The organism is Exiguobacterium sp. TDN 0502, from assembly GCF_050846835.1.
Lineage (GTDB): Bacteria > Bacillota > Bacilli > Exiguobacteriales > Exiguobacteriaceae > Exiguobacterium_A.
Genome location: NZ_JBOZGJ010000009.1, coordinates 57672 through 114001 on the forward strand (window position 1 = coordinate 57672; position 56330 = coordinate 114001).

Genomic DNA, 56330 nt, shown 5'->3' on the forward strand with positions numbered 1-56330 from the left:
GACATCTTTTTGTTGATACAGCGACGCGATTTTCTTTAGTTCTTTTTTGTTCTTGTCTTCCGTCCGTGTCGCGATGATGTTGATGTATGGTTTTGCGGTCTCGTTCTCATGAACGATCGAGTCCTTGATCGGGTTGAAGCCGGCGTCAACGGCGATGCCATTATTGATGATCGATGCCGCGACGTCCGGTAAGACACGTGGTGTTTGTCCGGCGACGATTGGGACGATTTTCAGCTTCTTCGGATTCTCGACGATCTTATCGACCGAACCGTTGCCGTCGAAGTCGTCCGGTAACTTGATCAGACCTGCTTCTTGCAGTAACAAGAGGGCGCGTCCCATGTTCGTCGCTTCGTTCGGAACGGCGATTTTCCCACCAGTCGGAATGTCTTTGACGTCCTTGTATTTATCTGAGTAAATTCCCATCGGTGCGATGACGGTCGTCGCAATCGGTGACAGTTTCAACTTATGTTCCTTTTTGAAGGCGTTGAAGTAGGAAATCGTCTGGAAGGCATTGGCGTCGATCTCGCCCTCAGCCAGTGCCATGTTCGGCTGGACATAATCGGAGAACTTGACGAGTTCGATTTTGATGCCCTCCTTCTTTGCTTTTTTTGCGACGTAATCCCAGACTTGTGTATCCGAACCGCTGACGCCGAGCTTGATCGTCTTTTCGTCTTCTCCTGATGCTGAGCACCCGGCAAATAAAATCGTCGTCAGTGTTGCTCCAATGGCTATTGCTTTTTTCATGGCTGAATCGCTCCCTTGATTAATGTCTTCTGATTTTTCGTGCGACGATGTTGCCTGTCGTCTGTAAGCCTTGAACTAAAATAACGAGAATCCCGACCGTGATGATCATGACTTTCGTATCGAACCGTTGATAGCCGTAAGTGATCGCTAAATCACCGAGACCACCGCCACCGATCGCCCCTGCCATCGCCGACGCACCGATCAAGCCGATCGTCGCAATCGTCAGATTAAGGATCAGTGAACCGAGTGCTTCCGGTAAGAGGAAGCGGAAAATCGTTTGAAACGGTGTCGCTCCCATCGCTTCTGCTGCTTCAAGAACACCCTTGTCGACTTCAAGCAATGAACTCTCAATCAAACGCGCCATGTACGGTGCGGCGTAAAAGACGAGCGGGACGATGGCGGCTTCAGTCCCAATCGACGTCTGAACGATCAAGCGCGTCAACGGGATGATCGCGACGAGTAGGATGATGAACGGAATCGAGCGAAAAATGTTGACGATACTGTTGAAGAACGTGAACAACGGGACGTTTTCAAGCAATGCTCCTTTTCGCGTTACGACAAGCAGGATACCGAGTGGTAAGCCGATCAACGTCGAGAATAAAAGTGAGACGGATACCATCGTCATCGTCTGCAAGAATGCTGTCCAAATATCACTGTAGTTAACTAGCATGGGCAAGCACCTCCTCGACCGTCACCTGCGCCTGATCGATGTACTGTAACGCTCGTTTCACTTCAGCCGGCTCACCGATCAACTCGACGAGCAAGGTGCCAAACGGTGTCTCCTGCAACTCCGTGATGCTACCGTGTAGGATGTTGACATCAACGTCGAAGCGTTTCGCGACTTGCGATAAGAGTGGCTGCCCGGTGTGATGTCCGAGAAAATGAATCTTATAGATCGGATGTGTATTCCGCGACTCGATCAACTGACGAATCGATGCCGGAATCTCATCATGCATGACGGAGCGGACGAAGTTCCGCGCTGTCTCGGTCTTCGGATTCGAGAAGACATCAAAGACCGTTCCCGACTCGATCAGCTTCCCGGCTTCGATCACGGCGACCCGGTCGCAAATCTCTCGGATGACGCCCATTTCATGGGTGATCAAGAGAATCGTGATCCCGTACTCGGCATTGATCCGTTTTAGCAACTGGAGAATATGGTGTGTCGTCTGGGGATCAAGTGCTGACGTCGCTTCGTCACATAAGAGGACGGAAGGTTGCGTCGCTAGTGCCCGGGCGATGCCGACACGCTGTTTCTGTCCACCCGACAATTGATCCGGATAATGGTCCGCCTTGTCCGCTAGATCGACGAATTCGAGTAACTCCGTCACCCTGCGGCGAATCTCGTCTTTCTTGACGCCTGCGAGAACAAGAGGTTTTGCGACATTCGTAAAGACCGTGTTTGCATTCAGTAGATTGAAGTGTTGAAAGATCATCCCGATCCGCTGTTTCGCTTGGCGTAACTTTTTCGGTGATAGCTGTGTCAAATCTTCTCCGTCAACCGTCACCGTTCCTGATGTTGGTCGTTCTAATAGATTGACGCAACGGAGCAGTGAACTTTTTCCGGCACCGCTAAAGCCGATGACACCAAAGATTTCGCCTTTTTCGATCGTCAGGTCGACACCGTCGAGCGCTGCAATCGTCTGATCCTTCGTGACGTATGTTTTCTTGACTTGATGAAATGCAATCATTCCGTTTTCCCCCTTCATTCAACAAAAAAAGGTCTCTTCTTGAGAAACAAGAAGAGACCTGGATCCGCACAGTGGCAGAATCCACTCCACTCATCTCTCAGACAGCTGTCTGATGGAATTGGCACAGTGCTCATAAGTGAGTCTGTTGCCGAGGTTTCGTAGGGCCAGTCCCTCCACCTCTCTGGATAAGTATTGCGGTATGAAATTCGTTATGTGTGTTGTTGCAGTGTTGCTTATGTCGTAAAACTAATTTTTACATTACGGGTCGAACCTTTGAAAGTCAACCAATTTTACAAAAATAATCCATTTGGCGCATATCGATGAATTGACAAGTTATGGATTCACTCAATGAACGGATTCGTCATTCGTCAAGAACGATTTGATAAGTCATTTTCGGTCGTGCTACCATCGTCTCAATGATTAATCCGACAATTCCAATCTGATATTTATCAAGAGTGAACGAGAGACCTGGCTCTAGGACTTCACGGCAACCTGCAATCTGTAAGGTGCTCCGACCAGCAAAGCGCGGCTTTGGATGATACGGTGAAAAACTCGTGGACGTCCAAGCAGTGACGTCGACGAGTTTTTTTCATGAATGGAGGAAAAATAGTAATGATGAACTATCCTGTATTAACTGGTGCTGAAGCGTTTTATTTTCAAGGTGGTCCGATCGGCATTCTAATCTGTCATGGGTTTAATGCGACACCGCAAAGTGTCCGCGACGTCGGTGAGGCATTTGCTGCTGAAGGATTCACTGTTTACGCGCCACGTTTGCGCGGACACGGAACGAACGTCCGCGAGTTCGAACAATCGACCGCCCGATGTTGGAAAGAAAGCCTGCAAGACGGCTATGAACGTTTACAAGAAACGTGCGATCACGTCTTCGTCGTCGGTCAATCGATGGGCGCGACGCTCGCACTATCGCTCGCTGCTGACGGGATTCCGTTCGCAGGGATCATTACGATCAATGCCGCCCTCTCCGTTCCATCCTATGAAGCACTCTCGTTTGATGAAGGTCCGCAGTACTTACCGGAAGGGGCACCAGACATCAAGCGATCTGCCTTCGAAATCATCTATGATCTCGTTCCGAGCCGGTGTGCGTTCGAACTCGTCCGTCTAATGGACGAAACAAAAAAACGCCTAGGATTGATTCTTCTGCCGACATTGATTCTCTACTCAGCGACCGATCACGTCGTTCCGCCGTCAAGCTCGGATTACCTGCATCGGCATATCGGAACGAACGATAAACGCAGCTATTGTCTTCTCAACTCGTACCACGTCGCAACCCTCGATCATGACCGGGATTTAATCGTTCGTGAGACGGTCCGCTTCATCGAACGATCAAACCGTTTCTCGCAGGAAATAGGGTAATAAAAAAACAGCCACTCGTTTCCGTGAAGAAGTGAATGGCTGCTAGATCAAAGGACGAGACGACCGCAAGCGGTTCGTCTTTTTTTCATCCTTGTTGCTGCTGTATCGATTGTAACGGCTTCGGCTTTCCTGGCACCTCATGGCAATGCCGGCACCGTGGCTCATACGACTCCGACGCTCCGACTAGGATAATCGGGTCATCATAGTTTGCCGGTTTTCCGTCAATTAACCGTTGCGTTCTTGAAGCGGGATCGCCACATGACAGACAGATCGCCTGTAGTTTCGTCACGAACTCTGCGCGTGCCAGTAATTCCGGCATCTTTCCAAACGGCTCTGCCCGGAAGTCTTGATCGAGTCCTGCACAAATGACACGTTTTCCGTCTTGTGCGAGCGCTTCGATGACTTGTACGATTTCATCATCAAAGAATTGAACTTCATCGATCCCGACGATTTGTGTCTCTTGTGCAACTGCTGCGTACAGATCACGGCTCGTCGCCATCGGAATCGCCACGACAGAGTTGCCGATGTGAGAGACGACATGCTCTTCGTGGTATCGGTCGTCGATTGCCGGCTTGAACACTTGAACGGGCAGTTTGCCGTACTGCGCCCGTCTGACACGACGAATCAACTCTTCCGATTTCCCGGAAAACATACTGCCACAAATTACTTCGATCCAGCCGTACTGATTTATTACATGCATCATCGTCCGACACCGTCCTCTAAAAATAGTCACTTTAACGAGTATAGCTCGAAACGGTATTGAGAAAAAGGGTTGACTTCCGGAAATCAAATATCGATTATTCATTCCCTAGAATTTTTGTCCTTTCATTCCAACCGTCCCCTATTTCCTGTACACTGAAGAAGAAGATTCTCACGAAAGAAGGTGTCCCCGATTCATCATCTCTTACATGACATTCTGCACCAATATGGTGCCCTTGGTCTCTCTGTTCTTCTCGCAGGTGGTATCGTGGGATTACCGGTTCCCGACGAGACCTTGCTGATTTTGTCCGGTTTTTGGATGCATCAAGGTAACTTACCCCTTTTCAGTACGATTCTTGCTGCGTACGCCGGAAGCTGCATCGGAATGACGATCAGTTACCTGCTCGGATTAAAGCTTGGTATGCCGTTGCTCCACCGGGTCGGACCGAAGATGCGTATCTCGGAAAAACATATTTTCTCTGCTGAAGCCGGATTTCGTCGTTACGGGAAATCGGTCTTGATCATCGGTTATTACATACCCGGCCTTCGTCAACTTTCTGCTTTTTTTGCAGGTGTCTCGAAAATGCCATTTCGCGTTTTTGCGAGTTATGCCTATACGGGAGCACTTATTTGGATCAGCGTCTTTTTAGGTGCCGGTTATTTCGTCGGTCGTCACATCTCGTTTCATAAGATCGTCGATTATATTTTGGCGCATCCGGATGCTATCCCGTACTTGATCGGAATTGTCAGCGGCATCGCATTTTCCTTCGTCCTGAAGACATATCTTGCATATCGTTCACAATTCAGCCTATACAAAAACAGCCTGCTTCCGTGACGGAGGCAGGCTGTTTTTTAAGAACCGACAAGTTATTACTTGCGGCCGTATTTTTTGTTGAAGCGATCGACACGACCATCTGCCGCGTTGAACTTTTGACGACCTGTGTAGAATGGGTGCGAGTCAGAAGACACATCCACACGGATGAGTGGGTACTCGTTGCCATCTTCCCAAGTGATCGTTTCGTTCGAAGAACGAGTAGAACCGCTCAAGAATTTGTACTCAGTCGTTGAATCCATAAATACTACTTTATTGTAGTTAGGGTGAATTCCTTGTTTCATGGTTGATTTCTCTCCTTCCGCCCTGGTTCATTTGCTGAGCCAGAGTAAGTTACCTTCCTATACTAAACGATTTTTTTACGCGTCGCAATAGTTATTTTTCAGTTGATGTCTCCGTCTTGACGGTGCGTGGTTTCGCCGGTGTGCGGCGGACCTGTTTCTTCTTTTCTTTCTCGAGCTCAACGAAAAATTCCTCATTGTTTTTCGTATCGCGAATCTTACGCAGGAACGTATCGACGAACTCGTTCGACTCGTTCATCGTCCGTCGAATCGTCCAGAGCGCATCGAGTTGCTCTTTCGGCAGTAACAATTCTTCCTTCCGTGTACCCGATTTGCGGATATCGATCGCCGGGAAAATCCGACGCTCCGACAATTTCCGATCGAGATGTAATTCCATGTTGCCCGTTCCTTTGAATTCTTCATAGATGACGTCATCCATTCGTGATCCTGTCTCAACGAGCGCCGTAGCTAGAATCGTCAAGCTACCGCCATGCTCGATATTTCGTGCTGCCCCAAAGAAGCGTTTCGGCTTATGGAAAGCCGCCGGATCGATCCCACCCGAGAGTGTGCGTCCGCTTTGCGGCACTGTTAAGTTATAAGCTCGTGTCAGACGTGTGATCGAATCCATCAGGATGACGACGTCTTTTTTATGTTCGACGAGTCGCATTGCCCGCTCGAGGACAAGCTCCGAAATTCGGACATGGTTGTCCGGTGTTTCGTCAAACGTTGAACTGACGACGTCTGCTCCCGGAACCGATCGCTCGATGTCCGTCACTTCCTCTGGTCGCTCATCAATCAATAGAATGATCAGCTCGACATCCGGATGATTCTCCTGAATCGAGTTCGCGATTTCTTTAAGCAACGATGTTTTTCCGGCTTTTGGCGGCGCGACGATCAGACCACGTTGACCGAAACCGACCGGTGCAATCATGTCCATGACACGAACCGATAGATGGCGCGGTTCTGTCTCAAGTCGCATCAGACGATCCGGGTAGATCGGTGTGAGTGCCGGGAAGAACAAACGGTTTCGTGCCGTATCCGGCGCTTCCCCGTTGACGGCTTCCACACTTAGTAACCCTTGGAAACGTTCATTTTCTTTTGGTGGACGGACTTTACCTGTGACGACATCACCATTACGTAGATTAAAGCGTCGAATTTGAGATGCTGCGATGTAAATGTCTTCAGAGGACTGGGAGTAATTGATAGGACGAAGGAAGCCGAAGCCGCCGTCGTTTTGCATTTGTGGATTACCGGGGATGACTTCGAGCACCCCTTCGAGGAAATAAAGACCTGTTGATTCCGCTTGAGCCTTTAAAATCTTGAACATCAACTCACGCTTGCGTGCTTCGCGATATTGCGGGACATTTTTTGATTTTGCGATTTCGTAGAGATCTTTTAACGTCAATTGACTCAACTGGGCCAATGTATAGGAACGTTCCGGTTTATCTTTTTTATCTGTCGTTGGCATATTTCTCACCTATTCTTTATAAATTCAGCTACATTTAGCATTCTTCTACATATACTTCTAGAGGTATCTTCATTCTTTCGTGAACTAAAGGTATCACATTTCCCCCTCATTCGTCGTCAACAATCCTTTGCGTTTTATACTTTGTAATATTCGAGGATATTATTTCAGTTATGTTACAAAAACTTCTGTTTTGTCTTTGAACTGAAAAAACGTTTTCATGTACCTACGTGCTAAGATATTCCTGCAGACAAAATTCTTACATAGTTGTAAGATCCACTGCTTAACCAAACACTTAATGATTTCATCATATAACTTACGGGCGCAATACACTACATTAAACGGAGGAATTCTTAACATGAAACGTTTTCTAGCATCGATCGCGACGGCAGCCTTAGTGGTTTCAGGTTTTACATCAATGGGTACAGGTAAAGTTGAAGCAGCGACAGTCACGAAAGTCAAGATCACGGACAACGGTCTTCGTGTTCGGACAGCTCCTTCTACGAAAGCAAGCATCGTCGGGAAAGTCAACGCTGGTCAAGTCTTTACATACAAAGGCAAATCAGGCAGCTGGACTAAAATCTCATACGGCGGTAAAACACGCTATGTCTACTCACAGTACACGAAGACATACAAATCATCTTCAAGCGCTAAAAAATCAACAAGTTCTTCTTCAAAACGGACGAAAATCCTGAACGAAGCAGCAAAACATAAAGGTACACCTTATGTATGGGGCGGAACGACGACTCGTGGTTTCGACTGCTCTGGTTTCACAAGCTACGTGTACAAGAAAGCAGCAGGCAAAACATTACCACGTACGTCTTCTTCACAATATTCTTCTTCTAAGAAAGTCAGTGTTTCAAAAGTACAACCAGGAGATCTTGTCTTCTTCTCACACGGTAGCGGCATTCAGCACGTCGGGATCGCAACAAGCAAGTCAAGCATGGTCAACTCAGAAACAGGTGGCGTTAAATACTCAAGCTTCAAATCAGGATACTGGGGTTCACGCCTTGTCGGCGCAGGATCTTACCTTTAATTCATCATCTCAAAGCGGTTGAGCATTGGCTCGATCGCTTTTTTTCATCTCATTCATAAGGAGGAAATAGGATGCATGTCTTAATTACAGGTGCTTCAAGAGGTCTCGGTCGTGAATTCGCTTATCTCCATGCACGACAAGGGGATCACGTCCTGCTCGTCGGACGTGATGCAACGGCACTCTTTGAAACGAAATTCCATGTCGAGCGACTCGGTGGAACAGCAACCGTCTTCCCTTACGATTTAACGCAGTATACGCATCGATTGGCACTGTTTCGGGCAACGGAACAGATTTCGGTCGATTGCGTCATCAATAACGCTGGAATTGGTGTCTTCGGCTCTTTCCTTGAGACCTCGTTTAAAGATGAGTCCAATATGATTGCCTTGAACGTCGAGGCATTGACACATGTGACGAAGGTCTATGCCTCACGCATGAAGGCACACGGAATCAAAGGACGCATCGTCCATCTCGCATCAACGGCTGCATTCGAAGGCGGTCCATGGCTCAGTGTCTACTATGCGACGAAAGCCTATGTCCTTCATTTCTCGGAAGGCTTGACGGAAGAGCTCGCACCAGCCGGGATCCAAGTCAGCGTCGTCTGTCCGGGTGCGACACATACCGGATTTGAATCGGCAGCTAAGCTTGAACAGTCACGACTGTTCCTGCGTCCGGGTGTCATGGATGCCCCGACGGTCGCACGGATCGCCTACCGCGGCTATATGAAGGGAAAAACGTTCATCGTACCTGGCTTCGGAAATGCCTGGTACATCTTTTCGACGCGTTTTCTACCGCGTCGGTATGTCACCCGACAAGCGGGAGAAGTTCAGCGTCCGCGATAATCGTCAAATAACGATTCATTTATCACTCAACGTTCATATCCTCACTTTCCTCAGGCGGGAGGTAAGCCGCGACATCTCGCAGCTCATGCGAAATGCCGGGTCTTCCCTTACCCTGACGGAAACGTTAGCACGTTTCCTTTTCCTGTAGGAGTTGAGGATGAACATCTTGCTTCCTCGAAACATATCAAAAAGAGTTGGCATTCCGGAGATCATCCGCAACGCCAACTCTTTTGTGTGAATTCAGACACCCTTTTGAGGAATCGTCCTGTTTTACTTAATGACAAGCTTCGGTTTCTTCTTGAACGAGTGAATGCCTTCAACGAAACGGACCGTTCCAGACTTCGCGCGCATGACGACAGAGTGTGTCTGACCGCCTTGTGCCGTGAACTGGACACCTTTCATCAACTCACTATCCGTGACACCTGTCGCAGCGAAGATACAGTCGTCTCCTGCGACGAGATCGTCCATCATGAGAATCTTCGACGGATCCTCGATGCCCATCTTCTTGCAGCGTGCGACTTCCGCCTCATCTGCTGGTAGCAAGCGTCCTTGAAGCTCACCACCGAGACATTTTAAGGCAACGGCAGCAAGAACGCCTTCCGGTGCACCACCTGAACCGAGCAGGATATCGATCCCTGTATGCGGGAATGCTGTATTGATCGCACCGGCAACGTCCCCGTCACCAATCAAGCGAATCCGTGCCCCTGTTGCCCGAATCCGTTGAATCACCTCTTCGTGACGTTCACGATCAAGGATTGAGACGACGACGTCTTCGATTTCCTTGTTCTTCGCCTTCGCGACGGCTGCGATGTTCTCTTCAATCGTCGCATCCAGACTGATGTGTCCTGCTGCTTCCGGACCAACTGCAATCTTATCCATGTACATGTCCGGTGCATGGAGTAGATCGCCCGCATCCGCGACCGCGAGGACAGCGAGTGCGCCCCATGTTCCTTTTGCGACGATGTTCGTTCCTTCAAGCGGATCGACAGCGACGTCGAGTCGTGGTCCATACCCATTTCCTAGCTTTTCTCCAATGTAAAGCATCGGTGCTTCATCCATCTCGCCTTCCCCGATGACGACGGTTCCTTTCATCGGAATCGTATCAAAGACGTCACGCATTGCGCTTGTTGCCGCATCATCCGCTTCGTTCTTCAATCCTTTTCCCATCCAACGCGCAGAGGCAAGCGCTGCTGCCTCCGTGACGCGTACAAGTTCCATTGATAGACTTCTCTCCATGTGTATGTCCCCTCTCCCTTGTTACAAATCGGTCAAATCGTTTCACGCCATACGAGGGCGCCTAGTTCCTTCAACTTCTGATCAAATCGTTCGTAACTCTGGTCAAGCACTTCTGCGTGGTGCAGCGTCGTCTCCCCTGAAGCGAGAAGTCCCGCCAAGACAAGTGCTGCGCCACCGCGTGGGTCTGGTGCCTCGATTTCCGTACCGAGTAAGCTTTCACCGCCACGGATGATGATTGAGGCGTCTTCATGCGTGATTCGAGCATTCAAGCGTCGTAACTCCTGCACATGCCGGAAACGTTGCGGATACAACTTATCGACGACGATACTCGCTCCCTTCGCTTGCAACAACGCTGCCGAGATGACAGGTTGTAAGTCGCTTGGGAACCCACCATAGTGGAAGACACGAATATCGACCGGCTTGGCATCCTGAAACGTCGCCGTGACGGAATCATCCGTTGCTTCGATCAACGCACCGTACCGCTCGAGTTTTTGAATGACGCTCTCGAGATGAAGCGGAATGACGTTATCGACAGTGACGCGTCCAAGTGCCGCCCCCATCGTCAAGAATGTCCCTGCTTCCATTCGGTCCGGAATCAAGGTATGCCGACAACCACTTAGTTGCGATACGCCTTTGATTCGAATCTCGTCCGTCCCTGCCCCTTTGACGCTTGCCCCCATGTTCGTCAGCATCGTACTGACGTCGATGACTTCCGGGTCATAGGCAGCGTTTTCGATGACAGTCGTTCCCTCAGCGAAGACAGCGACGAGTAACGCACTGACCGTCGCTCCAAAAGACGGCAGATCGAGATAGATCCGGTTTCCGACGAGACGATCGACGCGCATGTAATGGACGCCCTGTTCGTTACGTACGGAAACACCGAGACGCTCGAGTGCTTTGATGTGTAAATCGATCGGTCGTGGTCCGATGGCATAACCTCCAGGCAGACCGACGACTCCTTGTTTGAATCTGGCTGCCAGAACGCTCATAAGGTAGATCGATCCGCGTAACTTGCGCGTCTCCGCACCAGTCAACGGCATCGATTCGACCCGACTTGGATCAATCGTCACCATATCGCCTTGACGTGTCACGACCGCGCCGAGCGTCTCCAAAATCTCGATCATCGTCGCGACGTCGCCAATCTCCGGCACGCCTTCTAGAACGACCGTCTGATCCGTCAGGAGGGCTGCAGCAAGACACGGGATGGCGCTTTGCTTCGAACCACTGATTGATACGGTTCCTTCTAGGCGTTGTTGCCCTACGATATGCAAAATGTCCACGTTCCATCAACCTTTCTCTTCGCTACGATTATTGCTGCGTTTTTTCCCAGTCTGCGAGGAATTTTTCGATTCCTTGCGTCGTGAGTGGGTGGTGTGTGAGTGATTCGATGACCGAGAATGGAATCGTCGCGATGTCTGCGCCTGCAAGAGCTGCGTTCGTCACGTGAACCGGGTTCCGGACCGATGCCGCAATGATTTGTGTCGGAATATCATGTACGACGAAAATTTGAGCAATCGTCTCGACGAGTCCCATTCCATCTTGTCCGATGTCGTCTAGACGGCCGAGGAATGGTGATACGTATGTCGCACCAGCTCGTGCTGCAAGTAATGCTTGGTTCGGGTTGAAGATCAATGTGACATTCGTCGTGATCTTCTCTTTTGAAAGTGCTGCGACGGCTTCGAGTCCGGCCGGAGTCATTGGAACCTTAACCGTAATGTTCGGCGCGATCTGGGCAAGTTCCTTCCCTTCACGGATCATTCCTTCTGCATCAAGCGCGATGACTTCGGCACTGACAGAGACGTCCCCGACGATTTCACAAATTTCGCGAAGTCGTGTATGGAAATCGACGCCTTCCTTAGCGACGAGTGACGGATTCGTCGTGACACCGTCTAAAATCCCCATTTTATGTGCTTTCTTGATGTCCTCTACGTTTGCTGTGTCAATGAAAAATCTCATCTTTCTCGTTCCCCTTTCATCCCTTGAAATCGCTTACGACTCTATTATAGGTTTTTTTCACGAGAAGTCCTACTCTTTTCCATTGAATATACGTTCATATGATATGAAAAAAGCACGGTAGACCGAAGTCCACCGCACTTTAAAGAGGAGTCGATTAAGCTTTGTTGCTTGAACCGAACTCACGCATCTTACCGATGACAGTTTGTTTGATTGCTTCACGACCTGGTGCGATGAATACGCGTGGGTCATATGCTTCTGGTTTCTCAGCCAACACTTCACGAACGACTTTCGCGAATGAGATTTGGTTCTCTGTGTTAACGTTGATTTTTGAAGTTCCGAGTGAGATCGCTTTTTCGATATCGTGTGTCGGAATTCCAGTTCCACCGTGAAGAACGAGTGGGAGGTTTGTAGCGTCACGGATTTCTTCCATCTCTTTGAATCCGAGGTTTGGTTCACCTTTGTATGGTCCGTGAACAGAACCGAGTGCAGGAGCAAGCGTGTCGATTCCAGTTTCTTTGACGATGCGTACACACTCATCAAGTTTCGCGTACATGACATCACCGATGACGTCGTCTTCTTGTCCGCCAACTGTACCAACTTCCGCTTCGACTGAAACGCCTTTCGCGTGAGCGTATTCAACGACTGCTTTAGTTGTTTCGATGTTTGTGTCGATCGGGCTGTGCGAATCATCGATCATGACAGATGTAAATCCAGCGTCGATCGCTTCTTTACATTTTTCAACGCTCGAACCGTGGTCGAGGTGGATTGCAACTGGAACTGTGATTTTCATGTCGTGTACGAGACCTTCAACCATTTTCACGACAGTGTAGAATCCGCCCATGTGGCGTGCTGCACCTTCAGATACTCCAAGGATGACTGGTGACTGCTCTTCTTGAGCCGCACCGAGAATCGCTTGTGTCCACTCGAGGTTGTTGATGTTGAATTGACCTACTGCATACTTACCTTCGAGAGCTTTGTTTAACATGTCTGTCATAGATACTAATGGCATAATGACATCCTCCTCTGTTTTGATCGCTGCTTACACGAACTCGTGCAATTTCAGACTGATTATAACATACTGATTCATCGGAACGTACAGCATTTCGCTCGGTTTTTTGGTTTGTGACGGCGACGTGAAGGATTAACCGCTTACATCGTGAGAAATTTGCACAGTCACTTCTTTTTTTAGTTCGAAGATGTCAAATGGCTTCCCGAAGAAGGCGACGACCCCTAATCGTTTCGCTTCTTCCATCGCTTCTTTTTCACCGAGTGCCGTCATTAAAATCGTCCGGACACGTCGTCCGATCCGGTCCTGATGACGTAAGACCTCGATTCCGGTCCGCCCCGGCATGTTGACATCCATCAACAACAAATCATATACCGCTTCCTGTAAGTAGACGATCGCTTCCTCTCCATCGACGGCGACGTCCGTTTCGTACCCTTCTGCCCGGAACAATTGTGCAAGTAAGTTCCGGATTCCCGGCTCATCCTCGACGATCAACAATCTTCCTTTCATCTCTGCCACTCCCCCTCTAGTTATTTCCATTCTACACTAAAGCAAAACTTGCTTTATACTGTCCTTGAGAGAAACATAGAAAGGATGAAGAAAAATGATGAAAATCTTAGCTACGCAATTCAATGGAAAACTGCAAACGCTCGCAAAACAGGAAGAAGAACTGTTCGATGTCGTCCGCTTGCTCGCACAGGCACTCGTCGGAGAAGGAACGGTCTACGTCGACGCCTACGGTGAGTGCGAAGGACTTTACCCGATGCTCTCAGAAGGTCCGGATCAGATGAAGCGTGTCTCGAAAATTAAAGACCGTAAGACATTGCATGCTGTCGACCGTATCTTAATCTTCACACCGGATACGGAACGGTCGGACCTGCTCGCGTCCCTCGCCAGATATGATGCGTGGCATACGCCATACGCGATCATCACGCTTGGTGACATGACGGAGACGCTCGATCGTTCAATTGCACCGCTTGCGCTGAAGTTCAATAAAGGACTGCTTCCGGCCGAGGACGGTTCACGCCACGGACTGCCGAGTCTTGCCCTTTGTGCGTTCCTCTTGACGCATATCTTGACGCAACTACAAGAGATGACGGAAGAGTGGGATTGACGTTTTTCTTCTATAATAAACAGTTCATCTTATGATCAACCAAAAAAGACGCGGTGACCTTCATGATGCTAAAGGTCACCGCGTCTTTGATTATCTTTCTCTTCATTCACCAAGTGATGCTTGGATGAAGTCATGGAAGAGTGCTTGTGGACGTTCTGGACGCGAGATCAATTCTGGGTGGAACTGACACGCGACGAACCATTTGTGTTCTGGAATCTCAATGATCTCAACGAGACGACCGTCTGGGCTCGTACCTGAGAAGACCATGCCATTTGCTTCGAACTGCTCACGGAATTCGTTCCCGAACTCATAACGGTGACGGTGACGTTCGTAGACGAGCTCGCTTGAATACGCGGCACGTGCTTTCGTACCATCTTCGAGTTTACATGGGTAAAGTCCGAGACGGAGCGTACCACCAAGATCCTCGATGTCTTTTTGTTCCGGCAACAAGTCGATGATCGGATATGGTGTCGCTGGATCGATTTCCGCTGAGTGTGCGCCTTCGAGGTTGAGGACGTTACGGGCGAATTCGACTGTCGCGAGCTGCATACCGAGACAGATGCCGAAGAACGGTACGTTGTTTTCACGGGCGAAACGTGTCGCTTCGATTTTCCCTTCGATGCCGCGTTCTCCGAATCCACCAGGAACGAGAATCCCGTCTGCTGAACCAAGCAATTCGTTGACGTTTTCGCGTGTCACGTCTTCTGCGTTGATCCAGTCGATTTCGATGTCACTGTTGAAAGCGAATCCAGCGTGCTTCAATGCTTCTGCGACCGAGATATACGCATCACGCAATTCAACGTATTTCCCGACGAGTGCGATCTTCGTCGTCTTCTCGAGGTGCGTCACTGTGTGGACGAGTTGTTTCCAGGCTGTCATATCAGCAACCGGTGTATCAAACTTGAAGTAGTCACAGACGAGCTGGTCCATACCTTGACGTTGCAAGTTGAGCGGTACTTCGTAGAGTGTCGATGCATCTTGTGCTTCGATGACTGCTTCCGGACGTGTATCACAGAAGAGTGCGATTTTGTCTTTCATCTCTTGTGGGACCGGGTGCTCCGCACGTAAGACGATGATGTCTGGTTGAATTCCGTAGCTACGGAGTTCTTTGACACTGTGTTGCGTCGGTTTCGTCTTGAGTTCACCTGCTGCTGCAAGATACGGAACGAGCGTACAGTGGACATACATGACATTTTCTTTTCCGATATCGTTTTTCACCTGACGAATGGCTTCGATGAACGGAAGCGATTCGATATCCCCTACTGTTCCACCAATCTCCGTGATGACGACGTCTGCACCTGTCTCTTTTCCGGCACGGAAGACGCGGTCTTTGATTTCGTTCGTGATGTGCGGAATGACTTGGACCGTTCCACCGTTGTAGTCTCCACGACGTTCCTTCTTGAGGATCGTCGAGTAGATGCGCCCAGACGTGACGTTCGCGTTCTGGCTCAAATTGATGTCGATGAAACGCTCATAGTGACCAAGGTCAAGGTCCGTCTCCGCGCCATCATCCGTGACGAATACTTCCCCGTGTTGGTACGGGCTCATCGTACCCGGGTCGATGTTGATGTACGGGTCGAATTTTTGGATCGTGACGTTGAGGCCACGGTTTTTCAAGAGACGAGCGAGCGATGCAGCGGTGATCCCTTTACCGAGTGACGATACGACGCCACCTGTTACGAAAATATACTTTGTCATGTTAAATCTTGCTCCCTTCCCTAATTCACATCTCAAAAACAGAGGTGGTAAAAACAAAAAAGCAAAAGTGCCCCCATTGCAATAGGAGACACTTTTGCTGAAATAAGCACGTTGCTTAAAGAAGCCCATGACTAACTTACGTCATTCCGAAAACTTCGTCAAGACTATTTTTTCAAAGAAAAATTTTCGTGCTCGTTCGTCAGCCGTCAACGAAAAAACTGCCATTTCTATAGGGAAATAGCAGCTGTTCGGTTGTGGTGGATCGTGCTTAGACTTCCTCTTCTTCTTCTTCGAAGTCTTCTAAATCTTCTTCGTCGAGATCGTCATCAAGATCATCGATCGCTGCGACTTTCTTGAATGTATCATCGTCTTCGCTGTCGTCAGCTGAATCATAATCCGCTGTCTTCGCGAACGTATCGAGATCATCTTCAATCGTTTCGAACTCATCTTCTTCTGCATCATAGTTGAACTCTTCCTCGAACTCATCGAGTTCTCCACGTTGACGCGCTTCGATGACGAGATCCTCATCGGACTTATCGAACGGATACCAAGCGCGGAGTGACCAACGGTTTGCTCCGACGTTGACGAAGTTTCCGTCGATGTTCATGTCTGTATAGAGTTGAGCAAGTTTTTCGAACTTGTCTTCTTCATCTGTAAACGTATGATACTTTTCGATTTCTGACGTGATGTCATCGAACGTGATTGGCTGTTCGCCAGCTTCTTGCAACATTTCGTTGACGAATTCGATCAGCGAAAGATTAGTAATCTCTTCTTTACTTAAACGGCTGAGGCTCATTGTGACGGCCACTTCCTTTCATATGCGTTCAATCCATTACTTCTCATTATACGCAAAACGTCTTTTAAAAATCCAGTCTCTATTTAAAAAAAGCTCGAATTGATTCTTAAATCGTGTTTTTTCGATCCTATAAAAAGGAATATGCAAAGGAGAAGAAGGAGGAATGACAGATGAAGATGACAATTGAACGGGTCAACGATTTTGACGACTTCAACTGGTTACCGATCTTATCAAAGAGTACTCAGGAGGGACACCCCTTTATCGAACGGATGCTACGCGAACGTCGGAATGAGACGTTTCGAGAAGACGGAGAAGCATTGTTTGTCGTCTTATCCCTCTCCGGGCATGTCGTCGCGTGTGGTGGTTATATGAAACAAGCCGGTACAAACGATGTCGGTCGGATTCGTCATGTCTACGTCTTGCCTGAAGCACGGTTTCAAAGCGTCGGTACGCGTCTTCTTGGAAAAATCATCTCGGAAGCCTTATTGAGTTACTCGGAACTGTGGCTGTATACGGCTGATGCTGGTACATTTTATGAACGCTTCGGATTCGAGCCTCATACCGCAAACAAGGTAACACATCGACTTTTAAAGCATGCATTCGTCCAACCGTAAGCATCTTGGATTGACATATCGAGAATCATCGATTAGTTTAAGCGTATGACAAATCAAGTGGATCTATTCAAGGCATTATCGAACGAGGTACGTCTTGATATCTTACGCTGGCTCAAGGATCCCGAGACTCATTTCAATAAGCCGACGGCCCATCCCGCGACGAATTTGTCGGACAAGGGAGGCATTTGCGTCGGAGATATCCAAGAGAAGGCGAATTTATCTCAATCGACCGTCTCCCAATATCTTGCGATGTTGCAAAAAGTCGGATTGCTCGAATCCGAACGTCACGGTAAATGGACGTATTACCGGCGAAATGAAGAAAAAATCCAGGAGCTCGCAGCGTACCTCAAAGGAGAACTTTGATTCGTTCTCCTCGCCTTACATATCGACATTTCTCGATATTTAGATTCGTGAAAGGATGAATTCTGTTGAAAATCGTGTATTACGTACTCGCGTTACTTGCGGGTATCGCTCTCAGTATCGAAGGAGCCATCTACGGTGAGCTCGGTAACTTCGCCGGAAAACTCGAAAGTAGCTTTTATAATTTCTTCGCCGGTACGATCATCATCGGACTGATCGTTCTCTTCTTCGGAAAAGGTTCGCTCGGCTATACATTCCGTGCACCGAAATGGACCTTGCTCGGTGGTCTGCTCGGTAGCATCTACTTGACGATTCTGATCATCAGCATCCCGCTCGTTGGTGTTGGTCTCGCCATGATCAGTGTCATCATCGGACAGATGATTGCCAGCATGGTCATCGAACATTACGGCTGGCTCGGTAGTCCGAAACGTCCGATCAATCGTGACAAGCTGACGGCTTCTGCTTTGATGCTCGTCGCCCTATTTCTCATCTTTTAAGGAGGTTCGCTCGTGAATATTCTATTACTTGGTTTTACATTACTCGGCGGCGTCATGCTGAGTGCGCAGTCATCGATTAACGGTGCCTTCAGTCAAAAGGCAGGTGCTCTAGAAAGTACGTTTCTGACATTCTTCACCGGGATGCTGATTCTCGCACTCGCCATCCTGTTCTTTGGTCAAGGAAACGTCTTGCTCTTGCTCGAAGCACCACGTTGGCAACTCAGTGCTGTCCTGTTTGGTGTCAGTTATCTGTTCCTGACGATTCTTGCTGTCCCGCAAATCGGTGTCACGGCAGCTAGTATCGCGACCGTCATCGGTCAACTCGCAGCGGGTATGGTCATCGATCACATCGGTGTGTTCGGTGGCGTCGTCGTTCCGCTCGACGGAAAACGTCTACTTGGACTGCTAGTGATGCTTGCCGCGCTTTACTTCGTCTACCATGGGAACACACGCAAAGACGTGTCAGCTTCATCTGATTCGATGGCATCGTGATTGAAGTTTCAGAGTAGATTCCCGTGCAAGACTCCGCTTTCCTCGGGCGGAAGGCGAGCCGCCTCGCCGCTGATGCGCCTGCGGGGTCTCACCTATTCCGCTTTCCCGTAGGAGTCTTCGTCTTGCACGTCCATCAACAGAAATCCATTAATCCTCGTATACGAAAAGTCCGAACGAGTTTTTTCTCACTCGTTCGGACTTTTTTTGGTTTCATTATTTTGTTTAGATTCCTCACATTTTTATATGACTCCTACAGGAAAAAGCACGATTCATCGTGCTGTCAGAGACGAACAAGACCCGAGTCGGCTGTCTAGGACAGCCGAGACTGGCTTGTGTCTCGCCTGAGGAGAGCGAGTGGAACATCGTGAGGACATCTCATGTATCTATATCATTGCTCCAGCTGTTGTCTCTTAAGTAAACGCAACGCTTCCGTCGCGAGACGGTGATCCGCTTCCTGCGATAGACCGGAAACAGTGATCGTACCGACGACACCGACTCCTTCGATCCGGATCGGGAACGCTCCACCGGCATCGGCATAATCCGTTGGTGAAACGGCATACATCGTATGATACGAGCGATGTTTACTCTCATTATAACGCCGCATGTATAGGGAACTGTAGCCATGCCGTAAGACGACGTTCGATTTCCGGCGGATCCATTCTTCTTGATCCGGTGCTGTCCCATCGAGTGCCGCGTAATACAGCCGCTGTCCGTTCCGCTTGATCTCAACGGCAATCGATAAGTTCTCTTTCATTGCCCGTCCGATCAACTCATGTCCCATTCCGATCGCTTCCGTATTCGTCAGTGACGTCAGGACGAGTTCTTCCTCTTCCGCAAGCAGTACCTTCAATTCTTCCATGCATCCCATTCCTTTCGTAAGAGGCGTCGTCCTTCATCACTGCTGATCCGTACTGCTTCAATCAAACGCATCGTTTTTTCCGCGTCGCGTAGATTGACTGGTACCTGTCCGCCACGTAATCCGTCTGCGAGTTGTTCATAAAATGTCGCATAGCTTCCCGGAAGTGTCGCGAGACGCTCGACGGGCTGATCGGCGATTTGAAGATAACCGTAGGAATCTGCTTCATCTTCCCCAAGTTGCGCATCGATAGGATGACCTTTCGTAAGTCGTCCTTCTTGTGGATCCATTCCGTATTTGATGTAACTGCCACGCGTCGCATGGAACTCGAAGCGCGGCGTTGGTCCTTGGATAAAGGAAGCAGAACGCAAGATGACACGACGCGTACCATAATGCAGCGTGATATGAAAGCCGTCATCGACAACAGCACCGTCACGTTGTAGATAAACGTCGCCCGTGAGTGCATCCGGCTCTCCGAACAGAGCAAGTGCCTGATCGAGCAAGTGTGAGCCGAGATCAAACAGGATGCCCGCACCGTCGCCCGCTTGTTCCCGCCAGCGTTCCCGTACGACCGGGCGATAGCGATCAAAGCGCGACTCGATGACTTGCCAGTCGCCGATCTCGTTCATCTCCATCAATTGTTCAAGCGTCAGGAAGTCCCCGTCAAAGCGACGGTTTTGATAGACGGCGACCTGAACGCCATGCTGCTGCGCTAACGTTTTCAGTTCAAGGGCTTCTGCAATCGTCACGACTGCCGGCTTTTCAAGCAGGACGTGTTTTTTCGCTTCGATCGCTTGTTTCGCCATTTCAAAATGCAAAGCCGTTGGCGTCGTGATGATGACGAGTTCCGTGTTGTCGTCCTGTAGTGCCTCAGTAAGCGTCGCGACGACCGTCGCCTCACTGAAATATCGCGCGACTTGTTCCGGTCGACTTGAGACGACTTGTGTCACTTCAAATGCTGATAGTTCCTGTAAGAACGGAACGTGAAACGTCACTGCTGAAAAGCCGAATCCGACGAGTGTCGTTTGAATCGGGTTCATCTTTCTTCCTCCTTAGTCACGTCGATCTCAACGTAGTGATGGTGTAACCGTTCTTTCCAAGAATCACTCGGTTCTTGATCAGTCACGAGTAAATCAATCTGCTCCCAATCACAAACCTTATGCAAAAAACGCTTATTGAATTTCGTATGATCTGCGAGAACGATGACGCGTGTCGCACTACGAATCATTGCTTTTTTGACGATCGCTTCTTCGAGTTGTTCCGCAAAAAGTCCTTCTTCCGTCAAGCCGCAGGCACCGAGAAAGACACTGTCGACTTGATAATTCAGAATATCGTCCGCCGTCTTAATTCCGCTCAAGCTCCGTGCATGGCGATCGAAACGCCCTCCTGTCACATACAGTTCGATATCACTGCGCGCTCCGACATGCTCCGCGATATCAAGCGAGTTCGTGATCACTTGAAGCGGATACGGTGGAAGCGCCCGCGCCATCTCAGATACCGTCGTTGCAGCGTCAAGCAATAATCGATCGTTCGCTTGGACATGATGCGCCGCCCGCTGCCCAATCCGGCGCTTTTCCGGCTTTTCCGTGCGGTGTTCATAGGCAAGCGTCCCGCCTGCTCGAACGAGACCGTTTTTGACACGAATGATCTCACCTTCTTGCTCTAATGCGATGACATCACGTCGGGCAGTATCGCGCGAAATCTGGTATTCCCGCATTAATTGTTCCAGCGAGATTTCCGGACTCGTCTTGATCCATTCCCGCATCTGTTGCAATCGTTCCGTTTGTCCCATTCGTAGCCCTCCTTTGACTTTATTTTAAGTTTTTTCATTAAAATACGCAATTTTAATGCAAATAGTTCCCGTCGATTCGGGTAAAGACTAGATAACACCACTTAGGATGGAGGAATGGAAATGCAGACGATCTTGATCACTGGTGCCTCTTCCGGCATCGGTCTCGCGACGGCTAGACGATTTGCTGAAGCAGGTTGGTATGTATATGCTGGTGTCCGGAATCCGGACGAGATGACACTTTCATTGCCGACTCTTTTTTTTCTACCACTCGATGTTGCGGACGAAACCAGTGTCAAAGCTGCGGTTCGTCGTATCGAACAGGAAGTCGCCCATCTCGACGTCGTGTTCTGTAATGCCGGTCACGGTTTACTGCGCGCTCTCGGACAGGCGACGAGCTATGAAATCAAGCAACTTTTCGAGACGAATGTCTTCGGCGTCATCCGGACGATCGAAGCCTGTCTCCCCTTGCTCAAACAAGCACCAGAAGGTAGCCATCTGCTCGCGACTTCAAGCGTCAGCGGTCTTGTCGGTCAACCGATGAACGAACTATATTGTGCCAGCAAGTTTGCGATTGAAGGATTGTTCGAGAGTCTTGCGACTTACTACAAACCGTACTTCAATATCGATGTCACACTGATCGAACCGGCAGCCGTCGAAACGAACTTTACAGCGAATGTGCTCGACCAGCTCGAACGGACCGGCGGCTTACACGAAGACGACTTCAAACCAATCATCACCGCTTATCTCAAGACATACCGGTCACGCCACGCCGATCGGCAACCAGCGGAAGCACTCGCGGAGTTAATTTTCGATCTCGTCCATGAAACGGCGCCACCACTGCGCCTTCGGACGACCGAGGTCGATGAGCAATTCGTCGCGCATAAGACGCGGCATGACCCATCCGGACTCGAAGGTGTCGCGAAGATTCGGCGTCTGACTTTAAATCTTGATTGATTCCCCTTCTTTTAAAATTTCATTCCGTCTGCGTGGCCTCCGCCTACTATACTGAGACTAACTACCTACATCTCAAACAGAAGGGCGGATCATTATGCCATCTTTATTTCTCTTTGCAATTGTCTACCTGATTCCGACCTTCATCATGTTCTATATGGCGGTTGATATTTTTCTACGCAATCCATCACGTCCGCAACACCGACTGCTCAGCTTATTCACGTTCGCTTACGGCATGTTGTTTCTCGGTGAATTCTTCCGAAACGCCTCGCCGATCGGGTGGAGTCCGGCATTCGTGACGTACTGGTTCGGAAACGCTGGTTTGATCGTCTTTAGTACATCGCTCCACTTCATCTTCCGCATCTCGAATTTGTGGAAACGAATGCCACGACTGCTCTACCCTTGGATGTTTTATTTTCCGGTGGTCATCGTCCTTGTGACATACCTGTTCCAGACGAACGTCATCAACAGTCAGCAATTCACACAGGTCGGTCGCTTCATCTATCCAGAATTCAACACGCCCTACTTGGTGACGATGACGGTCGGTAACCTTTTTCACCTGCTCGTCATCGGTCTACTCGTCTATGCTAGACGGCAGCTGACGGACGCCCGTCGCGGTATCATTAATGTCTTGCTGAGTGTCGCCATCCTCGTTCTCGCGTGGGATATCGCTTTCGGCTACTGGTCGTTCTATGGCATCATGCCACCGTATGCCTATATGTATGGTGGCTTATTCTGGGCAGGAGCACTCACGATCGCCATGCGACGCTTCGATTATCTCGCGTCTTACCAGAAACGCTTTGCGACGCTCTACAACTTGAACCCTTCCGCGATCCTTCTTGTTGATCGGGAGGGACGAATCGAGAGCGCCAACCCAGCTGCTCATCGTCTGTTCGAGACCAATGAACTGATCGCATGTACGTTTTCGAGCTACTTACCTGATAAAAAACAAGCTGAATGGACACTTCACTACGTGACGCATTTTCTGTCACAACGTAAGTTCAATGAGTTCGAGACGAAGATTCTGACGGCGCAACAACAAGAACGCTACGTCGTCATCGACGCCGATTTCGTCTTCATCGAACAAGAGCTGCACGGGATGTTGCTGATCCGTGATATCCAGTCCTTCAAAGAAGCGGAGCAGACGATCCGTTTCTTCGCCTACCATGATCCGTTGACAAAAATCGCGAATCGCCGGAGCTTTTACGAACGTGCGTCGCAAGAGATACTCGAACTTGATCACGCAGCGATCATCGTCGTCGATCTCGACGGTTTCAAAGCAATCAATGATACGTACGGGCATCAGATCGGTGACGCCTTCTTGATTCATATCGCGCGTCTACTGGAACACCATGCGGAACAGAATGGATTCGCTGCCCGTGTCGGTGGAGACGAATTCTTCTTACTCTATCGTCATCCGTCTGTCGCTATGCTCCATGCCTATGCTGCGAGTCTGTTGACGTACTTGCAAGACAATCCTTACCGGTTCGCTGAAGAAACCATTGAAATCCGGACGAGTATCGGCATCAGCTACTCACCGGATCATGGGGTCGACCTCGATACATTGATCCAACATGCTGATCAAGCGATGTACCGTGTCAAACATGGCGGGAAGAATGATTATTTGATTCATGATACGATGGACTCGACGCAACGATCCTAAAGGAGAGATTTGATGATTTCTGTACTGACGATTTTTTCTCGCTTGTTCAAGGGACTGCGCCGCGCTTTCCGTTTATCCTATTTTCGTGGACTTCTGATCCTCTGCCTGTTGACCCTTGTCTCCGGTACGATTTTCTACAGCACGGAGGAACAGCTCTCGGTCGTCGACGCGCTTTACTTCTGCATCACGACGTTGAGTACGGTCGGTCATCCGACGTTCGTTCCGACGACGACGCTCGGTAAAATTTTTACGATGGCCTACATCACGATCGGTTGCGGTCTGTTCTTAACATTGATTGCCACGTTGTCTTACGTCCTGATCAAACAACCGGAAGACGAATAGGGGGAACGAAACATGCGCCAAGCTGCCATCCAAAACAATTTCGATTGGTGCCGACTCGTCTGCGAGCAGGCTGGTTGTCACGTCACGGAAACCGACTCGACCTGGTTCGCGCAAGGAAGCGTTCCGAGTTATTATCCAGAGCTGATGGTCCGCCTTCCTCATCAGCGCATCGGTGTCGACCATGTCTACAGCATCAAGGATTGTACAGCGAGTTATGATTTCTCGAGTGCCGGTCTCAGTCATCTGTTCACAGCGGAGTGGATGACGCGTCCTGCCATACTCGATCGTCGTGCCCTTCCTGTCGATTGGTCTGTCGTCACGAATTCCGCACAGTTCGCAAGCTTCCAGGCAATCCAAGCGACACCGGAATTACCAGAATCGTTATGGCAACATCCCGACGTCCGTTTCTTCTATTCCGAAGCACAACAGGCAAGTTGTATCGCGTATTCAAATCAGATGACGACCGGCCTTTCCTACGTCAATTCAGATTATCTCGACGAGCGATTGTGGGACGACATCGCTCGCTTGAGTTCAGCCCATTTTCCCGGGCAACCACTCGTCGGCTACGAATACGGCGACCAACTGATCACGGCGCTCGAAGCTGGTTTTGACGATATCGGTCCCCTCGCCGTCTGGATTCGGACGAGGAACGATTAAAAAAACCGAACCGATTTCTCTTCTCTTTCCAAGAAGACGAATCGGTTCGGTTTTTTACATCAAACGGCTGATGAAGGCAGTCGCAATCCCGAAATAGACGAGGAGCGATAAAATATCATTCAACGTCGTGATGAGCGGTCCCGATGCAATCGCCGGGTCAATTTTCAACCGATGTAGGATCAACGGAATGATCGTTCCAGCAAGCGTTCCAAAAATCAACGTAATGACGAGCGAGCTACCGACGACAAGACCTAAGACCGCACTCCCTTGCCAAACGTAGGCAATGATAGCGATCAAGATGCCACAAATGACACCAATGATGAGACCGACCCAGAGCTCGCGCAGGATCAACCGTGTCGCGACCCGCTTATCGACTTCACGTGTGATCAATCCACGGACGACGACCGCAAGTGATTGGGTGCCGGTATTCCCGGTCATCCCGGCAATCATTGGCATGAAGAAGGCAAGCGCAACGACTTTTGAGAGCGTCTCTTCGAACTGACTGATGATTGACCCAGAGACGAGCCCGATGAAGAGTAGCAAGACGAGCCATGGCAGACGACGGGTCGCTGCAATCCACGGCTTCGTCTCGAAGTCGATTGCTTTACCGGACGCGGAGAGCTTCTCGATGTCTTCGTTTGCTTCTTCCCGTAAGACGTCAAGGGCATCATCGACCGTGATCAGTCCGACAAGAATGTCGCCTTCGACGACCGGTAACGAGACGAGATCGTAGCGTTCGAACAATTGTGCGACTTCTTCCTGATCGGTCTCCGCCGCTACCCGGATCACCTTCGTCTCCATGACGTCGCTGATCCGTTCCGTGTTTTCAGCTAAGATGACATCCCGGTATGAGATGACACCGACGAGTTCACTGAGTTGATTGACGACATAGACATAGTTGATCGTCTCCGAGTATTCGATGTAGTCACGCATCTTCTCGACCGTCTCACCGACCGTGAAATCCTCACCGACCCAGATGAACCGGTTCGTCATCAAGCGCCCGGCCGTTTCCGGCGGATACGTCAAGAGATTGCGAACGATCAGGGCCTCGTCCGTGCGCATGCTGCTGAGCAAACGATCAGCCTCTTCCGGTCCTAGTTCTTCGAGTAAATCCGCGACATCATCGTTCTCCATCAAGTCAAGGACGTGCCCGGCGCGCTCAACGTCTAAACGACGTAAGACGGCGAGACGTTGGTCTCCTTCGAGCTCCTCGAGGACGTCCGCCAATCGCTCGTGATCGAGATAGTCGAGGAGTCGTGCCTGATCGTCTTCGCCCAACTCTTCATACACTTGCGCGATATCATACGGATAGACCTCTTCGATCACTTGCTGTGCTTGCTCGCGTTTCCCCTTCGCAAGCGCATCGAGCAATAGCCACTTCCATTGTTGTTCTGCTGTCTGACGCACTCTCCTCACCCCCTGTATTCTGCCTTTTCATCTTAGCACGAGTTGATTCGCAATCGATATCGAAAAACAGTTGACATCTGTTTCCTCTAGCTTTAAAGTTTGCCTTAAGGAAACATTATTAGCAGACCGAATCTTTTTTCGGTGATACATCTAAAATTTTTTACCCTACTTTTTGCCTTAGGGAAACTTTCGTTCGATAGACCACAAAACAAAGGAGTGATCATTCATGTATGCCCTTGACGTTGATCGTCTCACCGTCTCTTATGTTGATACACATGCACTCGACGGAGTATCCGTTCGTCTTCCGGTCGCTTCGTTAATCGGCATCATCGGACCGAACGGCGCCGGGAAATCGACATTCTTAAAAGCTATCCTCGGCTTGATTCCTGCCCGGATCGAACAGTTACGCGTGCTCGACCACTCACTCGAAGACGTCCGGTCACGCGTCGCTTACGTACCGCAACGAAGTGCAATTGATTGGGACTTCCCGGTTCGTGTGCAGGATGTCGTGTTGATGGGCTGTTATCCGAAGCTCGGCTTATTCAAACGACCATCGAAAGTACAAAAAATGTTCGCCCTGGAGTGCCTTGCGCGTATCGGTATGGCGGATCATGCCGAACGACAAATCGGTGAGTTGTCAGGCGGACAGCAACAACGGGTCTTTCTCGCGCGTGCCCTTGCCCAAGAAGCAGAACTGCTATTGCTGGACGAACCGTTCGTCGGCATCGATGTCGCGAGTGAGCAGATGATCATCGAACTCTTACGAACCCTTCGAGCCGAAGGGCGGACGATCGTCGTCGTCCACCATGATTTGCACAAAGCGGAGGACTACTTCGATACGTTGATGCTGTTGAACAAACAATTGATCGCTGTCGGTCTCCCGTCTGATATCTTGACGCCGGAATGGCTCGAACCGGCGTACGGATTACCCTTATTCGAACGACGCAAGGAGGGACAAGGATGACGTTCATCGAGGCATTACTTCAGTATGAGTTCTTACAAAAAGCGATGATCACCGCCGTCATGGTCGGTATCATCTGTGGTGTGATCGGCTGTTTCATCATCCTTCGCGGGATGTCGTTGATGGGGGATGCGATCTCGCACGCCGTTTTACCTGGTGTTGCGATCTCCTACCTACTCGGGATCAACTTCCTGATCGGTGCTGTCGTAACGGGTCTCGTGACAGCGCTCGGAATCGGCTTCGTCAGCCAGAACAGTCGCATCAAGAACGATACGGCAATCGGAATCCTATTCACATCCGCCTTCGCCCTCGGGATCATCCTGATTTCGTTCTTACGCAGCAGTAGCGATCTCTATCACATCTTGTTCGGCAATGTCCTCGCAGTCCGTCCGAGCGACATGTGGATGACCGTCATCATCGGATTGATTGTCCTAGGTGGAATCTTCTTGTTCTATAAAGAGTTGCTGATCAGCTCGTTTGATCCGACGATGGCACAAGCCTATGGGCTATCGACGCGCTGGATCCACTATGGATTGATGACACTTCTAACGCTCGTCACCGTCGCTTCACTTCAGACGGTCGGCATCATTCTCGTCGTCGCGATGTTGATCACACCGGCTGCGACAGCGTATTTACTGACAAACCGGCTCTCACGGATGCTGTTCCTCGCAGCAGGATTCGGTACGGTATCTGCCATCGTTGGATTGTATTTCAGCTTTACGTATAATCTGTCTTCCGGTGCGTCGATCGTCCTCGTCGCGACGACATTGTTCGCACTCGTCTTCGTCTTCTCACCACGTCACGGTCTGATGCGTTACCGGAAACGAAAGGAGTCAACTGTATGAAATTAAAACTGATCCTATTCGTCCTCGTCAGCACGATTTTCCTTGCTGCTTGTTCGACACCAGCAGAAGAGAACGGAAAGTTGAAGATCGTCGCGACGTATTCGATCCTCGCTGACCTCGCACGTGAGGTCGGTCGTGAACACGTCGATGTCCACAGCATGGTCAAGATCGGGGCAAACCCACACGAGTATGATCCACTTCCAGCAGACGTACAGGCGATGGCAGATGCTGACGTCGTCTTCTATAACGGATTGAATCTCGAAGCTGGTGGTGCGTGGTTTGACAAGCTGCGAGCAACGACGGGTAAAGACGCGTCTGACGCACCTGTCTATCGCTTAAGTCAAGGGGTCGAACCGCAATACCTGACGACGAAAGGCAAGGAATCGGAGACCGATCCGCACGCGTGGCTCGATTTGAGCAATGGCATCCGCTACGTCGAAAACGTCAAGCAGGCATTGATCAAGGAAGATCCGAAGCACAAAGCGGATTATGAAAAAAACGCGGATGCTTATATCGAAAAACTGCAGACGCTTGACCAGGAAGCGAAAAAGCAGTTTGCCGCTATTCCGAAAGCAGAACGTCATCTCGTCACGAGCGAAGGAGCCTTCAAATACTTCGGAACTGCCTATGATGTCAAAGCGGATTATATTTGGGAGATTAACTCAGATAATCAAGGAACTCCGGCTCAAGTCCGCCGGATCGTCGATACGATCAAGGGGCAGGACATCCCTGTCCTGTTCGTCGAAACGAGCGTCGACCGACGAAGCATGGAAACCGTCTCAAGAGAGACTGGTGTTCCGATTGGCGGTACGCTCTATACTGATTCGCTTGGTGCACCGGGTAAGGATGGCGACACTTACTACAGCATGATGCAAACGAACATCGAAACGATCACGAAAGCACTCGCCAAGTAAGCGTCAACAAATCGTCACGCCTCTTAGATACGTCTTTCTTTATAATGAAGGCAAGACGATGAAAGAGAGGCACATTATGCAAACACGACTATATCGTTACGCCTTTCCCCTCAGTATCAGCCTGTTGCTCGCGGCATGCGGAACAGCTGAACAGACGGATGCACCGAAAACAGAACATACGCAACATGAAGACCATGCTAGCCACGAGGCTGGTGATCAACTCGAGAAGACGGCGGGACCAGACACATTACCCGCTTTTCTGAACGAACAGGATGAGTCGATCCAGACGATTTACCGCTCCGTCGCCAAACATCCGGACCTACTGAAAAAGATGCCCTGTTACTGCGGTTGTGGTGAGTCTGCGGGGCATACGAGCAATTATGACTGCTTCATTGAAGAGCAGACCGCTACTTCAACGACCTGGACAACGCACGGCATTACGTGCGGTACGTGCCTCGATATCGCGGCACAGTCGATCGTCGCTTACCAAAAAGGTAGCTCCGTCAAGGAAATCCGGACTGCGATCGATCAAGCGTACGCAAAAACCGGTGTCACACCGACACCAACGCCAGCACTTTAAAAATAGCCTGCTTCTTTTCACGAACCATGTGATCAGAAGCAGGCTATTTCGTTTAGATCGTCACAGCAACTTGTGCCGTCAATGCCAGCGTATTCTGTTCCGAGTCCTTGAAGAACGCCATCCACGTTTCTTCCGTCTCGGAACGCGTAATCCTATGTGGTTCCCCGAGAAAAACAACACCTTGCTCTTTCATTCGATCATACTCTTCTTGCAGCGAATCGACCTCAAAATACAAGACGGAACTCGGATGATCGAAAGCTTCCGTTTCTGGTAGGGTCAACATCAATCGCACATCCCCACACTGAAAGAAGACCATCGTCCCGAGTTCAAATAGGACGGGTAACTGCAACACGTCTCGGTAAAAAGCCGTACTCCGTTGAATATTCTTCACGGGAACTCCGATCTGTTGAATGCGTTTCATTTCATTTCCTCCCTTTGTGTTGCCCGTAAGACGAGCGGACGACCCGACAGAAGTTCGTCAAGTTGATAGTATGTATGGGCGCGAACCGGCCGATCGGTACGAGGGAGGTGACGCAGTTCATATGCCACTTCCAACAAATAAAATTTGTATTCGTCAGCTTCATGAAAACCAAAACCACTTCGTCTTTCCCCGATATAGGCGAGTACGCGCTCCTGTTGCGAGAACGAAAGACGCTGGACCTGCGGGGCGAGTGCTTCGTGTGGTGTAAGGATGATCTCACGCTCTGTCCGGTACAGCCGATGCATGACACCACCACTTTGACGTAAGGCGAGCAGACGCGCGGGTCGATATGGACGTGGGTGTGGGTGCGCATGGACAAGGTATCGTTCAATCATGACTTGAGTCGTGCCTGCCGGTAAAGAAATGACATCATACATACAAAATCGCTCCTTCTTTCAGATTGGTATCCCCCCTCACATCCTACCATAAATATCCATCATTCTTACAATCCCAACAGAAGGGGAACCTATTTTCAAAGTTTCGCAACTGGTTTTAAGACGAAACGAGCGTGGAACAGATGGAGAGAAGCGTTTCATATCTGGAAAGGATGATTATCGATGTCAAACATGTCCGCTGTCGGTTTCTACCGGCACTTACCACTAACCGAACAAGAAAGTTTGATTGATCTGGAATTACCACGCCCGGAAGCAACGGGACACGACCTCTTAGTCGAAATTAAAGCCGTCTCCGTCAACCCGGTCGATACGAAAGTCCGTGCCCACGGGAAAGATGAAGATGCACCGAAAGTCATTGGTTACGATGCAGCGGGAGTCGTCGTTGAAGTCGGCGATGATGCTTCGCTGTTCCAGGTTGGTGATGAAGTCTATTATGCCGGTGCGATTCAGCGTTCCGGATCAAACAGTGATTTCCAGCTCGTCGATGAACGAATCGTCGCCAAAAAACCGGAACGGTTGACCTTTAGTGAAGCAGCTGCCCTGCCGTTGACGACGCTGACAGCGTACGAAGCATTGACGGATCGTCTCGGATTAACGTTTGACGCTAAGTCGAACCTCGAGAAGACGATCCTCATCATCGGAGCGGCCGGTGGTGTCGGTTCGATCGCGACACAGCTCGCAAATCACGCTGGACTAACGGTCATCGGAACGGCGTCACGCGACGAGACGATTGATTGGGCGAAGGAACATGGCGCACATCATACGATCAATCACCACGAGGCATTCCGTCCTCAGCTGGAAGCCCTCGGTTATCCGTACGTCGACTATATCTTCTGCCTCAACGCAACGGATCAACATTTCGATACGATGGTCGATGTAATTGCACCGCAAGGGAAAATCTGTAGCATCGTCGAGACGGATCAAAAACTTGATTTGAGCGCGCTCCAACAAAAGAGTGCGACGTTCGTCTGGGAATTCATGTTCACGCGTCCGCTGTTCGAGGCAAAGGACATGATTCGTCAGCATGAGATTCTGACACAGGTCGCAGCTTGGATCGAAGAGCATGCGCTCGAGACGACGGTGACCCGGACGTTGATCGGCATGAACGCCGACAACCTGAAAGAAGCACACCGACTCGTCGAGAGCGGAAAAACGATTGGGAAGATCGTTGTCGAACATCATTAAATAATGATCAACAGGACGGGAGTAGATTCCCGTCCTGTTTTTGTCGTTTCTAGGTTCGTTGTGAACCTGAATCTCTTACTTTGAAGATATTTTAAGCATTAAGACTATATTTATCCGTCTAAAAAATGTACGATTACGGCAACAAATATTCAAACACAATACATCTAATCGACGGACGAATCACATAGACAAAGGAGCATCCATAATCCATATGCGAAAATGGTTCAATCAAAAGATCAGCCGGCAGATCATGTCGTCATTTTATCTCATTCTTATCACACTATCGATTTCTTCCCTGGCTGCTTATTTTTACACGAACCATCAAGTCACGGATGCGAAACAAGAACTCGACGCCATCAGCATGCGCGAAGACCGGGCAACGAAGCTTTGGGACGATTGGCAGTCGCTCCAGTACGAAATGCGCGGCTATCTTGTATTTGGAGATGACGCCGTCCTTGACGTCATCGATGAAAAGAAAGCGTCACTCGAACAACAGACCGCTTGGTTCGAAAAAAATCGCTTATACAAAGCGGACGAGGTCTATGCGTCTGATATTCGTTCGCTCTATAATTCTTATACCAATTTCGTCATGCCGAGTCTGATTAAGTACGTCCAGGCGAAGAAAGCTGGTACGGTTGACGAAACGTTTTTACAGATGCCGAGTTTAAAGGCAATGATGCCAGAAGTACCACGGGATCCGAATCGGAAGTTCAAGATGAACGCCTCGAACAGTGAAACGATGCGTAAAAGCGTCAACACGATGGAGAGTACGTTCACGAACTACCGGAGCAGTCTCCGCGCAAAAGAACTTGGCGCAAAAGAACAACTCGTCACCCAGACGAAATATGCCGAGTGGATCTGGCTCGTCAACCTGCTTGTCCTGTTCCTCGTCATTCTGTTGATCGTCCGCCCATTCATCTCACGGACGACACGTCAAATCCATCTCTTAAGTAAGGAAAGTAAGCTCCTTGCGAGCGGCGAGCATACGTTACCACTCATTCCGCTCAACCGTGCCGACGAGATCGGGGAGCTGAGTCAATCGTTCCATCAGATGGCGACGGCATTGATTGAAAACAAACACCAATTGATGTCAACGAACGCCGATCTCGAAGAGGCGTTGAAGCTGACACTCCGTAATGAATCGCATCTCCGGTTGCGAAACCAACTGACGGAAACACTCGCTTCACGTGACAGCATCAGCGCCTATCCTGCCGTCATCGAAAAGATGGTCGAAATCACACATGCGATGCAAGGCGCCCTGATTTTCAAGGATGGGACGAAAGTGATCGACATCGTCTTCCACCCGAAGACGAATCTCACGATTGAAGATTGGATACCAACGATTGAACCGTTATTGCGCGAGGCACGACAGGACAAACGACCGCATACACAGTTCGAAAACGGAGTTTCACGCGCCGTTACGCCTGTCATCGATCCGAGTAACAATGAAATCATCGCCTATATCTTCTTATCCCGGACCAACTCATCGTTTGATCGCTACGAACAGGAAGAGCTGGCCGCTTTCGCACGTCAGCTCGCGTTATCACTGCTTCGGATGCGGACGTTTGACGAGATTGACCGTGAGCGGGAGAAAACGTCCCGTCTGCTCAACTCGATTCGTGAATCGATCGTCTATATCGAACACGATAATGATATTCAATTGATCAACCGTCCGTTGCTCGATCTGTTTGATCATCCAGTTGACGAAACGAACGATCAAAACTGGCTGATGGACATCGGACCTTCCGTCGTTCAATTGAAATACCGTGTCGATCAATTGCCGGAGTTCGAACGTTACTTGAAAAAGACATTCGTCAAACGGGAGACTGGCGAAGGAATCCTCTTTTCGATTGATCAGGAACGCCGCTTCATTAAAACATATTCGGAACGCATCCATTACGGCGGCGAATTCCGAGGTATTCTGCTCGTCTTGCGTGATGTGACGAATGAAGTCGAGATCGACCGGATAAAAAACGAACTTGTCTCGACGATCTCGCATGAACTGCGGACACCACTCTCCTCGATCTATGGCTTTACCGAGCTGATGATTCAGCGGGATCTGCCACCGAAGCGACAGAAGAAGTATCTCGAAGCTGTCCATTCGGAAACAGAACGCCTCTCGCTGCTGATCAATGACTTCCTCGACTTGCAACGGATGGAGGCGAACCGCCAGGAATACGAGATGGCACCGTTCGATATCGTCGCGATGATCCGCGATTTGAAACAGTTGCATAGTCTATCGTCTTCGTCCCATGCGATCGAGATTTCACGGAACGTCGAACCGCTGATCGTCGAAGGGGATGCGAAGAAGATTCGCCAATTGTTCAGTAACCTGATCAACAATGCAATCAAATACTCACCGGCTGGTGGAACGATCGATATCCAACTGACGCGACACGCGTCACGTGTCACCGTCGCGATTCAAGATGAGGGCATCGGGATTCCGGCTTCCGCGATGAGTAACCTGTTCCAAAAATTCTATCGTGTCGACAACTCGGACACTCGTCAAATCGGTGGTACCGGACTCGGGCTCTCGATTTGTCGCGAAATCGCTCGTGGACACGATGGGGAGATTCACGTCGAGTCGATCGAAGGACAAGGCTCGACGTTTACGGTCGAACTTCCGCTTACGCAAACGACATGATGCATACGAAAAAGCGCCAGAATGCGAATCAGCATTCCGGCGCTTTTTGAGTTAGGTAATGTTATGACTTAAGACGGCTTGCCACTTCAACCGTCCGTTTTGCTTGATGGCGCACAGCCGGTTCGACCGATTCAACCATGTTGCCTTCCTGATCCACGGTGACTGTCGTGCCATATGGATTTCCGCCCGCTGCGAACAAGACAGGATCGGAATACCCTGGCGCCGCAACGATTGCACCCCAGTGGAACATCGTCGTATAGACCGCGAGAACAGTTGCTTCCTGTCCACCATGCGGGTTTTGTGCCGACGACATCGCACTGACGACTTTATTGACGAGTTTGCCTTGTGCCCAAAGTCCACCTGTCGTGTCGAGGAACTGTTGGAATTGACCCGGAACATGACCGTAACGTGTCGGAACACTGAAGATGATTGCATCTGCCCAGTCGAGTAGATCCGGTGTCGCTTCTTCAATATCACGTGTAGCATCCGTATGTTTTTGCCATAATGGGTTCGAAGCAATCGCTTCTGCTGGTGCTGTTTCCTTGATTTTCGCGAGGCGGACTTCCGCACCTGCTGCTTCTCCCGCTTCTTTTGCCCATGAGGCAAGTTGATGATTCGTTCCGGTTGAGCTGTAGTAAATGACTGCTAGTTTCACGTTTGACATGACTTCGCTCCTTTTTCAAATGACAGTGACGGACGATGGACGTACACGCTTTCTATTCCCGCTTTCTGCGCAAATTAACGCCAATTGTTTGAATTCAAGAGGAAATGTAGCCCAATTCTTCGACTAAACGTTTGAGCCAACGACCACTTTAAAACAAAACAGGAATCCCGTAAGACATCGTCTGCCTCGAAGGATTCCTGTCCGCTCACTTATTTAACCGTTAAACTAAAGGTCTTACTCTTACGCAACTTGATCGACTCCGCGTGTACCGTGACCCGAGTGCCTCGTTTTTGTTTCGGGAACGTCATCGTTTGTGTCTTACCGGTTGCGAGTTTCGTGTACCGCTTCTTATTGATTGTGACGACAATCGTCTTTCCTTTCGTCGCTTTAACTTTCCATGATGTACTCGTCGGACTGAGTGACGTCGTATACGACTTGAGTGTTGGATTAGCTGCTGCCACGACTTTCTGTCCGGAGACTTGAAGTTGTGTCCCTTTACGGGCAACGAACGTCACGACTTGACCAACCTTCAATGGTTTGGTTTTGATTGCAAAGATTCGCGTTTTCTTTCGATCGATATACGCCGTATATTTCCCATCAATATATAGCTTCCCGAAATCGGCATCCCAATCAAGAACCCCTTCAATCGTCGTGTGCTCGTCCGTTAGGGGTGCGGATAGACTACTGTAAATCATCACGCTATCTTTCAGTGAGAGTGATTTCGTAGGATACTCACCACTTCGTGTAACACGATATGACGCTAAGTCATTCGTATACGGAATCGTGATTTCTGTCTTTTTCGTTGCTGGAACAGATTGAATTTGTCGTTTACCTGCATAGATTTTATAGATACCGCCTTCTTTAGCACTTTCTAAGCGGTATGTGATGAATTTAAAATTATCGTTTTTTGACTGGGTAATGCGTGGTACTTCATAACCTGCGACGGTTCGGTTCACGGATGCTTCTTGATTGAAATCTCGTGTATTGCCGAACGTCCAACGCGTCACTTGACCGACAAGATTTTTCGTCGACACGTTGATTTGGACACGTCCTGTCTCATCGGAGGCAGCTCTTCCGATGAGAACGCCGTCTTTTCCATAGACCGTCACCGGAACATCGCTTTGATCGATGTTGAAGCTATAGGCTGTTGTACCTTCCTTGATGGTTGGAATCGCTGAACTCTGAGCTTTTAAGTAACGCTGGTATTGATAACGTGTCAGGTCCTCCAAGACCTTACCGGTTTCAGTCGTGTATGTCGTCCGGTACTCACTATACGGTAAACGTTTCGGAGTCGTCGTGATCGTGAACAGCTCATTTTTCAGTTCGACATTCCCCGTAAACGATAATTTACTGGGCTCAACGATACCTGTCGTTCCATCTATACGCGTCAGCTCAACGCTCGGAGAGAGAACCGTTCCTTCAAGCAACGTCGTATCATTCTTTGTCAAGTCATCGATTGCGATCGGTTGGCGCAAATAGGACGCAAACGATAGCATCATCGCTTGATCCTTGCTCCGGTAGATGGCTTTTCCATCGGCTAATAGTTCATTCGCTAATTGCTCTGAATGGTCAACGAGTGTCGTCAATTGCCCACTTGCCGTATCTAAGTAGAATAACGATGACTCGTTTGACGAACTAGCATCGACCAGTTGAACGTACAATCCATCTTTCGTTTCATATGCTCCCTCAACGTAATACCCTCGTGAGACTTTTGGTAAGGTGATTTGTTGATTGGTGACGACTTGACGCAACGTATCCTGTTCATCATCCAAGATCCAGTCATTCGTTAAAGGCGAGAACCGCTTCACGTCAACGGAACGGACTTTTGAGAATGCACCGTCCGGATTTACATCATACCAATCAGCACTGTCCTCTCGTTGGATCGAGAAACGATTCGCACTAATCCACTGCACCCGATTTTGAGAAGTCACTTCTAACGTATCACGCGTAACGAATTGATCCCCTTCGCGGACAAAGACTGATAACTTATCAAACGAAGTATACCCTAGCACCATATCGTGATTCAAAACTCGAAGATATCTCTTGTCTTCTGGTAATGTCAGTAGTTCTGAAGCTCCCGTCTTCGCATCAATCAAATAATAAGGATGTTCAGTCTCATCTCCATAATAATCCTCATACAAGAATAACGTTTTATCAGCTGACGTCGCCCGCAGTTCCATGTACGGTGAGACGTCTTTCGGATAAGGTGTCGTCTCTTTTGTCTCTAAATCGTAAAATCCAACGATTGCTTGATCTTTCGTTTTGACATCATACGGTGCAGCATCTGCACTTACAGTGAGTGTCATCCATGTACCGTAAATCAGCGCGGCACTTCCCATCCAATGTTTCCAGTTCATCTATGTAGAACATCCTTTCAAAAATAAGTGATTAATTCTATTTTATTCCATATTCAGTCATTCTTCTAATGTTTTTTTGAAGAAAACACTCAAGCGTTCGACACGTTTCGATTCAGGGTAAAGACTGTGTGATGACACACGTAAGGAGTACTGACCATGGCGATTCGCTACACCCTTTATCTATTACTCGGCATGCTGAAGTTCATGCTGTTTAGTTACTTTACAAAGACCGATCTTTCGCTCCATTTAACACTCATGAACCTTGCCGGGATGCTGATTCTGTCGAGCTGGACGTTACTGATTCCGTGGAATAAACGCCGCTGGGTCTGGCTCGGTCTACTGCTCGCGCACAGTTTTCTACTGGCTTCCGACATGTGGTACTACCGTTACTTCGAGGACTTCCTCTCCGTCTCGCTCCTCTCACAGATGACGCAGATGAGTGATGTCAGCAGCGGCTTCACGGCTTTGATCGTACCGCAAGACTTTCTCTTGTTCGCTGATAGTTTGATCTTTGTACTACTGCTTTTTGTTTTCCACAAACGACCGGAAGTGACGACGGCGCAAACACGACGCCGGACAGCGGGACTACTCGCAATCAGTGGCATTATTTTGTCTGCTTCGCTGCTGACCTACCGGACGCTAATGGAAGATCGTCAACCGACGGCAACGATCTCCGATATGCGTGACTACTACCTGTTCGGTTTCTGGGGCTATCACGGATGGGACGCGTTCAAAGGTGTGACCGGACGACAAAGTGACGGACTGACGGCACAGGAACAACAGCGCATCCATCAAAAGGAGCAGACGAATCCAACAGGTGCGAAGCAGACACCGAATATCATTTTGGTGCAACTCGAGTCGTTCCAGGCTTCAGTCATCGACCAAACCATCAATGGCGAAGAAGTGACGCCGAACCTAAATCAGTTGAAGAAGGAATCGCTCTACTTCTCGTCGCTCTATCACCAGACGCATGAAGGACGAACTTCGGACGCCGAGTTCATCACGAACACATCGCTTTATCCATTAAGATCAGGCTCCGTCTATACGCAATATCCATCGAATGAATTCGAGCCGCTCCCTGCATTACTTGAGAAAAACGGATACGATACGGCAGCGATGCATGCTTACGAAAAAGGCTTCTGGAACCGTGACGATGTCTACCAGAACATCGGTTTTAAGCACTTCTTCAGCCAAAAGGATTATTCAAAAGAGAAGAAAATCGGCATGGCACTGAACGATCAACAGTTCTTCCTCGAATCGATTGATCACATGGAGACGTTGCAAGAACCGTTCTTCTCGTTTTTAGTCGCGCTGACGAGTCATACGCCGTATGAGATCGACAAGGAAGATCAGACGCTTGATCTGTCCGGATATGACGATCCGATGTTGAAACGGTATTACCAGACTGTCTATTATGTCGATACCGGTATCGGGAAGATGATCGACGAGTTGAAGCAACGGGATCTTTGGGATCAGTCTCTCGTCATCTTTTATGGCGATCACGATAGTGGACTCGTCAATGAAGGAAGCGAGATGCGCAAAAAAGCGGATGTCTCGTCTCCGGTTGCTGCCTTTGAGCTCGAGCGCCGCATCCCGCTCTTCATCAAAAAACCCGACCAGCAAACCGGTCGGGTCATGAAAGAAAATGGCGGACAGATCGATATCGCACCAACGATCATTGATCTATTGAATCTCAAGACGTCCTATATGATGGGACAATCCCTCGTCGATGACAAACCAAACCTGACTGGCTTCCGCGATGGTTCGTTCCGCTACAAGGACTATTACTATGAAGCAGATTTGACGAAAGCATCCGGTGAAGGCACCTGTTACAACGTCTCAACGGAAAAGAAAGTTGAGCTGAAGTTCTGTCGAAATCAAGTGAAGGATGTGAGTAAGCAGTTAAAGCTGTCGGATAAGATTATTGAGGAGAATGAACTGGAGTAATCAAAGTGCATCTGATTTTCTTAAAATAAACAAGCCTGACTTTCTTTACATCTAGTGAGGAATCAGGCTTGTTCATTAATCTCGTTCTTTATACGAGTCAAAAATCAAAATACAATCATGAATTTATTAATTTAATTCTATTTTTGTTCGTTCCGTAAGTATCATTCCTTCTTTCACAGTTCTTATTTTTCAGATGTAAAATCAAGCTCGGAATTTTATAAATAGTAAAACTGATCGATTGTCTACAAATTCTATTTTTTATGAGGGTACTTGTAACAAAAGTATAAATATTAAATTCCTATCTTAAAAATTTCTTAATACTTAGCTGCTTTTTTCTTCCGCTTTTTTCGAAGCTTCTCACGTACATTGGCATACATAATTAAACTACTTATAAAAGTGGAAGCATCTTCTTTCGTAAGTGCCCTGTTTGCTGGTAGCGAACCTAAATAAATTTTACCTTTTTGGATTAAATGAGGAGCATGTTTTTCAACTTGGGCAATGACTTCACTGTTTTTGTACCCGTTTCTTCGACCGTTATGAAAAATATGATAGACATCATTTTCTGTTTCATAAGAAAAAAACTTATCAATGTTCAATTGTAAAACGAAAGAACCTGTACCCATATCTTCAATTGCCACATTCATCATGGTATTTCCACTTCTGTTACCAAACGTGGGATCATCTTGTGTCTTATCTGTTCCAATAATCGTTATACGATAAATTTTATGCTGTCGATTTAAATCTTTCAGAATCAAACTGCGATAATATCCTGGGAATGCTCCTCCAGCCGCATTCCCAAATGAAAAATAGCCACATCCAAGATCTTCAACAATCGAAATAGGCTGATCTTGAACAGTTATTTGACCTGTAAGTAAATAATTTCGAAGTTCTGCAATGAATGGATGTAACTTTATAGGTGTCCCTTCACCGATATAACCTTCATTCCGTAAAAGTTTTAAATAATGTTCGTCTGTAATTAAATCATAAGAGAGTCTTCTCATTTTTGGATATGAAATATACGTTACTTCTCCGTCGACAAGTTGCTGAAACGAATAAAAATCTTCAGCAAGTGGTAAGATTTCTCCATTCTTCTCTTCAAAAAGATAGGTTAAAGTACCATTTGTAATACCAATATATTTAGCTTGAATTGTTTGGTTATAGGCTCTAACCTGGTTTAATGCATGATCTGTAAGCGGAATGTTGGTTGCTTTCACTTCTAAAACCAACAGGGGTTTTGCATTTTCCAGATAGTCCATTTGCCATATGATTATATCTGCTCTTGTTTTAAGCTGCACATTAAACTTACTAAGCGGATACTCTGTGTCAATTGAATCAGTCGGTATACCGACCTCATTAATTAAAATTGCTAGAATTTTTTGCCGTACCTCCTCTTCTGGTGTATGGCGCAAAAACATTTTTCGGCATGGACAGTAAATTAGTGTCCCTCGTTTATTTCTGTATTTTTTTATTTTCCGCATTTTCATGTTCCTTTGCATAATTTGATTGAATAATAATAGCTTTAGAGCTCATAAAATTTCTTTAACAACACTAGAAGAAATAATGGGCTTCACTTTTCAAATTTCTTTTAGCGCAAACTGAATCAATTGATACGAAAGCCAAAACATCAAACATCCTATTCCAAAATCTAATATCTTCCATGATTTGGGTTGTTTAAACACAGGCATTAAGCATCTCGCGCCGTATCCTAAACCAAAAAACCAGACAAAAGAGGCAATCAAAGCTCCGATCAAGAAATTGACTTTTTGATCCAATGTCAAAGTCCCAGCTATTCCACCGATGATAACGACCGTATCTAAGTAGACATGTGGATTTAAAAGTGTAATTGCTAATGTGAGTAAGATCGTTTTGTGAATAGGGATGATTTTAGGATTTGTTGAAATATCAATTGTATGTGATGAAGAAAATGCACTGCGAAAAGATTTGAATCCGTATAAAAGTAGAAATAGTCCTCCGATAATCGCAAGACCAACATTTGCAAAAGTATTATTCTTAATGACAGTACCGATTCCCAGCACACCCGTGCACATCAACAATACATCGCATAAAAAACATACTAGCGCTATCCAGAAAATATTGTTTCTTAATAAACCTTGTTTAAGAACGAATGCGTTTTGAGCACCGATTGCGACGATAAGCGTCCCCGAGGTTACTACCCCTTTTAAAATCTCATTCACTTGACGTCTCCTCTCTCGTTATCTTTATTTCTAAAATGATGAGTACTGTTTATGTAATTCTTTCAACTATTAAGTATACTATCGTAAATAAAAAGTACCGCCCCCTATTTACTAGGATTCGGTACTTACAGATGAAATGTCTTGTATCATTTATCTTACATTCCTTATTACAGGTAAAAAAAATAACATAAGTTAATATTTCAAAATTAATAGTACATAATTAATCTGTCTTATTGTTGCTCCACTTTTATTAACATTTCGTATAATGTTTAAAATTTGAACATAGTATGCTCAATTAATGTAAGTTTTATCAAAAAAATAATTTATTTTAATTAAAAGTAAGCTCTTCTTTCTTTATCTGACTAAAGTTGAATATATTCTTAGTATTGAACTGAATAAATATTTGTTCACTTAAAGCTTTGCTATCTTCTGAATTTGAATATTGTAATAATTTTTCTTTCCACTCTTTTTGCTTTTTTTGCATTCTTCGAGTATGTTTTTTTAATTTTTCTGGTTCAACTTCATAAGCGTAAATTAAAACAGATCTATTGCGATCCTTTTTTAGGCTATTAATTATTACTTCCCACCAATACTTATCAGAATCACCTAAAGACATTCCATATATTATGATTAAGTCACTATTATTAATAGCTATCTCAGTCTGTTCTTTTCTAGATGTCAAGGCATAATCATTTGCTATGTTTTTAACCATCATCATTTGTATATCAGTATTCGAAGAAAATTCATGATCTATTTGAGAAGGATCATTAACACCAAGCAATATCTCTTCCTGACAATAACCATGAATATGGATAGGATCGTAGGTTGTTAATTTATCTTGAGAATAATGAGATTTCCATTTTTTTAAAAAATCATCGAAAATAGTCGTGTAATTGAAAATAATAAAATTCAAATATTTGTTATTTTGATTAAATTGATTTAATTTATTTAACATTTTAACTTGATCTCTTTCATAAGTGTTTATAGGATTCCTCATAGAGATATCAAATTGTTCTAAATTTTCATTAATTACTTTATCTAAAGAAAATGTTTTTAAGTTTTTCTCTATGTAATCTGTAAAGAATTCTATAAATTCTTCGTATTCTTCAATAAATTTTTCTCTATCATTCTCTTCAAACGCTATTTCCCTAGTATACTTTCCAATTGCTACTTCAAAGTCGGACCAATCAATTTTTTCTTTAGATTCTTTACCGTTATCTTTCAAAATAGTTTCATTAAAAATTGTAGAGATAATGGTATCAACAATAGAATTATTTATCTCATCCTTATGTTTTTTTAAATGATTATAAAAATTAATATAGCTCGTCTTCAATCCGAGATTTATATCTAAACCGTTACCTATTAAATATGTTATTCTCATTCCAAACCCCACTTCCAATATTTTACCTGTAAAATAAACACTTTTATTATAACAAAAAAAGGGTATTCTCAAACAAAATTTTTGAATACCCTTTTTATTATTATTTATAAAATTTGTCTTACATCATTCCGCCCATTCCACCCATGCCGCCCATATCAGGCATTGCAGGAGTAGATCCGGCTGGTTCTGGTTTATCGGCGATGACAGCTTCTGTCGTCAAGAACATCGCTGAAACGGATGCTGCGTTTTGAAGTGCTGAACGCGTTACTTTCGCTGGATCGACGATTCCTGTCTCGATCATGTCGACATACTCGTCTGTTGCCGCATTGTAGCCCATTCCTGGCGCTTCATGCTTGAGACGCTCGACGATGACCGAACCTTCTTGACCTGCGTTTTCCGCGATTTGACGAAGCGGTGCTTCAAGTGCACGAAGAACGATGTTGACACCTGTTGCTTCGTCACCTGTTGAGACCGACAGAATCGATTCGACGGCTTTCGTAACGTGAATGAGAGCTGTCCCCCCACCTGCTACGATGCCTTCTTCAACCGCTGCACGTGTTGCGTTGAGTGCATCTTCAATCCGGAGCTTACGTTCTTTCAGTTCTGTCTCGGTTGCTGCCCCGACTTTGACGACGGCTACGCCACCTGCGAGTTTCGCCAGACGCTCTTGTAATTTCTCACGATCGAAGTCGCTTGTCGTCTCTTCGATTTGTGCACGGATCGTACCGACACGTGCTTCGATCGAATCCCCGTGTCCGTGACCTTCGACGATTGTCGTGTTGTCTTTTGAGACGACGACTTTCGACGCGCGACCAAGTTGCGTGATTTGTGTTTCCTTGAGATCAAGACCGAGGTCTTCTGTGATCAATTCTGCACCTGTGACGATCGAGATATCCTCAAGCATCGCTTTCCGGCGGTCACCGAAGCCTGGTGCTTTGACTGCTACCGCGTTGAACGTACCACGGAGTTTGTTGACGACGAGTGTCGCGAGTGCTTCACCTTCGACGTCTTCTGCGATGATGAGAAGTGGTTTGTTTTGTTGGACGACTTGCTCGAGGACTGGAAGAATCTCTTGGATGTTTGAGATCTTTTTGTCCGTGACGAGGATGTACGGGTTCTCAAGGACCGCTTCCATCTTATCTGAATCCGTGATCATATATGGTGACGCGTAACCACGATCGAACTGCATCCCTTCAACGACATCGAGTTCTGTCGTGAAGCCGCGTGATTCTTCGATCGTGATGACACCATCTTGACCGACACGTTCCATCGCTTCTGCGATCAATTGACCGACTTCTTCGTCCGCTGCTGAGATCGCTGCGACTTGAGCGATTGCTTCTTTACCTTCGATTGGTTTTGCGATCGTGTGCAACTCTTCGACAGCGCGACGGACCGCTTTTTCGATTCCTTTACGGATGACCATCGGGTTTGCGCCCGCTGTGACGTTTTTAAGACCTTCCCGAATCATCGCTTGTGCGAGGACTGTCGCTGTTGTCGTACCATCCCCTGCGATCTCATTCGTTTTTGAGGCAACTTCTGCAACAAGTTTTGCACCCATGTTCTCGAAGTGATCTTCGAGTTCGATTTCTTTCGCGATCGTCACACCATCATTCGTGATGAGTGGTGAACCGAATTTTCGCTCGAGGACGACGTTGCGTCCTTTTGGTCCGATCGTGACTTTGACTGCATCCGCTAATGCGTCGACCCCGCGGAGCATTGCCCGACGTGCTTCTTCACTGAATAAAATCTCTTTTGCCATGACTGAAATCCCCCTTATAGATGATTGACTGAATTACTCGGCTACTGCCAAAATATCGCTTTCGCGTAAAATTAAGTATTCATTGCCGTCGACTTTGACTTCCGAACCGGCATATTGTGCATAGATGACGTGATCTCCGACACTCACTTCAAGTGGTACACGTACGCCTTGCTCTGTCACACGGCCAGTACCGACAGCGACGACTTTACCCTCTTGTGGTTTTTCTTTCGCTGACCCAGGAAGAACGATTCCTCCGAGTGTTGTTTCTTCTTTTTTAACGACTTCGATCACGATGCGATCACCAAGTGGTTTTAACATGCGAAACATCCTCCTTGAAAATGATTGTTTTTAGCACTCACTTTCGTTGAGTGCTAACATATTTTTATCTTATACGCTTTCTCTCCTGAATTCAAGCCTGAACCTTTATCCGTTTTCCCGAAATCGACACCTTTGAATCATCGTCAATCGTGCGCCAAGACCGTTTGTTTGTTACAATCGGGACAGTACCTTCATTACAAAGGAGTTGTGTCCTGTACGATGAAAAATCCAATCAGTCTGCCTTTTCTGATGGCGGAGAAGTGGCAAAAGCGTCACGTCATCCCGATCATCATCTACCTGATCGTCCAATTGGTTCCGGGTTCGTTCCAGTACTTCCTTCCGAAGAACGTCATTGCTGACGTCGCCGGTTGGTGGCTCGCGATCGGCTTCACCGTCGCCGTCATCGTCTCCTACTACTGCCTGCGTCCCGATTGGCAAAAGTGGAAGGCAGAAGGACGTCAAACCGATCCGATGGATACACTAAAATGGATCGGGATCGGAATTGCGCTCCTGTATGCACTCTTGATCAGCGTCAATTTGATTGATGCCTGGATGGCAGGCGGAATCGAAAATGTTGCGAAGTCACAAAATACGGATCAGATCATCCAAGCGATTCAAGTCATTCCACTCTTGCAAGTCATGGTCGTCCTCCTCGGACCAATCATGGAAGAGTTCTTGTTCCGACATATCATGTTCGGCAATCTCTCATCGAAGCTTGGTTTCTTCTTCAGCTTCATCTTGACGGGTGCCTTGTTCGGACTGATCCACCAAGACAACAAATTTTTAATCTATGTCGCGATGAGTTTCGTCTTCTCGCTCGTCTTCGTCAAGACGCGCCGGATCCTTGCTCCGATCGCCATCCATGTTTTTAACAACGGAATCGTCGTACTCGCCATCTACGCGATGTCTTAATTTACGAAAGGTCGTGTTTTCATGCGTCAAAGCTCGAACTTCATGGCAGTGTTCTATGCCATATTCGGTATTCTCTTCATGTTCCTTGCCTACAATAACTCAGTCGAAGCAGGAACGGTCTTCAACTTCTGGACGATTCTCCTGACGTTGTTCGCCGCAATCGACTTCTACCGTCTCTACTTGATTTTCCGCTTCCGTGCAGCAGCAAAGAAGATGATCAAGAAGGAACAGGATAAAAAGAACGACAAGCAATAAAAAAACGAGATTTCCGTCAGGCGGGAATCTCGTTTTTTGGTTTATTCCTTCGCTTGACCCTTGCGGTAGGAATCGATGATCGTCTTCGCCACATCGAGACTCAACCGTTCATCTAAGACCAAGTTCTTGATCATGTTGACGAATTCGACATCTTCCTGCTGCACCGAATCAATCCGCTCGATCAACTGGTTCAACTTCGCCCGGACGGTCGGATAGGATACTTGATAGGCAGCTGCCATATCCTTCAATGAACCGGAGCTCAAGACGAACTTCCGGATGAACTCGAGATGCTCCTGTTCGAGTGCCAGTACCCAAGCGGGTACGTCTTGTCGTTCCATCGTGTTCCCTCACTTCTCTTACAAATCTTGAATCTCAATCCGTTCTTTCTCACGCTTCAATTGCTTACGGCGCGAGTCGATGCCTATCTCAGCCATTGAGATCATCAGTGACAGACAGGCAAACGTCCCTATCCGAATCACCGATTCTCGATCCGCCGAGTGTGGTCCTGTACCAAAATAAACGTAGACACCGAAACCGATGATGATGGCTGGAATGATGAGGCTCCAGACTCTTCCTTGCCTTGCTAAGTAAAATTGTACGATACAGACTGCGACAATACCAATGACGATTCCTACCGTTTGCATCTTATCGCCTCTTCCTTATGATTATATAAATAATATTAACTTTAAAATAAATAATATTCAACATTGATTTAACTATAATCAAAAATAAGAGCTTTTCTTTAAAAACAATCGCCTTTAATCTATTTTCAAGGATGAAAAAAAGAAGGACTGACGATTCAGTCCTTCCTTGTATTTACGATAGTCACGCACTGCGGACGTCGTCTTTTTTCCCTTCTGTCGACATGAACGTCTCGAGTTGGTCTTCATCCAAGACACCTTCCCACTTCGCGATGACGAGTGAAGCGAGTGTGTTTCCTGTCACGTTGACGACCGAGCGCATCATATCCATGATTCGGTCAATTCCCGCGATGAAGGCAAGTCCTTCTGCCGGGATACCGACCGTACCGAGTGTTGCGAGTAACACGACGAACGAGACGCCAGGAACGGCAGCCATCCCTTTTGATGTCAGCATCAAGACGAAGACGAGCGTCAGCTGTGTTCCGATCGAGAGATCAATGCCGTACATCTGTGCGATGAACAAGGCAGCGAGCGCTTGATAAAGCGCTGATCCATCGAGGTTAAACGAATAACCCGTCGGTACGACGAAGCTGACGATTGATTTCGGAACGCCCATCCGTTCGAGTTTTTCCATGACGCGCGGCAGTACCGTCTCAGACGATGCCGTCGAGTACGTCAATAAGAGTTCATCCTTAAAGATACGCGTGAAATCAGAAACCCGAATCCCGACCCATTTCATGATGGAGCCAAAGACGATCACCATGAAGAGAAGCGCCGTGACGTATAACGTCGCAATCAGTTTAAACAATGAACCGAGCGATTCAATCCCGAACGTCGAGACCGTGACACCGATCAGGGCGAAGACACCAATCGGTGCGAACTTCATGACGATATTGACGAGGTTGAACATCGCTGCTGCGACACCCTCAAAGAAGCGAACGACCGGTTGCCCCTTCTCTCCTGCAAAACCGACACCGAGTCCGAATAAGACCGAGAAGAAAATGATTGCAAGCATGTCACCACGGACCATCGCGTCCAAGATGTTCGTCGGTACGATGTTGACGATTTTGTCGACGAGTCCTGCGTCTTTTGTCGTCTCTTCCGTTGCGACATACGACGAGATATCCGTCTTATCGAGTGTCGACATGTTGATACCGGCACCTGGTTCAATCAAGTTGGCTGCAAACAGCCCCGTGAAGATCGCGATCATCGTCACGATCGTAAAGTAACCGAGTGTCTTGACGCCGAGACGTCCGAGACTTTTCGGACTACCGACTGATGAGACACCGAGGACGATCGTCGTGAAGACGATCGGAACGACGATCATTTTCATCATCCGGATAAAGATGTCACCGATTGGCTTGAGCCACTCCGCAACATGGGGATTCCCATAAAATACACCACCGACTGTGATCCCGAGAATCAAGCCGATTAAAATTTGCCAGGCAAGGCCAATTGGCTTACGTTTCGTAGTTGTCATACCCTTCCTCCTTAACCATCCGTCCTGCTTGTTTCCTATTCTGTAGCGGAACATAAGTAGAATTTTGTCCTAAACACAGTTCATTGTCAAACACATCTGTTATATTACAAAAACGAAAATTGAATAAAAAAACGTCCAAGATCCGCTTGTTTCCACGAAATTTGGACGTATCTATACTATTCAAGATTATTGATTGATGCGTTCCTCAATCAACGCCCGATTGCGCTTCTTGAAGACTTCGTTGTGTGACGAGACCATCGCCACTTTTGGCGCTTCCGGCTCGATGAAGCGTTTCGCCCGGTTGACGGCGTTCGCCGCATCTTGAAACGCGCCTGAAATCAAGTGGACTTTTCCGTCGTGCGACAGGATGTCTCCTGCTGCATAGAGCCCCGGTACACTCGATTCACTCGCCGCATTCCCCGCGATATAGAAGTCATCGACCCGTGCGATATCAAGATCACAGGCGTCAAGCAGTGCCGCATCTTGTTCATACCCATGATTGATGATGACTTCGTCAATCGGAATCTCAACGATCTCGTCTGTTTGACAGTCGATCAACTCGACCGATGCAATCTGTTGGTGATCAGGACTTGCGATCAGCTTGTGAATCGTCGTGTTGAGGAGACAGACTGCTGAACTTTTGACGAGCTGATCGACTTGTGCCTCGTGACCTGAGAAACAATCCCGGCGATACGTGACGTAGACTTTTTCCGCGACCGGTTCGAGTTCATTCGCCCAGTCGATCGCTGAATTTCCACCGCCTGAGACGATGACGGTCTTTCCTTTGAAACGTTCAATCGATTTGACGGTATAGTTCAAGTTCGACACTTCAAAGCGCTCCGCACCCTCGACTTTTAATTTTTGTGGATTGAGGATGCCGCCGCCGACCGCGACGATGACCGTCTTCGAATAATGGATCCGACCCGATTCTGCTTCTAAGACGAAGTTTCCGAAGACGTCTTTTGCGATCGAGATGATCTTTTCATTCAATTGAACAGTCGGTTGGAACGTCAGTCCTTGTTCGACGAGTTGAGCCATGAGTTTTTCACCAGTGATCGGCGGCTGTCCACCGACGTCCCAGATCATCTTTTCCGGATAAACGTGCAATTTTCCTCCGAGTTCTGCTTGATACTCAATCAATTTCGTCTTCATGCCCCGAAGACCACTATAGAACGTCGAATATAACCCTGCAGGTCCTCCACCGATGATCGTTACGTCGAACAACTCCTGTTCCCTCATCTCACTCACTCCTCATCCTTGATTGTTATTGATTATCATTCTCACTCCCTCATGATAACGTGAACATCTCTTGAACACAAGAAAAAATGTTGACAGCGTTTTTACAGGACTGGTATGGTTAGTGAGACGATAGTGATAATCATTATCAGTGAAAATGGAGAGAACAACGAAGGAGTCGTCGCGTATGGTACGTTTAGCAACAGAAGAAATCAATATCGGCTACGGTGATCGTCCCATCGTCAAAGACTTGTCCGTCCAAATTCCCGATCGTCAGATTACGACGATCATTGGGGCGAATGGTTGTGGCAAATCAACTTTATTGAAAGCAATGACACGGATCATTCCCCATCAATCGGGACGTGCGTTGCTCGATGGTCTTGATATCGCCAAGGAAAGCACGAAGCTACTTGCCCGGAAAATGGCTATTCTGCCACAAACTCCAGAGAGTGCAAGTGGTCTGACGGTCGCAGAGCTCGTCTCATACGGTCGTTTCCCGTACCAAAAAGGATTCGGACGCTTGACGAAACACGATTATGAGATCATCGATTGGGCACTCGAAGCAACGGATACGATGGCATTCAAACATCGTCCGGTCGATGCGCTGTCGGGTGGTCAACGTCAACGGGTCTGGATTGCGATGGCACTCGCCCAAGAGACGGATATCATCTTCCTCGATGAACCGACGACTTATCTTGATCTCGCCCACCAACTCGAGGTACTCGAACTACTCGAGCATCTCAACCGGACCGAAGGACGGACGATCGTCATGGTCCTGCATGACTTGAATCAAGCGGCACGGTTCGCCGACTATATCATCGCCATGAAAAACGGCGAAGTCGTCAAAGCCGGAACGTGTGAGGAAGTCATCGCAAAAGACGTCTTACAAGAAGTATTCCATATCGATGCTGAAATCGGACGCGATCCGCGGACGAACAAGCCGATGTGTATCACCTACAACTTAATCAAGGGAGATTGAATCATGAAGAAACTACTTGTACCGGTTTTACTCATTCTCACGCTTGTCATCGCAGCGTGTGGCAATACGGAGAAAAAAGACGACGCAACGTCTGGGTCGAAAAACGAGACGATCACGTACAAATCGGAGAATGGTGACATCAAAGTTCCAGCTCATCCAAAACGTGTCGTCGTCCTCGCTGGATTCGCCGGCAACGTCATGGCACTCGACGTTCCTGTCGTGGGTGTCGATTCGTGGTCAAAAGCGAATCCGAAGTTCGACAAACTCAAAGATGTCACGGAAGTATCGGAAGAGAACGTTGAAAAAATCATCGAACTCGAACCAGACTTGATCATCGGCTACTCAACAACGAAAAACCTCGATAAAATTAAAAAGATTGCTCCGACAGTCACGTACACATACGGAAAAGTCGACTACTTGACGCAACACATCGAAATCGGTAAATTGCTCAACAAAGAACAGGAAGCACGCGACTGGGTCAAAGACTTCAAAACACGCGCTGCTGCTGCCGGTAAAGACATCAAAGCAAAAATCGGTGAAGATGCTACTGTCTCTGTCATTGAAAGCTTCGATAAACAACTCTACGTCTTCGGCGACAACTGGGGTCGTGGAACAGAGATCCTCTATCAGGAAATGAAATTGAAAATGCCAGATAAAGTCACGAAGATGGCATTAAAAGACGGATATTATGCGTTGTCACCAGAAGTCCTTCCTGAATACGCAGGCGACTACCTCGTCTTCAGTAAGAGTGCGGAAGCGGACAACTCATTTACGAAAACGGACACGTTCAAGAACATTCCAGCCGTTAAAAACGATCGGGTCTTCGAAGTCGATTCGAAGGAGTTCTACTTCAACGATCCGCTCACACTCGAACGTCAACTCGAGTTCTTCAAGAAAAGTTTCCTTGGCGCATAATGAATAAGGGAGGGAACCTGCGGGATCCCTCCCTTTTTTTGTGGCTCACTCACTGAATCAGAAATGGAGGCGACATTCATGTCAGCTGGTCGAATTCCGTTCGGCATTAAAATCACACTCGGTCTCGTCCTCTTTTTCGGGATGTTCTGGATCGCGATGACGTTCGGTGCTGCCGATACGACGATCCGCGAAGTCTGGAACGCTTTGACGTTCGGACCGTTGAATGAAAAAGCAAAAATCGTCCAGGAAATCCGCTTGCCACGGGAACTGGCAGCGATCCTCGTCGGTGCGGCACTCGGTGTCTCGGGTGCCATCATGCAAGCGATGACCCGCAATCCCCTTGCTGATCCCGGTCTACTCGGTCTGACAGCAGGTGCGAATGCGGCACTTGCGCTCGTCATCGTCCTGTTCCCGAAAATTGACTACTTCGGGATCATGATCGCGTGTTTCGTCGGTGCGGCACTCGGGGCAGCACTTGTCTTTGGAATCGGGGCTTCGAAAAAAGGCGGCTTCTCACCGCTCCGGATCGTCCTTGCCGGTTCCGCGATCTCCGCTTTTCTGTACGCGATTGCGGAAGGCATCGGGATCTACTTCAAGATTGCCCAAGATGTCTCCCAATGGACATCCGGCGGACTCGTCGGATCGACCTGGGGACAACTTCAAGTCATCGCGCCGGTCATTGCGATCGGCATCGTGATTGCATTCATCTTCTCACGACAATTGACGATCCTCAGTCTATCGGAAGAAGTTGCGCTTGGACTCGGGCAGAACATCCAGCGGATCAAAGCCGTGCTTTATGTCGTCGTCATCCTGCTTGCCGGTGCTGCCGTAGCCCTCGTCGGCAACATGGCATTCATCGGACTGATGATTCCGCATATCGTCCGCGCGATCGTCGGGACGGACTATCGGTTCATCCTGCCGATGACCGCAATCTTCGGTGCGACGTTCATGTTGCTTGCCGATACGATCGGACGGACACTATACGCACCCTATGAGACTCCGGTCATCGCAATCGTCTCGATGCTCGGGCTACCATTCTTCCTCTTGATCGTTAGGAAAGGAGGGCGTGCTTTCTCATGATGGAATCTCGTTTACGCCGTCGCCAGCAACTGACGTTTTGGACGTTACTGGCACTATTGATCGCAACACTTATCGTCAGCATCGGTCTTGGACCTGCTTCTCTGTCGTACGATCGTTTACTGCCGACATTACTTGGAAACGGTTCGTTCAAAGAGGAGTTCGTCCTCTATTCGCTCCGCTTACCTCGACTGCTCATCACCGTCATGGCAGGAATGGCGCTCGCCTTATCCGGTGCAATCTTACAAGGCATCACCCGCAATGAACTCGCTGACCCGGGTATCATCGGCATCAATACGGGAGCTGGCGTCGCCGTCGCCTTGTTCTTCCTGTACTTCCCAACCGATGTCGGGTCATTCATCTATCTGTTACCGATCGCTGCCTTCTTCGGTGCACTTGTCACCGCGACAGCGATCTACCTGTTCTCGTACGATCGCTTGCAAGGACTGCAACCGATCCGCTTGATTTTGATGGGGGTCGGCTTCTCGATGGCGCTGTCTGGAATCATGGTGATCCTGATTTCATCGACGCGTCGTGAAAAGGTCGACTTCATCGCTAAGTGGCTCGCCGGTAACATCTGGGGGACGGACTGGATCTTCGTCTACTCACTGTTACCGTGGTTACTCGTCTTGATTCCGCTGACGTTCTATAAAGCGAATAAGCTCAATCTGCTTGCCTTAAATGAGCCGGTCGCGATCGGGGTCGGCGTCGCGATTGAAAAAGAACGGATCCAACTCTTGCTGACAGCCGTTGCACTCGCCGCTGCTGCCGTCTCTGTCACCGGTGGGATTTCCTTCATCGGTCTGATGGCGCCACATATCGCTCGAGCGCTCGTTGGACCACGACATCAGTTCTTCCTACCGATTGCCCTCTTACTCGGCGGCTGGTTGCTTGCGTTCGCTGATACGATCGGACGCAACATCGCGGGACCAGACGGTGTACCGGCCGGGATCGTCGTCGCCTTGATTGGAGCACCATACTTCATCTATCTGCTGTTAAAAAAATAATCAAAGATCCGCATCCATCAGCGTCTTTCACTGATGGATGCGGATCTTTTGATTTTATCGTTTCCACCACGCACGTTCGATTTCTCCCATCGTCACGTACGCCGGATCGATTTGTTTTGCCAACCGGTTCAGTCGAGTGACGCCAAGACCGACTCCACCGCTCCAGACAAGTAAAAGAACGAATAAATAACCGGGAGCATTTGGAATCGACAGCATGACGACGGCGATCAACCACGCTACGACATAACCGATGATTGTCAGGCGAGCGACCCTTTGAACAGTCTGTTGATAGATAGATGGTGTTAAATAGGACTTCATGAGTCGTAGCCGGACGATTTCCCGAACGACTCCAATTCCGCAAAGACAAAAGAATATGACCTGACTAAAGACGGATGCCAACGCCGGCACAAACCAAGCAGGTACAGCAAAAATCAGTCCAGGGATTAAAAAGACATAGGTGACGATACGCACCGGTCGTTTCATTACATTCAGACGTGCTTGTCGCTCGAATACGTGTTCCATTTCGAAGTTCCTTTCTGTCTGACGAAGCGGGCTACTTCTCTGTCACTGATATAATCGGGATCACGTGCCCCGTCGCGTCGGATGATCCATTCGCTGATGAAATAGAGCGGTGTTAAGATCGCAAAAATTGCCACAAGCATCTGCCAGAACGGTCCCTCGATCGTCTGGGTGATGACGACCGTCAAGATGGCGTACAGCAGAACATGACTGCCGATACGGAGTAGAAACTGCCGGCGAATTTGTGCATTTGAGAGATAACCTTCTAGAATTTTTCGTTTTTTTAGTTGGTAGCGAAAATCGGAACCGAGAAAAAGGGCTGGAATCGTCAAAATCAACAAGGAGATATCGGTCCACTCGATCAGGATGCCGACTGTTATGAATAAGAGCACGTTCCAGTACCAGCGTGTACCGAGCCATTCGACGTCCCGGTACGCGAGGGCGAGTTTTTGTAGACGTTCTTCTCGAGCCGTTTGCATGACATCGTCTCCTTTAGCGGGCTTTGTGGATTTCTTGTTCCGATATGTACGTTGGGTCAATCTTTCGTGAGATATACTCTAGCGTTTTTCTGCAGATCCAGTAAAACGGGATGACGATGATGATTAGACCAATTAAGAAAGACGTATCTGGTCGATCGGCTGCCCAAACGATCAGACCGGCAAGCGCTCCGTACTGTAAGATGCCGATCAGCACATGTACCTGATAGAGACGTCTTGCTGAAGCCTGTGATGTATATTCCGCAACAAGCGCGAACCGCTTCCGTTGTACGAACATGTCATAGCCAAAATACAATAATGGGACGATCATCGCGTAAACTGGCTTCTCGAGCGTGTTACTGAGCGCTAAGAATGCCGCAAGCATGACCCACATGCCGGTCTTCGTCTTCTGATGCATCTCTTCGTACAGCGCTGCCAAGGCATCCGTTTGTGTATGTACGTGTTCCATGATCATCCACCTCTCTATACTGTCATATACTTACATTTTAGTCCGTGAGTTTCACGATTGATGATATTTCCAAAAAAATAAGTCCTACCGTAATGGTAGGACGTAATTCAAAAACGTCTACGCACTGACCTGAATGATCAGATAGATGACGCTGTAGGCGACGATCGCGAGCGGTATCATCGCGACACCGATCAGCCAACCGTTTCGGTCACGGATACCGAGGTATAAGACGAGACACCCTACGATGAAGGCGATTAAGGTCGTGAACGGATTCATGGTGGTTCCCCCTCTGACTTGTTTCTGTTCTTAAAATTCCCCCTCTATTCGTCTGATAAACCCTTCAAAGCGCTTCTACACACAACGAAAAGCCAGACGGATTTCCGCCTGGCTTGTTCATCGTTCACTTATTTTTTAGTGATGACGACCGTTTTCGTAACGACGTGTCCACCAAGATCCTTCAGTTTCAAGTTGTACGTGTTTTTTCCTTTTTTGAGCGTCACTTTTTTCGTGATCGTCTTCTTGAAGGCTTTCATGACGTACGGCTCTTTGAACGTCCGGCGGTATTCCGCACTCCCGTTGAAGTCAAAGCGTAATTCGCTGTAGTTATCGCGAAGAACGATCTTCATCTCAGCTGTTTTTGTTTTGCTTGAAACGGTTTTTGGTGCAGTGACGCGAATCGTCGGTAATTCTGTGTCGATGATGACTTGACGGTTGAACGCTATACGATTTCCTTTACCATCGTACGCCTCAACCTTGAATGACTTGACGCCATCCGTCGTGTACGTCACGTCATGGCTGAACGCATAGTTCTGTTGCGCCGCATCAAAGCGCAGTTTGACAGATTTACCGTTAATCTTGAACGATTTAATGCCTGACTCATCCGAGACGTGACCTGCGATGTTGATGACTTTTGATGTCGCAAGACCAAGTGCGACCGGTGTATCGATTTGAACATTTGGTACGGCTTTATCGACACCCGTCGTGTTGACGTCTTTTTTCACACTGTTTCCGGCATAATCCTTCACGACGAAGGCAATCTTCGCGCGCTCCGGAAGATCGGTCAACGTATACGCTTTTTCCGTTGCAGCAAGCGGTTGTTTCAAGACACTCTTACCATTGACGAGGATATCGTATGACGCGACACCTGTTCCTTGGTCACCTGCTGTCCACGAGAGCATTGATTTCTTAGCATCCCACTTCACGGTTGCCGCCGGTTTTTTCGTATCGACATAGACTGGGAATAGGTTCGACTGCCATTTTGCATTCGGATAATCGATCACGGATTTGACTTTGTAGTAGTAAAGACCATCCTTGACCGGTTTCCCGTTGATCGTTCCGTCCCAAGC

Annotated in this window: 61 protein-coding genes and 2 riboswitches (2 of these 63 cut by a window edge); of the genes, 26 read left to right on the forward strand and 35 right to left on the reverse strand. The window is 48.1% G+C overall.

Features of this window, described 5'->3' with window-relative positions; all coding sequences use genetic code 11:
• The 3 genes in view from ACRPK8_RS10705 to ACRPK8_RS10715 are tightly spaced (at most 19 nt apart) and all read right to left on the reverse strand, a layout consistent with a single transcriptional unit that may run on beyond the window.
• Positions 1-744 carry the 5' portion of a MetQ/NlpA family ABC transporter substrate-binding protein gene (locus tag ACRPK8_RS10705; protein WP_432238210.1) on the reverse strand. The gene continues 75 nt to the left of window position 1, outside the view, so the window shows 744 of its 819 coding nt (coding positions 1-744); its start codon is at positions 742-744; its stop codon lies off the left edge, out of view.
• Positions 745-763: 19 nt separating this feature from the next.
• A complete protein-coding gene (locus tag ACRPK8_RS10710) occupies positions 764-1414 on the reverse strand; it encodes a methionine ABC transporter permease (RefSeq protein WP_029342774.1) in 651 nt (216 codons plus the stop codon).
• Positions 1404-2432, reverse strand: a complete 1029-nt coding sequence (locus ACRPK8_RS10715) for a methionine ABC transporter ATP-binding protein (RefSeq protein ID WP_432238211.1) — start codon at positions 2430-2432, stop codon at positions 1404-1406. The genes ACRPK8_RS10710 and ACRPK8_RS10715 overlap by 11 nt, the downstream gene beginning before the upstream one ends.
• An 87-nt stretch (positions 2433-2519) precedes the next feature.
• Positions 2520-2624: riboswitch (SAM riboswitch) on the reverse strand.
• 251 nt (positions 2625-2875) lie between these two features.
• Positions 2876-2977, forward strand: a riboswitch (SAM riboswitch).
• A 67-nt stretch (positions 2978-3044) separates the two neighbouring features.
• Between ACRPK8_RS10715 and ACRPK8_RS10720 the strand changes: the two genes are divergently transcribed.
• The gene (locus tag ACRPK8_RS10720) at positions 3045-3803 is read left to right on the forward strand and encodes an alpha/beta hydrolase (protein WP_432238212.1); all 759 of its coding nucleotides are present in this window, start codon (positions 3045-3047) and stop codon (positions 3801-3803) included.
• Positions 3804-3888: 85 nt separating this feature from the next.
• On the opposite strand, the gene ACRPK8_RS10725 is transcribed toward ACRPK8_RS10720, so the two are convergent.
• Positions 3889-4503: a thymidine kinase gene (locus ACRPK8_RS10725; RefSeq protein WP_432238270.1), complete on the reverse strand. Its 615-nt coding sequence runs from the start codon at positions 4501-4503 to the stop codon at positions 3889-3891.
• Between the two features lie 183 nt (positions 4504-4686).
• Between ACRPK8_RS10725 and ACRPK8_RS10730 the strand changes: the two genes are divergently transcribed.
• Positions 4687-5337: a DedA family protein gene (locus ACRPK8_RS10730; protein ID WP_432238213.1), complete on the forward strand. Its 651-nt coding sequence runs from the start codon at positions 4687-4689 to the stop codon at positions 5335-5337.
• Between the two features lie 35 nt (positions 5338-5372).
• Here the strand turns inward: ACRPK8_RS10730 and ACRPK8_RS10735 are convergent, their stop codons facing one another.
• Both ACRPK8_RS10735 and rho read right to left on the reverse strand, forming a co-directional pair.
• Positions 5373-5618: a type B 50S ribosomal protein L31 gene (locus ACRPK8_RS10735; protein ID WP_023469546.1), complete on the reverse strand. Its 246-nt coding sequence runs from the start codon at positions 5616-5618 to the stop codon at positions 5373-5375.
• Between the two features lie 91 nt (positions 5619-5709).
• Positions 5710-7083 carry a transcription termination factor Rho gene (rho, locus tag ACRPK8_RS10740; RefSeq protein ID WP_432238214.1) on the reverse strand — a complete coding sequence of 458 codons (1374 nt, stop codon included), beginning with the start codon at positions 7081-7083 and terminating at the stop codon, positions 5710-5712.
• Between the two features lie 355 nt (positions 7084-7438).
• Between rho and ACRPK8_RS10745 the strand changes: the two genes are divergently transcribed.
• Positions 7439-8116, forward strand: a complete 678-nt coding sequence (locus tag ACRPK8_RS10745; protein ID WP_432238215.1) for a C40 family peptidase — start codon at positions 7439-7441, stop codon at positions 8114-8116.
• Positions 8117-8187: 71 nt separating this feature from the next.
• Positions 8188-8955, forward strand: a complete 768-nt coding sequence (locus ACRPK8_RS10750; protein ID WP_432238216.1) for an SDR family NAD(P)-dependent oxidoreductase — start codon at positions 8188-8190, stop codon at positions 8953-8955.
• Between the two features lie 270 nt (positions 8956-9225).
• On the opposite strand, the gene glpX is transcribed toward ACRPK8_RS10750, so the two are convergent.
• The 5 genes from glpX to ACRPK8_RS10775 form a co-directional block, all read right to left on the reverse strand.
• A complete protein-coding gene (glpX, locus tag ACRPK8_RS10755; RefSeq protein WP_432238217.1) occupies positions 9226-10191 on the reverse strand; it encodes a class II fructose-bisphosphatase in 966 nt (321 codons plus the stop codon).
• 32 nt (positions 10192-10223) lie between these two features.
• Positions 10224-11471: a UDP-N-acetylglucosamine 1-carboxyvinyltransferase gene (murA, locus tag ACRPK8_RS10760; protein WP_432238218.1), complete on the reverse strand. Its 1248-nt coding sequence runs from the start codon at positions 11469-11471 to the stop codon at positions 10224-10226.
• 28 nt (positions 11472-11499) lie between these two features.
• The gene (fsa, locus tag ACRPK8_RS10765; RefSeq protein ID WP_023469552.1) at positions 11500-12147 is read right to left on the reverse strand and encodes a fructose-6-phosphate aldolase; all 648 of its coding nucleotides are present in this window, start codon (positions 12145-12147) and stop codon (positions 11500-11502) included.
• Positions 12148-12301: 154 nt separating this feature from the next.
• On the reverse strand, positions 12302-13156 hold the full coding sequence (gene fba / locus ACRPK8_RS10770) for a class II fructose-1,6-bisphosphate aldolase (RefSeq protein ID WP_058704156.1): 855 nt from the start codon (positions 13154-13156) through the stop codon (positions 12302-12304).
• Positions 13157-13288: 132 nt separating this feature from the next.
• Complete coding sequence (locus tag ACRPK8_RS10775; protein ID WP_053454439.1) at positions 13289-13663, reverse strand: response regulator; 375 nt, start codon at positions 13661-13663, stop codon at positions 13289-13291.
• A 94-nt stretch (positions 13664-13757) separates the two neighbouring features.
• On the opposite strand from ACRPK8_RS10775, the gene ACRPK8_RS10780 reads away from it, so the two are divergent.
• On the forward strand, positions 13758-14267 hold the full coding sequence (locus ACRPK8_RS10780) for a DUF2529 family protein (protein ID WP_432238219.1): 510 nt from the start codon (positions 13758-13760) through the stop codon (positions 14265-14267).
• Between the two features lie 102 nt (positions 14268-14369).
• On the opposite strand, the gene ACRPK8_RS10785 is transcribed toward ACRPK8_RS10780, so the two are convergent.
• Together ACRPK8_RS10785 and rpoE are read right to left on the reverse strand one after the other, a co-directional pair.
• Positions 14370-15965, reverse strand: a complete 1596-nt coding sequence (locus ACRPK8_RS10785; protein ID WP_047394418.1) for a CTP synthase — start codon at positions 15963-15965, stop codon at positions 14370-14372.
• A 268-nt stretch (positions 15966-16233) separates the two neighbouring features.
• Positions 16234-16761 carry a DNA-directed RNA polymerase subunit delta gene (gene rpoE / locus ACRPK8_RS10790; protein ID WP_432238220.1) on the reverse strand — a complete coding sequence of 176 codons (528 nt, stop codon included), beginning with the start codon at positions 16759-16761 and terminating at the stop codon, positions 16234-16236.
• A gap of 170 nt (positions 16762-16931) precedes the next feature.
• On the opposite strand from rpoE, the gene ACRPK8_RS10795 reads away from it, so the two are divergent.
• From ACRPK8_RS10795 to ACRPK8_RS10810, 4 genes are all read left to right on the forward strand, one after another.
• Entirely contained in the window at positions 16932-17375 is a 444-nt protein-coding gene (locus tag ACRPK8_RS10795; protein ID WP_432238221.1) for a GNAT family N-acetyltransferase, read from the forward strand.
• Positions 17376-17420: 45 nt separating this feature from the next.
• A complete protein-coding gene (locus tag ACRPK8_RS10800; protein WP_432238222.1) occupies positions 17421-17738 on the forward strand; it encodes an ArsR/SmtB family transcription factor in 318 nt (105 codons plus the stop codon).
• A gap of 65 nt (positions 17739-17803) precedes the next feature.
• Positions 17804-18232: a DMT family transporter gene (locus tag ACRPK8_RS10805; RefSeq protein ID WP_432238223.1), complete on the forward strand. Its 429-nt coding sequence runs from the start codon at positions 17804-17806 to the stop codon at positions 18230-18232.
• A gap of 12 nt (positions 18233-18244) precedes the next feature.
• Complete coding sequence (locus tag ACRPK8_RS10810; RefSeq protein WP_432238224.1) at positions 18245-18724, forward strand: DMT family transporter; 480 nt, start codon at positions 18245-18247, stop codon at positions 18722-18724.
• Positions 18725-19112: 388 nt separating this feature from the next.
• On the opposite strand, the gene ACRPK8_RS10815 is transcribed toward ACRPK8_RS10810, so the two are convergent.
• The 3 genes from ACRPK8_RS10815 to ACRPK8_RS10825 are packed head-to-tail and all read right to left on the reverse strand — an operon-like array spanning position 19113 to position 21372.
• On the reverse strand, positions 19113-19583 hold the full coding sequence (locus tag ACRPK8_RS10815) for a heme-degrading domain-containing protein (RefSeq protein ID WP_432238225.1): 471 nt from the start codon (positions 19581-19583) through the stop codon (positions 19113-19115).
• Entirely contained in the window at positions 19571-20620 is a 1050-nt protein-coding gene (locus ACRPK8_RS10820; protein WP_432238226.1) for a Gfo/Idh/MocA family oxidoreductase, read from the reverse strand. Before ACRPK8_RS10820 ends, ACRPK8_RS10815 begins: the two co-directional genes overlap by 13 nt.
• Positions 20617-21372: a DeoR/GlpR family DNA-binding transcription regulator gene (locus ACRPK8_RS10825; RefSeq protein WP_432238227.1), complete on the reverse strand. Its 756-nt coding sequence runs from the start codon at positions 21370-21372 to the stop codon at positions 20617-20619. The genes ACRPK8_RS10820 and ACRPK8_RS10825 overlap by 4 nt, the downstream gene beginning before the upstream one ends.
• A 120-nt stretch (positions 21373-21492) precedes the next feature.
• On the opposite strand from ACRPK8_RS10825, the gene ACRPK8_RS10830 reads away from it, so the two are divergent.
• From ACRPK8_RS10830 to ACRPK8_RS10845, 4 genes are all read left to right on the forward strand, one after another.
• Positions 21493-22326: an SDR family oxidoreductase gene (locus ACRPK8_RS10830; RefSeq protein WP_432238228.1), complete on the forward strand. Its 834-nt coding sequence runs from the start codon at positions 21493-21495 to the stop codon at positions 22324-22326.
• 94 nt (positions 22327-22420) lie between these two features.
• Positions 22421-23986, forward strand: a complete 1566-nt coding sequence (locus ACRPK8_RS10835; RefSeq protein WP_432238229.1) for a diguanylate cyclase domain-containing protein — start codon at positions 22421-22423, stop codon at positions 23984-23986.
• Positions 23987-23998: 12 nt separating this feature from the next.
• Entirely contained in the window at positions 23999-24328 is a 330-nt protein-coding gene (locus ACRPK8_RS10840; RefSeq protein WP_432238230.1) for a potassium channel family protein, read from the forward strand.
• 12 nt (positions 24329-24340) lie between these two features.
• Positions 24341-24985, forward strand: coding sequence for a hypothetical protein (locus ACRPK8_RS10845; protein WP_432238231.1), 645 nt, complete (start codon positions 24341-24343; stop codon positions 24983-24985).
• A 54-nt stretch (positions 24986-25039) separates the two neighbouring features.
• Here ACRPK8_RS10845 and mgtE read toward each other — a convergent pair whose 3' ends face one another.
• Complete coding sequence (mgtE, locus tag ACRPK8_RS10850) at positions 25040-26392, reverse strand: magnesium transporter (protein WP_432238232.1); 1353 nt, start codon at positions 26390-26392, stop codon at positions 25040-25042.
• Between the two features lie 226 nt (positions 26393-26618).
• On the opposite strand from mgtE, the gene ACRPK8_RS10855 reads away from it, so the two are divergent.
• The 4 genes from ACRPK8_RS10855 (at position 26619) to ACRPK8_RS10870 (ending at position 29692) form a co-directional block, all read left to right on the forward strand.
• Entirely contained in the window at positions 26619-27356 is a 738-nt protein-coding gene (locus ACRPK8_RS10855; protein WP_432238233.1) for a metal ABC transporter ATP-binding protein, read from the forward strand.
• The gene (locus ACRPK8_RS10860; protein ID WP_432238234.1) at positions 27353-28198 is read left to right on the forward strand and encodes a metal ABC transporter permease; all 846 of its coding nucleotides are present in this window, start codon (positions 27353-27355) and stop codon (positions 28196-28198) included. Before ACRPK8_RS10855 ends, ACRPK8_RS10860 begins: the two co-directional genes overlap by 4 nt.
• On the forward strand, positions 28195-29112 hold the full coding sequence (locus ACRPK8_RS10865) for a metal ABC transporter substrate-binding protein (RefSeq protein WP_432238235.1): 918 nt from the start codon (positions 28195-28197) through the stop codon (positions 29110-29112). Before ACRPK8_RS10860 ends, ACRPK8_RS10865 begins: the two co-directional genes overlap by 4 nt.
• Before the next feature lie 76 nt (positions 29113-29188).
• Positions 29189-29692 carry a PCYCGC motif-containing (lipo)protein gene (locus ACRPK8_RS10870; RefSeq protein ID WP_432238236.1) on the forward strand — a complete coding sequence of 168 codons (504 nt, stop codon included), beginning with the start codon at positions 29189-29191 and terminating at the stop codon, positions 29690-29692.
• Between the two features lie 52 nt (positions 29693-29744).
• On the opposite strand, the gene ACRPK8_RS10875 is transcribed toward ACRPK8_RS10870, so the two are convergent.
• On the reverse strand, positions 29745-30113 hold the full coding sequence (locus tag ACRPK8_RS10875; protein ID WP_432238237.1) for a VOC family protein: 369 nt from the start codon (positions 30111-30113) through the stop codon (positions 29745-29747).
• Complete coding sequence (locus tag ACRPK8_RS10880) at positions 30110-30550, reverse strand: hypothetical protein (protein WP_432238238.1); 441 nt, start codon at positions 30548-30550, stop codon at positions 30110-30112. The genes ACRPK8_RS10875 and ACRPK8_RS10880 overlap by 4 nt, the downstream gene beginning before the upstream one ends.
• Positions 30551-30730: 180 nt before the next feature.
• Here ACRPK8_RS10880 and ACRPK8_RS10885 point away from each other — a divergent pair, with 180 nt between their 5' ends.
• Positions 30731-31753 (forward strand): zinc-binding alcohol dehydrogenase family protein, encoded by a 1023-nt coding sequence (locus ACRPK8_RS10885; protein ID WP_432238239.1) that lies wholly within the window; start codon positions 30731-30733, stop codon positions 31751-31753.
• Between the two features lie 211 nt (positions 31754-31964).
• Positions 31965-34397: an ATP-binding protein gene (locus tag ACRPK8_RS10890; protein ID WP_432238240.1), complete on the forward strand. Its 2433-nt coding sequence runs from the start codon at positions 31965-31967 to the stop codon at positions 34395-34397.
• A gap of 61 nt (positions 34398-34458) precedes the next feature.
• On the opposite strand, the gene wrbA is transcribed toward ACRPK8_RS10890, so the two are convergent.
• Together wrbA and ACRPK8_RS10900 are read right to left on the reverse strand one after the other, a co-directional pair.
• Positions 34459-35061, reverse strand: coding sequence for an NAD(P)H:quinone oxidoreductase (gene wrbA, locus ACRPK8_RS10895; RefSeq protein WP_432238241.1), 603 nt, complete (start codon positions 35059-35061; stop codon positions 34459-34461).
• Between the two features lie 209 nt (positions 35062-35270).
• On the reverse strand, positions 35271-37418 hold the full coding sequence (locus ACRPK8_RS10900) for a hypothetical protein (protein ID WP_432238242.1): 2148 nt from the start codon (positions 37416-37418) through the stop codon (positions 35271-35273).
• Between the two features lie 156 nt (positions 37419-37574).
• Here ACRPK8_RS10900 and ACRPK8_RS10905 point away from each other — a divergent pair, with 156 nt between their 5' ends.
• Positions 37575-39365 carry an LTA synthase family protein gene (locus ACRPK8_RS10905; protein ID WP_432238243.1) on the forward strand — a complete coding sequence of 597 codons (1791 nt, stop codon included), beginning with the start codon at positions 37575-37577 and terminating at the stop codon, positions 39363-39365.
• Positions 39366-39679: 314 nt separating this feature from the next.
• On the opposite strand, the gene ACRPK8_RS10910 is transcribed toward ACRPK8_RS10905, so the two are convergent.
• The 5 genes from ACRPK8_RS10910 to groES form a co-directional block, all read right to left on the reverse strand.
• Entirely contained in the window at positions 39680-40849 is a 1170-nt protein-coding gene (locus ACRPK8_RS10910) for a type I restriction enzyme HsdR N-terminal domain-containing protein (protein WP_432238244.1), read from the reverse strand.
• A gap of 90 nt (positions 40850-40939) precedes the next feature.
• A complete protein-coding gene (locus tag ACRPK8_RS10915; protein WP_432238245.1) occupies positions 40940-41560 on the reverse strand; it encodes a LysE/ArgO family amino acid transporter in 621 nt (206 codons plus the stop codon).
• A gap of 328 nt (positions 41561-41888) precedes the next feature.
• Positions 41889-42953: an AbiH family protein gene (locus ACRPK8_RS10920; RefSeq protein ID WP_432238246.1), complete on the reverse strand. Its 1065-nt coding sequence runs from the start codon at positions 42951-42953 to the stop codon at positions 41889-41891.
• A gap of 106 nt (positions 42954-43059) precedes the next feature.
• Positions 43060-44700, reverse strand: a complete 1641-nt coding sequence (gene groL, locus ACRPK8_RS10925) for a chaperonin GroEL (protein ID WP_432238247.1) — start codon at positions 44698-44700, stop codon at positions 43060-43062.
• Between the two features lie 33 nt (positions 44701-44733).
• Positions 44734-45018, reverse strand: coding sequence for a co-chaperone GroES (gene groES / locus ACRPK8_RS10930; protein ID WP_023469587.1), 285 nt, complete (start codon positions 45016-45018; stop codon positions 44734-44736).
• Between the two features lie 219 nt (positions 45019-45237).
• Here groES and ACRPK8_RS10935 point away from each other — a divergent pair, with 219 nt between their 5' ends.
• Together ACRPK8_RS10935 and ACRPK8_RS10940 are read left to right on the forward strand one after the other, a co-directional pair.
• On the forward strand, positions 45238-45930 hold the full coding sequence (locus tag ACRPK8_RS10935; protein WP_035410790.1) for a CPBP family intramembrane glutamic endopeptidase: 693 nt from the start codon (positions 45238-45240) through the stop codon (positions 45928-45930).
• A 21-nt stretch (positions 45931-45951) separates the two neighbouring features.
• Entirely contained in the window at positions 45952-46185 is a 234-nt protein-coding gene (locus ACRPK8_RS10940; RefSeq protein ID WP_023469589.1) for a DUF4305 domain-containing protein, read from the forward strand.
• Positions 46186-46226: 41 nt separating this feature from the next.
• Here ACRPK8_RS10940 and ACRPK8_RS10945 read toward each other — a convergent pair whose 3' ends face one another.
• The 4 genes from ACRPK8_RS10945 to ACRPK8_RS10960 form a co-directional block, all read right to left on the reverse strand.
• Complete coding sequence (locus tag ACRPK8_RS10945) at positions 46227-46523, reverse strand: DUF2089 family protein (protein WP_294740180.1); 297 nt, start codon at positions 46521-46523, stop codon at positions 46227-46229.
• A gap of 18 nt (positions 46524-46541) precedes the next feature.
• Complete coding sequence (locus tag ACRPK8_RS10950) at positions 46542-46829, reverse strand: hypothetical protein (RefSeq protein WP_432238248.1); 288 nt, start codon at positions 46827-46829, stop codon at positions 46542-46544.
• 181 nt (positions 46830-47010) lie between these two features.
• Positions 47011-48306 carry a cation:dicarboxylate symporter family transporter gene (locus ACRPK8_RS10955; RefSeq protein ID WP_432238249.1) on the reverse strand — a complete coding sequence of 432 codons (1296 nt, stop codon included), beginning with the start codon at positions 48304-48306 and terminating at the stop codon, positions 47011-47013.
• A 186-nt stretch (positions 48307-48492) separates the two neighbouring features.
• Complete coding sequence (locus tag ACRPK8_RS10960) at positions 48493-49545, reverse strand: NAD(P)/FAD-dependent oxidoreductase (RefSeq protein WP_432238250.1); 1053 nt, start codon at positions 49543-49545, stop codon at positions 48493-48495.
• 184 nt (positions 49546-49729) lie between these two features.
• Here ACRPK8_RS10960 and ACRPK8_RS10965 point away from each other — a divergent pair, with 184 nt between their 5' ends.
• The 4 genes from ACRPK8_RS10965 (at position 49730) to ACRPK8_RS10980 (ending at position 53520) form a co-directional block, all read left to right on the forward strand.
• A complete protein-coding gene (locus ACRPK8_RS10965; RefSeq protein WP_023469594.1) occupies positions 49730-50521 on the forward strand; it encodes an ABC transporter ATP-binding protein in 792 nt (263 codons plus the stop codon).
• A 3-nt stretch (positions 50522-50524) separates the two neighbouring features.
• Complete coding sequence (locus tag ACRPK8_RS10970; protein WP_432238251.1) at positions 50525-51436, forward strand: iron-hydroxamate ABC transporter substrate-binding protein; 912 nt, start codon at positions 50525-50527, stop codon at positions 51434-51436.
• Positions 51437-51514: 78 nt separating this feature from the next.
• A complete protein-coding gene (locus ACRPK8_RS10975; RefSeq protein ID WP_432238252.1) occupies positions 51515-52516 on the forward strand; it encodes a FecCD family ABC transporter permease in 1002 nt (333 codons plus the stop codon).
• Positions 52516-53520 (forward strand): FecCD family ABC transporter permease, encoded by a 1005-nt coding sequence (locus ACRPK8_RS10980; protein ID WP_432238271.1) that lies wholly within the window; start codon positions 52516-52518, stop codon positions 53518-53520. The genes ACRPK8_RS10975 and ACRPK8_RS10980 overlap by 1 nt, the downstream gene beginning before the upstream one ends.
• A gap of 54 nt (positions 53521-53574) precedes the next feature.
• On the opposite strand, the gene ACRPK8_RS10985 is transcribed toward ACRPK8_RS10980, so the two are convergent.
• From ACRPK8_RS10985 to ACRPK8_RS11005, 5 genes are all read right to left on the reverse strand, one after another.
• Positions 53575-54042, reverse strand: a complete 468-nt coding sequence (locus ACRPK8_RS10985) for a hypothetical protein (RefSeq protein ID WP_432238253.1) — start codon at positions 54040-54042, stop codon at positions 53575-53577.
• Entirely contained in the window at positions 54009-54518 is a 510-nt protein-coding gene (locus ACRPK8_RS10990; protein ID WP_432238254.1) for a hypothetical protein, read from the reverse strand. Before ACRPK8_RS10990 ends, ACRPK8_RS10985 begins: the two co-directional genes overlap by 34 nt.
• A gap of 13 nt (positions 54519-54531) precedes the next feature.
• Positions 54532-54984: a hypothetical protein gene (locus ACRPK8_RS10995; RefSeq protein ID WP_432238255.1), complete on the reverse strand. Its 453-nt coding sequence runs from the start codon at positions 54982-54984 to the stop codon at positions 54532-54534.
• A 117-nt stretch (positions 54985-55101) separates the two neighbouring features.
• Positions 55102-55260, reverse strand: coding sequence for a hypothetical protein (locus ACRPK8_RS11000; protein WP_200904908.1), 159 nt, complete (start codon positions 55258-55260; stop codon positions 55102-55104).
• Between the two features lie 128 nt (positions 55261-55388).
• A protein-coding gene (locus ACRPK8_RS11005) for a S8 family serine peptidase (RefSeq protein WP_432238256.1) crosses the window boundary here: on the reverse strand, positions 55389-56330 show its end. 2805 nt of this gene lie beyond the right edge of the window; the window shows 942 of its 3747 coding nt (coding positions 2806-3747); the start codon falls outside the window, past its right edge; it ends in the stop codon at positions 55389-55391.

Bases quoted from the DNA above. Each gene is read 5' to 3' on its own strand.
- ACRPK8_RS10710 (WP_029342774.1), bottom strand. From the start codon at position 1,414: ATGCTAGTTAACTACAGTGATATTTGGACAGCATTCTTGCAGACGATG.
- ACRPK8_RS10715 (WP_432238211.1), bottom strand. From the start codon at position 2,432: ATGATTGCATTTCATCAAGTCAAGAAAACATACGTCACGAAGGATCAG.
- ACRPK8_RS10720 (WP_432238212.1), top strand. From the start codon at position 3,045: ATGATGAACTATCCTGTATTAACTGGTGCTGAAGCGTTTTATTTTCAA.
- ACRPK8_RS10725 (WP_432238270.1), bottom strand. From the start codon at position 4,503: ATGCATGTAATAAATCAGTACGGCTGGATCGAAGTAATTTGTGGCAGT.
- ACRPK8_RS10735 (WP_023469546.1), bottom strand. From the start codon at position 5,618: ATGAAACAAGGAATTCACCCTAACTACAATAAAGTAGTATTTATGGAT.
- rho (WP_432238214.1), bottom strand. From the start codon at position 7,083: ATGCCAACGACAGATAAAAAAGATAAACCGGAACGTTCCTATACATTG.
- ACRPK8_RS10745 (WP_432238215.1), top strand. From the start codon at position 7,439: ATGAAACGTTTTCTAGCATCGATCGCGACGGCAGCCTTAGTGGTTTCA.
- ACRPK8_RS10750 (WP_432238216.1), top strand. From the start codon at position 8,188: ATGCATGTCTTAATTACAGGTGCTTCAAGAGGTCTCGGTCGTGAATTC.
- glpX (WP_432238217.1), bottom strand. From the start codon at position 10,191: ATGGAGAGAAGTCTATCAATGGAACTTGTACGCGTCACGGAGGCAGCA.
- fsa (WP_023469552.1), bottom strand. From the start codon at position 12,147: ATGAGATTTTTCATTGACACAGCAAACGTAGAGGACATCAAGAAAGCA.
- fba (WP_058704156.1), bottom strand. From the start codon at position 13,156: ATGCCATTAGTATCTATGACAGACATGTTAAACAAAGCTCTCGAAGGT.
- ACRPK8_RS10775 (WP_053454439.1), bottom strand. From the start codon at position 13,663: ATGAAAGGAAGATTGTTGATCGTCGAGGATGAGCCGGGAATCCGGAAC.
- ACRPK8_RS10780 (WP_432238219.1), top strand. From the start codon at position 13,758: ATGATGAAAATCTTAGCTACGCAATTCAATGGAAAACTGCAAACGCTC.
- ACRPK8_RS10785 (WP_047394418.1), bottom strand. From the start codon at position 15,965: ATGACAAAGTATATTTTCGTAACAGGTGGCGTCGTATCGTCACTCGGT.
- rpoE (WP_432238220.1), bottom strand. From the start codon at position 16,761: ATGAGCCTCAGCCGTTTAAGTAAAGAAGAGATTACTAATCTTTCGCTG.
- ACRPK8_RS10795 (WP_432238221.1), top strand. From the start codon at position 16,932: ATGAAGATGACAATTGAACGGGTCAACGATTTTGACGACTTCAACTGG.
- ACRPK8_RS10800 (WP_432238222.1), top strand. From the start codon at position 17,421: ATGACAAATCAAGTGGATCTATTCAAGGCATTATCGAACGAGGTACGT.
- ACRPK8_RS10815 (WP_432238225.1), bottom strand. From the start codon at position 19,583: ATGGAAGAATTGAAGGTACTGCTTGCGGAAGAGGAAGAACTCGTCCTG.
- ACRPK8_RS10820 (WP_432238226.1), bottom strand. From the start codon at position 20,620: ATGAACCCGATTCAAACGACACTCGTCGGATTCGGCTTTTCAGCAGTG.
- ACRPK8_RS10825 (WP_432238227.1), bottom strand. From the start codon at position 21,372: ATGGGACAAACGGAACGATTGCAACAGATGCGGGAATGGATCAAGACG.
- ACRPK8_RS10830 (WP_432238228.1), top strand. From the start codon at position 21,493: ATGCAGACGATCTTGATCACTGGTGCCTCTTCCGGCATCGGTCTCGCG.
- ACRPK8_RS10835 (WP_432238229.1), top strand. From the start codon at position 22,421: ATGCCATCTTTATTTCTCTTTGCAATTGTCTACCTGATTCCGACCTTC.
- ACRPK8_RS10840 (WP_432238230.1), top strand. From the start codon at position 23,999: ATGATTTCTGTACTGACGATTTTTTCTCGCTTGTTCAAGGGACTGCGC.
- ACRPK8_RS10845 (WP_432238231.1), top strand. From the start codon at position 24,341: ATGCGCCAAGCTGCCATCCAAAACAATTTCGATTGGTGCCGACTCGTC.
- ACRPK8_RS10855 (WP_432238233.1), top strand. From the start codon at position 26,619: ATGTATGCCCTTGACGTTGATCGTCTCACCGTCTCTTATGTTGATACA.
- ACRPK8_RS10860 (WP_432238234.1), top strand. From the start codon at position 27,353: ATGACGTTCATCGAGGCATTACTTCAGTATGAGTTCTTACAAAAAGCG.
- ACRPK8_RS10865 (WP_432238235.1), top strand. From the start codon at position 28,195: ATGAAATTAAAACTGATCCTATTCGTCCTCGTCAGCACGATTTTCCTT.
- ACRPK8_RS10870 (WP_432238236.1), top strand. From the start codon at position 29,189: ATGCAAACACGACTATATCGTTACGCCTTTCCCCTCAGTATCAGCCTG.
- ACRPK8_RS10875 (WP_432238237.1), bottom strand. From the start codon at position 30,113: ATGAAACGCATTCAACAGATCGGAGTTCCCGTGAAGAATATTCAACGG.
- ACRPK8_RS10880 (WP_432238238.1), bottom strand. From the start codon at position 30,550: ATGTATGATGTCATTTCTTTACCGGCAGGCACGACTCAAGTCATGATT.
- ACRPK8_RS10885 (WP_432238239.1), top strand. From the start codon at position 30,731: ATGTCAAACATGTCCGCTGTCGGTTTCTACCGGCACTTACCACTAACC.
- ACRPK8_RS10890 (WP_432238240.1), top strand. From the start codon at position 31,965: ATGCGAAAATGGTTCAATCAAAAGATCAGCCGGCAGATCATGTCGTCA.
- wrbA (WP_432238241.1), bottom strand. From the start codon at position 35,061: ATGTCAAACGTGAAACTAGCAGTCATTTACTACAGCTCAACCGGAACG.
- ACRPK8_RS10900 (WP_432238242.1), bottom strand. From the start codon at position 37,418: ATGAACTGGAAACATTGGATGGGAAGTGCCGCGCTGATTTACGGTACA.
- ACRPK8_RS10905 (WP_432238243.1), top strand. From the start codon at position 37,575: ATGGCGATTCGCTACACCCTTTATCTATTACTCGGCATGCTGAAGTTC.
- ACRPK8_RS10910 (WP_432238244.1), bottom strand. From the start codon at position 40,849: ATGAAAATGCGGAAAATAAAAAAATACAGAAATAAACGAGGGACACTA.
- groL (WP_432238247.1), bottom strand. From the start codon at position 44,700: ATGGCAAAAGAGATTTTATTCAGTGAAGAAGCACGTCGGGCAATGCTC.
- groES (WP_023469587.1), bottom strand. From the start codon at position 45,018: ATGTTAAAACCACTTGGTGATCGCATCGTGATCGAAGTCGTTAAAAAA.
- ACRPK8_RS10935 (WP_035410790.1), top strand. From the start codon at position 45,238: ATGAAAAATCCAATCAGTCTGCCTTTTCTGATGGCGGAGAAGTGGCAA.
- ACRPK8_RS10940 (WP_023469589.1), top strand. From the start codon at position 45,952: ATGCGTCAAAGCTCGAACTTCATGGCAGTGTTCTATGCCATATTCGGT.
- ACRPK8_RS10945 (WP_294740180.1), bottom strand. From the start codon at position 46,523: ATGGAACGACAAGACGTACCCGCTTGGGTACTGGCACTCGAACAGGAG.
- ACRPK8_RS10950 (WP_432238248.1), bottom strand. From the start codon at position 46,829: ATGCAAACGGTAGGAATCGTCATTGGTATTGTCGCAGTCTGTATCGTA.
- ACRPK8_RS10955 (WP_432238249.1), bottom strand. From the start codon at position 48,306: ATGACAACTACGAAACGTAAGCCAATTGGCCTTGCCTGGCAAATTTTA.
- ACRPK8_RS10960 (WP_432238250.1), bottom strand. From the start codon at position 49,545: ATGAGGGAACAGGAGTTGTTCGACGTAACGATCATCGGTGGAGGACCT.
- ACRPK8_RS10965 (WP_023469594.1), top strand. From the start codon at position 49,730: ATGGTACGTTTAGCAACAGAAGAAATCAATATCGGCTACGGTGATCGT.
- ACRPK8_RS10970 (WP_432238251.1), top strand. From the start codon at position 50,525: ATGAAGAAACTACTTGTACCGGTTTTACTCATTCTCACGCTTGTCATC.
- ACRPK8_RS10975 (WP_432238252.1), top strand. From the start codon at position 51,515: ATGTCAGCTGGTCGAATTCCGTTCGGCATTAAAATCACACTCGGTCTC.
- ACRPK8_RS10980 (WP_432238271.1), top strand. From the start codon at position 52,516: ATGGAATCTCGTTTACGCCGTCGCCAGCAACTGACGTTTTGGACGTTA.
- ACRPK8_RS10985 (WP_432238253.1), bottom strand. From the start codon at position 54,042: ATGGAACACGTATTCGAGCGACAAGCACGTCTGAATGTAATGAAACGA.
- ACRPK8_RS10990 (WP_432238254.1), bottom strand. From the start codon at position 54,518: ATGCAAACGGCTCGAGAAGAACGTCTACAAAAACTCGCCCTCGCGTAC.
- ACRPK8_RS10995 (WP_432238255.1), bottom strand. From the start codon at position 54,984: ATGGAACACGTACATACACAAACGGATGCCTTGGCAGCGCTGTACGAA.
- ACRPK8_RS11000 (WP_200904908.1), bottom strand. From the start codon at position 55,260: ATGAATCCGTTCACGACCTTAATCGCCTTCATCGTAGGGTGTCTCGTC.